Consider the following 57,671-nt stretch of genomic DNA (forward strand, 5'->3'; position numbering starts at 1 on the left):
CAGGAGGAACGGTCTACAGGGTGAAATCGAGGGGGACACTCTATATGGGGAAAAAGGGGACGGTGTTCCTGAGTGAAGCGCTGACTGATGAGTACATCATGCTGGAAGAACAAGATGATGGCCTTGAGGCCATCATCTTTAACGGAATAACGCTTGCGTACTACGACCGAAAAACCCAGAGTGTGCTCCGGATAGACTAAAAGTGTTACCTATGTTCCGGGTCTGATCTGTCACCTATGTATCCGGTCATACACAGAGCCACCGGGCAAACCCGCACCTAAATCTGATAATCAATCGCCACTTCTTCCGGCTCCATTACCTGACGTTTAATCTCATCCACCGACAGCCCGGCATTGCATAGCTCGATAAAGCGCCACACATAGTTGCGCTGCAGCTGTCCGCGCTTCAGGCCAAGCCATACGGTGTTGGCGTCAAACAGATGACGCGTGTCAAGACGCACCAGGTTCCCGTCTTCGCGTTCTCCACTGGACTGTTCCGCCACCAGCCCAATGCCCAGCCCCAGCTCGACGTAGGTTTTGATCACGTCAGAATCCTGCGCGCTCAGCACGATGTCCGGCGTTAACCCTTTGCGGTTGAAGGCTTCATCAATACGCGAGCGTCCGGTGATCCCCTGGCGGTAGGTAATGAGTGGCCATTTAGCAATGTCTTCCAGCGTCAGGGGAGAAACCTGATTCAGCGGATGATCGACCGGAAGTAATAAGCTGTGGTACCAGCGGAACCAGGGGAAAGCCACCAGCAGCGGGTCGTTGCTCAGGCGTTCGCTGGCAATGCCGATATCCGCACCACCGTTTTGCAACAGCACTTCAATTTCCTGCGGCGTGCCCTGGATAAGCTCCAGACGGACGTCAGGGAAAAGTTCGCGGAACGCTTTAATCACCGGCGGCAGGCTGTAGCGCGCCTGGGTGTGGGTGGTGGCAATGGTGAGCACGCCCGAGGCGTCATTGGTGAAGAGATCCGCCAGGCGACGCACGTTGCTGGCCTCGTTGAGGATCCGTTCAGCGATGGTGAGCAAAGCCTTACCCGGCTCCGTCATGCCGAGCAGCCGCTTGCCGCGACGGATAAAGATCTCTATGCCCAGTTCCTCTTCCAGCTCGCGGATATGGCGGCTGACGCCGGACTGGGAGGTATAAAGCATATTGGCGACCTCGGTCAGGTTGTAGTCCCGCCTGGCCGCCTCACGGATAATTTTAAGTTGCTGGAAATTCACGATTCACTCCGGCGCATCTGACATAGCTCTATTGTTAGAGTCAGCCGTGCTGCAGAACAAATAATAAAAACCAGCATCTTATGCTTTTATGGAATATCAGCTCACGAGCTGGAGTTCACGGTTCTCAAGCGATGGCTTGCTGACCAGCGACATCAAAATCTCTTTTACCGCCTGCGCCTGTGGCGACAGCGAACCGCGTGCGGACATGTTCAGCGACAGCGGCAGGCTCATAGAAGGCGTGGTGATCCGCGCCATCCAGCCGTTTGCCGCACTGCACAGCGAGCGTGCTGCGGATTCCGGCAGAACGGTCACCCCCATGCCGCTGGCAATGGCTGCGGTCAGCGTGGAGATCGAGTCGATTTCGCCGATGATTTTGGCCGTCAGGCGGCGCAGGGAGAACGCTTCGTCCACACGCACGCGCACGGCGCTGTAGTCGCGCGGCAGATAGAGGTTCATTTCCGCCACGGCGGTAAGGTCGACGCTCTGGCCCGGGCAGTCGCGGGTGCCCACGAGGTAGAGATCTTCTTTCAGCAGCGGCTGGCTGGTGATCCCGGCAACCGGGGAGCGATCGTAAAGGACCGCCATGTCCAGCTGGCCACTGAGCAGTTTATCATTCAGGACAGAACCGCTGTTTTCGTGCAGATAGACCAGCACTTCAGGCAGCTCAGCGCGGACGGCCTGCAGCAGCGGCATGGTTATGGACGATGCCGCCGTTCCCGGCGCCAGCCCGATGGACACGTGCCCGCTCAGGGTCTGCCCCACGTTATTTACCGCCAGTTGCGCCTGTTCACACTGGCGAAGAATGGTGCGCGCATGGGTATACAGGATCTTACCGGCTTCCGTGGGCGTGACGCCGCGTTTGGTGCGGATCAACAGCTGCTGATCCATCTCGCCTTCCAGAGTAGCCACCTGCTGGCTCAGCGCAGGCTGCGCGATATGCAGCACTTCTGCCGCTTGAGTCAGGCTGCCGATATCGACGATTTTTACGAAGTATTTCAGTCGTCTTAAGTTCATTTTGCCCCCTGTTCGAAATGCTGTGCCGGAACCGGCTGTCGTTGTTGAACAGGTTTTGCAATATGAATGCCACTTTTACCAGGCGGTCTGAATTGGGCGCTAAGCGCCTGAAAATAAGGAAACCTAATCATGGAGGGGGGTTTTATTACCGAAACAGCAGTTTATGATCTGCCCCATTAGAGGTATACCCGCACCAAAGCGGTGCATTCCGCTGTCAAAAACATCACTTTGCCGATTTTGTCAGCAAACGATCAAAAGGCGGCGATCCACCCTTTGACAAGGTGAACGCAGGTCGATAATATGCGCCCCGTTCACACGATTCCTCTGTAGTTCAGTCGGTAGAACGGCGGACTGTTAATCCGTATGTCACTGGTTCGAGTCCAGTCAGAGGAGCCAAATTTGAAAAGCCTGCTTTTAAAGCAGGCTTTTTGCTTTTCTGCGTCGGGTAAAATTGTCGGGTGGCGGCTTCGCCTTACCCGACCTACAGGACTGTAGGCCCGGTAAGCGCAGCGCCTCAGGGCAACACAGCCTCAATAAGCAAGCTTCACCGGCATCCCTGACCGCCGTTCCAGTTCGGCTCCCGCCCCCTCGTTTATCAACTGCGTCCGCTGCGCGGCTGACATTGGCAGAGGCACTTTTCGGGTCGATTCAAACTCCGCACGGTTACGTGATAATGGCTCGTGAACCTCCACCCAGCGGCTGCCGTCCGGTTCCGTGGTGACTTTAACGGGCCGATCGATAAGCTGTACGCGGGTTCCAACGGGGACATTATCGAAAAGGTATTTGATGTCGTTATTGCGCAGACGAATACAGCCCTGGCTCACCCGCAGTCCGATGCCGAAATTCGAGTTTGTGCCGTGTATGGCATACAGCCTGCCAATATAGATCGCATACAGCCCCATCGGATTATCCGGTCCGGCGGGCACGAAGGCTGGCAGCGTTTTTCCCTCTGCCGCATAGGCACGGCGCGTATTCGGCGTCGGAGACCAGGTTGGCCCCACCTGCTTACGTTCAACCGCCGTTACCCAGTTACGCGGGGTTTCGCGCCCGGCCTGACCGATGCCGATGGGCAGCACTTCAACGGTATTGCTGCCCGATGGATAATAGTAGAGACGCATTTCCGCCACGTTAACGACAATCCCCTCGCGGACGGTGTCGGGCAAAATCAGCTGCTGGGGAATCACCAGCCGGGTGCCGGATTTGGGCAAGAAAGGATCCACCCCCGGGTTCGCTTCCAGCATATTGCTTAGCCCCTGCCCGTACTGCGCGGCAAAGGCCTCAAGCGGTAACGTATTGCGCTCGGGAACGGTGATGATAATCGGGGTTCCCACCAGACGACTGCCTTCCGGCGGTAAGGTATAGGTTACGGCAAACGCGCCGGGTACAGCGGCACACAGCGTAAGGACGAACCAGGTAAATCGCATCATAATTTCCTGTGCTCAAAAAAGAGAAAGCCTCGACTCAGGCAGGCTTTCTCAGTTTACGCTATTACGCCTCGGTTTTGCGCCATCTGCGCGTCAGCACTTTTTCCGCCTCGACAATAAGGAACATCACAAAACCAATCAGGAAGGTGATGACCCAGTAGCGGAACGGCAGTGCTTCGGTGCCAAACAGCATCTGCATGAAGGGTGCGTAAATGATAAGAAGTTGTAGCGCAAGCAGTACACCGCTCACGATCCAAATCCCTTTATTCGCCAGCAGGCCTTTGCTCAGCGAGAAGCCGTCATTAACGCGGCAGTTAAGCATGTAAAACCACTGCGCGGTCACCAGGGTTTGCAGCAGCACGGTGCGGATAAATTCCGCTGAGTAACCGCGCGGCTGTAGCCAGGCTTCCAACACGAAAGCGCTGATGGCAATCATCAGACCGACAAACACTACGCGCCAGATGGCATAGCCGTCCATCACATGCAGATTCGCCTTACGCGGTGGCCGGTTCATGATGTCCTTCTCACCCGCTTCAAACGCCAGGCCAAACGACAGCGTCGCCGACGTCGCCATGTTCATCCACAGGATCAGGACCGGCGTCAGAGGGATCAGGTTCCCCGCCAGCAGCGCGATGATGATTAGCAGGGCCTGCGCAATGTTGCTCGGGATAACGAAGAGAATCGTTTTTTTCAGGTTATCGTAAACACGACGCCCCTCGTGCACCGCACTGGCAATAGTGGCAAAGTTGTCATCCGTTAACACCATGTCGGCGGCTTCCTTGGTGACCTCTGTCCCCTTAATCCCCATGGCGATACCCACATCCGCCCGTTTGAGCGCCGGGGCATCATTTACGCCATCCCCGGTCATGCCCACCACTTCCTGTTTACTTTGCAGGGCCTGCACGAGGCGGAATTTATCCTCCGGGCTGGTTCGGGCGAAAATATCGTACTGCTGCGCGGCGTCGCTCAGCTGACGGTCATCCATCGCCTCCAGCTCGCGTCCGGTGATAGCGCTTGCAGCGTTACCAATCCCCAGCATTTGCCCAATGCTCATGGCCGTTTGCGGGTGGTCGCCGGTGATCATTTTCACGCGAATCCCGGCCTGCAGACAGTCGGCAATCGCGGTAATGGCCTCCGGACGCGGCGGATCCATCATTCCCGCAATACCCAGCAGGATCACGCCATCACGCAGGTCCGGGTGATCCAGCTCGCGCTGTCCCTCGTGGGCAGGTTTCCAGGCCGCAGCCACCATACGCAACCCTTCCCGGGCATACTCTTCGATCTTGCCTTCCCAGTAAGGTTGATCGAACGGCTGCAGTCCGTCATTCGTCTGCTGGTACTGGCAGAGGCGGAACAGGACGTCCGGCGCGCCGGTGATTAAAATCGCCTCTTCTTCACCCAGCCGGTAGAGCGTGGACATGTATTTATACTGCGAATCAAACGGGATTTTACTGCGCATTTCCGTATCAAGCGCTGGGAGCGGGATTTTTGCCGCCAGCACCTTCAGGGCGCCCTCGGTCGGCCCCCCGGTGATTTTCCACAGCCCCTGCTCGTCTTTGATCAGCTGGCTGTCATTACAGAGGTCAATGGTGCGCAGGTAGCGTTCCAGCAGGGAACCCTGCGTCACGCTGACGGGCGTCGGGTCATCTACGGGGTGAATATTCCCCACCGGTTCGTAGCTGTCGCCCTCAACGCGATAGGTCGTCTCAGCGGTAATCACCGCTTTGACCGTCATTTCATTCATCGTCAGGGTGCCGGTTTTATCCGAGCAGATGACCGTCATTGCGCCCAGGGTTTCCACCGTGGGCAACTTACGAATGATGGCCTTGCGACGCGCCATGGCCTGTACGCCAAGCGAAAGGATGATGGAAATGATGGCCGGCAGGCCTTCCGGCACGGCGGCAACGGCGAGGCTGATAAGCGACAGCACCAGTTCAGAAACCGGCATATCCCGGAACAAGAGACTGAAAACAAACAGCGCCACCATCATGACCAGGATAGTAATGAAGATGGTTTTGCCGAGCTTATCCATCTGCACCATCAGCGGCGTGCGGTGCTTTTCAATGTCGGACATCATCTGATTGATGTGGCCAAGCTCGGTCTCCCCCCCGGTTGCCACCACCACGCCTTTACCGCCGCCGGAGCTGACGGTGGTGCCTGAGTAAAGCAGATTATACCGGTCACCTAAAGGCAGTTCCCCGCTTAACGCATCGCTGTTTTTTTCAACAACGGTGGATTCGCCGGTCAGGATGGCCTCCTCCACGCGAAGGTTATGCGCTTCAATCACACGCAGGTCCGCAGGAATACGATCCCCGGCGCGGATCACCACGATATCACCCGGGACCAGCGACGTGGTGGGGATCGTTTCATGATTCCCCTGTCGTACCACCACGGCTTCGCTGGAGAGCATATTGCGAATACTCTGCAACGATTTTTCAGCATTGCTCTCCTGGATATGGCCAATCAGCGCGTTAATGATGGCAACCCCCAGGATCACGAACATGTCTACCCAGTGGCCCATAAAGAGCTTAAGCAACGCGGCCACCAGCAAAACGTAAATTAATACATCGTTAAAATGCGCCAGGAAGCGCAGCCAGGCGGGTTTGCCCTTTTTTTGCGGCAAAGCATTCTCACCATGCTGCTGAAGTCGGGCTGATGCCTCAGTGCCGCTAAGTCCTTCCAGAGTGGAGTGGATATTCGACAGGGTTTCGTCAACGGTTTGTTGATAATATGGACGTTCAGATTTTCCTGTTTTCATCGTTCCTTCCTCAGGTTCTATTCAGAAATCACCTTGCTTTCATGTAATTAACGAATAACGAAAACAGGAACATGGGCGTAACGGACAATACTTGCCGCCTCCGATCCTAACAAATGGGTTTGAATATTTGGATTTCGAGAGCCGACAATAATCGCGCCAGCAGCAAGTTCATCCGCCAGCTTAATAACCTCATCACGAACATTTCCGCTACGAACATGGAGATGAACCCGCTCTTCTGGCAGATTCAATTTTTTGACCAGGTCAGACAGTTTTTCTTTCGAATTATTAATCATATATTCATCCATCTTGCGCGCATCTGAAATAAAACCGCGCGTCAGTTCGGCTGAAAATTTGGGCATGACGTGCAGCAAATGAATGTCACCCGATGCGCTTTGCGCCAGAAACTGTGCATGTTGCAACGCTTTATCCGCCAGGCTTGTCTCGTAGACGTCCACCGGAACGAGAATGTTTTTATACATATCGAGCATCCTTTTTATAACCAACATGAGAGTGAATGAAGCATAAAAACGCATTAAATGCAGGGGGTTGCCCTTAATGCCAGTTACGGTAAAAAGAGATGAATAATATTAAACGTAGCACAGGAATATCAGGTTTAGCGCTTCCCCACTGCTAATGGTTATTTAACATTTATCTTTTCGCCGACTATGCTCATAGTTAGCCACCGCTTCCGGCTCACGGAGGAATGTATGTATGGTATAAGCCTGATCCGACTGGGTATGTTTATTGCGCTTGCCATTATCGCCAGCACGGCGATTGGTTTATTTACCTATATGGTCGTCACTGTTCTGGCAGAATAGTGTCACCCCTGTCCAGGTTATGGAATAAATAAAACAGTTATTTATTAGGGGAATACAGTGAACCGCTACCTCTCTCTTTTACCGTTCGTTTTGTTAACGCTCACAGCGTGCGACCCGAAACCCAAAGACGTCTCCCCCCTGCCCAAGATGGTAAAAGTTGCGGAGGTGACGGTTCCCGGTAACGCCCAGCAGCGCGTTTTTCCCGCCCGTATTGAATCGGGCGATGCCACAGACCTTTCCTTCAAGCGCGCAGGTCAAATTGAAGCGCTCGATGTGCGTCAGGGCGCAGTCATCAAGCAGGGTCAACAGCTTGCAAGATTGAATGCCCGTGAAGCCCAGCAGCGGGTTAATGACAGACAAACGGCGGCGACGCTGGCCCAGAGGCAATTCGATCGCTTCCAGACGCTGGCGGGCCGCCAGGCGATTTCGAAAGCCGAAATGGACGTGCAGCGTGCGAACCGCGATTCTGCGAATGCAGCGCTACAGATCGCCCGAGAAGAGTTGAATCAAATGACGCTTGTCGCCCCCTTCAGCGGGACGGCGGCCAGCGTACATGTCCGAAACCATCAGGTAGTGTCTGCCGGTCAGCCCATCGCGACGTTAACCCGCACCGATCTGCTTGACGTGGTGTTCAGCATCCCTGAAAACCTGTTTAAGACCTTTGATATTCGCAACGCGCAGTATCGCCCGGTAGTGAGAATTAACGCCATTCCGGATCGGGAATTTACCGCCGTTTATAAAGAACACTCGGGCAGCAGCGACAGTAATACCCTGACCTGGCAGGTAATACTGACCATGCCGCGGCCAGATGATTTTCCCGCCGTCGGTGGCGTAAGCGGTACGGTTACCATTAATTTAACCAACCTCCCGGCTGGCGCGGGCACTCAGGCGCTGGTCGTACCGGTTGAGGCAGTCTTTAACCCGGACAACAGCCCGCGCAATGAGCCGCACGTATGGGTTGTGGCGGGAGAAGGCGACACGCTCCATCTTGAAGACCGCAAGGTCAGCGTGGGGCAAGTGATTACCGAAGGCGTGGTGATCACCAGCGGGCTTAAGGCGGGTGAGCGCGTGGTAGCCGCAGGCGTTGGGGAGCTGCATGCTAACCAGCCGGTGCGTATCTGGACGCGTGAACGGGGACTGTAATGGATATCTCTCGTCAATTTATTAATAACCCTGTTCGCGTCTGGCTAACGATTCTGCTGCTGGGCATCGGGGGTATTTTCGCGCTGTTGAATATCGGCAGGCTGGAAGATCCCGCCTTTACCATCAAAACCGCAGTGGTTGTCACCCACTACCCCGGCGCATCCGCTCAGCAGGTCGAAGAAGAGGTGACGCTGCCGCTGGAGAATGCCCTTCAGCAGCTGCCTTATCTGGACAACGTGAGCTCCATCTCTTCAAACGGTTTGTCGCAAATCACCGTTAACATCGCGTCACGCTATCACTCAAACGAACTGCCGCAGATTTGGGATGAACTGCGCCGCCGCGTGGGCGACGCCTCGCGTCAGTTCCCGCCCGGCGTCGTCACGCCCTTTGTGAATGACGATTTCGGCGACGTGTTCGGCTTCTTCTTCGCCATTTACGGGGATGAATTCAGTAATCCTGAACTGGTGAGATACGCGGAGCAGCTGCGCCGCGAGTTGATTCTGGTCCCTGGGGTCGCGAAGGTTGCCATCGGCGGAGCGATAAGCCAACAGGTCAATATCGATATTTCCCTGACCAAAATGGCCGCGCGCGGCATTACCCTGAACCAGCTTTCCGCCCTGCTCAGCAGGCTTAACGTCGTTTCCAGCGCCGGAGAAATCACCTCCGGCAGCGAATCCATTCGTCTGCACCCGACCGGTGAGTTCGAGAATCTGGATGAACTGGCGGATCTCATCATCACGCCTTCCGGCACGGGGGCGGCGACGCGTCTGCGGGATATCGCCACGCTGTCGCGCGGGCTGAACGAATCGCCAGCCAGTATCTACCATGCCAACGGCAAAAAAGCCGTCACCATGGGCGTCTCGTTTATTCCCGGCGTGAACGTGATCGACGTGGGCCACGCGCTGGAGGCGAAGCTCAACCAGATGTCGGCGGAAAAACCGGCAGGCATACAGATAGATCTGTTTTACGATCAGGCAGCCGAAGTGGGCCATTCTGTTAACGGTTTTATTATTAACTTCCTGATGGCGCTGGCGATTGTCATCGGCGTGCTGCTGATCTTTATGGGCGTACGCAGCGGGATCATCATCGCGTTTTCCCTCGCGCTTAACGTGCTGGGCACGCTGCTGATTATGTATCTCTGGGGCATTGAGCTACAGCGCATCTCGCTTGGGGCGCTGATTATCGCCCTCAGCATGCTGGTGGATAACGCCATCGTCATTGTCGAAGGGGTGTTGATTGCCCGACAGCAGGGCTCCCCACTATTAACCGCCGTTAACACGATCATCCGTCGCTCCGCCCTGCCGCTGCTGGGGGCGACGGTGATCGCTATCCTTGCGTTTGCGCCTATCGGGCTGTCGCAGGATTCCACCGGGGAATACTGTAAATCCCTCTTCCAGGTGCTGCTGATTTCCCTGATGCTGAGCTGGTTCTCGGCACTCACCCTCACCCCGGTGATGATTAAGTGGTGGTTGTTTAAAAACGACAGCGCGCCGGAGACCACTGACGAGTCAGATCCTTACGACAAACGTCTCTACCGCCTCTATCAGCGCCTGCTTAACACGCTGCTGCACCATAAGGCACCGACGCTGGTAGTGATGGCCGCCCTGCTGGCCGCGTCTGTCTGGGGATTTGGCGCGGTGCGGCAAAACTTTTTCCCGTCGTCCAATACGCCGATTTTCTTTGTCGACCTGTGGTTACCCTACGGGACCGATATCAAATGGACCGAGAAAATGACCGGTGATATTGAGAAAACCATCAAGGGCCAGCCCGGCGTGGAAACCACCGTCTCTACCATCGGTCAGGGGAGCATGCGGTTTATTCTGACCTACAGCGGACAGCGGCAGTACAGCAACTATGCGCAGATCATGGTGCGCATGGATGACCAGCGTAACATTTCCCCCTTGACCCGCCACGTTGACGAGTACATCGCGCGAAACTACCCGCAGGTGAACGCCAGCACGAAACGGGTGATGTTTGGCCCTTCCGGCGACAGCGCTATTGAAGTGCGCATTAAAGGCCCGGATCCTGACAGGCTGCGCCTGATTGCCAGCCAGGTGGACGATATTCTGGCGCGCGATCCGGCTACGGGGAGCGTCCGAAACGACTGGCAAAACCGCAGCAAAGTGATCCGCCCGCAGTACGTTGCCGCGCTGGGACGCGAGCTTGGCGTGGATAAACAGGACGTCGACAACGCGCTGGAGATGAATTTCTCCGGCAGCCGGGCGGGGTTGTATCGGGAAGGCAGCGACCTGCTGCCCGTGGTGGTGAGGCCCCCGGAAAGCGAAAGGCTGGATGCCAGCCACCTGAACAACGTGCTGGTGTGGAGCCAGGCGCGGCAGCAGTATATCCCGCTGAGTAACGTCGTCAGTCGCTTCTCTCTGGAGTGGGAAGATCCGCTCATTCTTCGACGCGACCGCTCGCGGGTACTGACGGTTCAGACGGACCCGGACCCGCTGACCCAGCAAACCACCGGCGATATTCTCGCCCGCGTGAAGCCGCAGGTAGATGCCCTTCCCCTGCCACACGGCTACAGCATCGAGTGGGGGGGCGATGCGGAAAACTCCAGTGAAGCGCAGCAAGGGCTGTTCACAACGCTGCCTCTCGGGTATCTGGTGATGTTTGTCATTACGGTGCTGATGTTCAGCTCGGTAAAAAATGCCGTCGCAATCTGGCTGACCGTACCGCTGGCGTTGATTGGCGTCACACCAGGATTTTTAATTACCGGCATACCCTTTGGCTTTATGGCGCTGATTGGTCTGCTGAGCCTGAGCGGAATGCTCATCCGCAACGGCATCGTGCTGGTGGAAGAAATCGAACAGCAGAAAACGCAAAAGGATCAGCACAGCGCGATCGTTTATGCCGCCACCTCGCGCCTGCGCCCTATCCTGCTCACCGCGTTCACGACCGTACTTGGCCTGGCTCCGCTACTGCTGGATGTTTTCTTCCAGAGCATGGCCGTTGTGATTATGTTTGGACTGGGGTTTGCTACAATCCTGACGCTACTGGTACTCCCCGTGATCTATGCGTGTTTCCATCGTAAGGACGAAGCCAAACAACAATGAATGCGACAGGGCTGAACATTATCAAGACGCTGGGCTGTATGACGGCGGTGACCTTCTTCACCATCTACAATACCTGGGATCATTATGATTATGACTATCACTGGATCCTGGGATTTTTAACCTTTATCTCGACGATCGCTACACCGCTGTTTTTTGTGGTGTCGGGCTATCTCGACGGACAATCCCGGCACGGCACGCGCTGGCAGCTGGGTAAAATTAAAAGTCTTGTGATTGTTTTTCTGTTCTGGATAACGATCTACTACCTGTGGGAGCCTTATCAGCGCGGGTATTTAATCCAGCCCTGGTTCGTGTTCGCCTTTGTCGTGATTTACACCTTCCACCCGGCGGTAGAGTGGCTTAGCCAGCGGAGATCGCTGTTCTGCGGCGCGATTGCTGCCCTGCTGTTCTTTTCCTACGGATACGATCTGTTATCGGCGCTTTATCCTGAAACGCACGTCCTTTCTCTTTCACCGCAGTATCGGCTTTGGACGTGGCTGCTGTTTTATCTGACGGGGCAACTCTTCTGCGATCCTAAAATCGCCGAGTGGATAAGCCGCAAAAATGTAGTCCGGGCGGCGGTTATCGCCATTCCGTTTATCTATCTCTTCACCTGGTTTTACGAGCGCCACTTCTTTTTTGCCCTGTTTAAGGCCGACAGAAACGCCTTTATCCTCACCGGCTCGCAGATCTACATCCTGATTATTGCCCTGGTGATTGCGGCGAACGGCGTGCGCTTTCGCCGCAATGCTGAGTTTAAGGAGTCCATACTGGCCGCCATCAGCAAAACGATGACTGGCGTATATATTGTGCACTACTCGGTGTTTCATCTGCTGACGGCGCTGATACCGGTGACGTCACTCGGCATGAAGCTGGCGTTGATTGTACTTACGTTCGTCACCTCTGTTCTCTTCTCCATGCTGGTATTGTCTAACGCCGTGGCAAAAAAGGTGATCACCCTTTAAAAGCCTAAGCGCAGCCAGGCAAAGAGCACGTTGCCGTTGTTATAAGTCCCGGGAATATAGGTGAACTGGACGGTAACGCGCTGATAGCTGGCCGAAAAAAGCGGGAAGATGAACGGTAGCGGGACATAGTTCGCAAAATCATCTCGCGCCGTGATGCCTGCGGCGGCACCGAGCCCAAGGCGGAAATCTCTGGCATTATCCAGATACCAGCCCTTCTCCCAGCCATAGCCCATCGCGGGCTGCCATTCGTTGTGCGAGTCCTTGAACATCATCGCGAAAAGCGCGCTCCAGTTACCCTCTTCGTTATAGCGGGAAACGCCCAGCCCGCCTCCCCACGGCATTTCGTTGTACTTGTCGGTTTTTTCTTTGTCGTACATAAAGCGAGCGTGCCAGCTCAGAAACGGCAGGTACAGATCGTAACGCTGAGGCTGCGCCCAGGTTTGCGAAATGTCTTCCGTCAACGCATTCCACCAGCCGCTGATGCGTTGCTCGCCATAGACGTTGGGCTCCGCCTGAAGCGGTGCGACGAATAAAAACAGAATCATCCAGAATGCCGAAAAGGTGCGTTGCATCGTTATTCCCTCAGCTTAACTCACGCGGCGGTCACTATTACTGTAAACCATTCAGCACTTAACGAAGCCAGAAGAGGCAATTATCTCGCCGCAGGTGTGGATGAAATTTATTTATTCAGCACCTTCCGGAAAGATAAAAACGTTTTCTCAGGCGTTTTGTCGCGGTAGTCTCATAGGTTCCGTTTATATGACGGGCGCAATGTGAGTGACCTTTTCTTATACCAATAATTAAAAAATCAGTACGGACAGGACAACTATGGACTCCACCCTCATCTCCGATCGTCCCAACGCGGAGACACCTTCGCTCAATCGTGCCCGCCGCGCCGCACTCGGCAGCTTCGCGGGTGCCGTCGTCGACTGGTATGATTTTCTGCTTTACGGCATTACCGCCGCGCTGGTGTTTAACCGTGAATTCTTCCCCCAGATCAGCCCTGCGATGGGTACGCTCGCCGCGTTTGCCACCTTCGGCGTCGGCTTTCTGTTTCGCCCGCTGGGCGGGGTGATCTTCGGCCACTTCGGCGACCGCCTGGGCCGCAAGCGCATGCTGATGCTCACCGTCTGGATGATGGGGATCGCCACCGCGCTGATTGGCATTCTCCCGTCGTTTTCCGCCATTGGCTGGTGGGCCCCGGTATTGCTGGTGACATTACGCGCCATTCAGGGCTTCGCCGTGGGCGGCGAATGGGGCGGCGCGGCGCTGCTATCCGTTGAGAGCGCGCCAAAAAATAAGAAAGCGTTTTACAGCAGCGGCGTGCAGGTCGGGTACGGCGTAGGGCTGTTGCTTTCTACAGGGCTGGTGTCGTTAATCAGCCAGCTCACCACCGACGAGCAGTTCCTGAGCTGGGGCTGGCGCATTCCGTTCATCTTCAGCATCGTGCTGGTGATTGCCGCACTGTGGATCCGTAACGGCATGGAGGAGTCCGCTGAATTCGAACAGCAGCAGGAAAAACCGGCCGTCAAAAAGCGGCTGCCGGTGATGGAAGCCCTGATTCGGCACCCTGGCGCTTTTCTGAAAATTATCGCCCTGCGCCTGTGCGAGCTACTGACGATGTATATCGTCACCGCCTTTGCGCTGAACTACTCGACGCAGAATCTGGGCCTGCCCCGTGAATTGTTCCTGAATATCGGCCTGCTGGTCGGCGGGATCAGCTGTCTGACGATACCCTGCTTCGCCTGGCTGGCGGACCGGTTTGGCCGCCGTCGCGTCTACATCACCGGCGCGCTGATTGGGAGCCTCAGCGCCTGGCCATTCTTTATGGCGCTGGAGGCGCAGTCGATCTTCTGGATTGTCTTCTTTGCTATCATGCTCGCGAACATCGCTCACGATATGGTGGTCTGCGTGCAGCAACCGATGTTTACCGAACTGTTCGGCGCCAGCTACCGCTACAGCGGCGCGGGCGTGGGCTACCAGGTCGCAAGCGTGGTCGGCGGCGGGTTTACGCCGTTTATTGCCGCCGCGCTGGTGACCTTCTCCGGCGGTAACTGGCACAGCGTGGCGGTTTATCTGCTGGCCGGTTGCCTGCTGTCGGCGGCAACGGCGCTATTGATGAAAGAGACGAGCCACCGCTGATCTCACTTTTGTTTCACAGGCGTGTGACATACTATCGGGTAGAGTCGCACACCTGTGGAACAAGGAGACAGAGATGAATAATAAGGGCTCCAGCCTGACCCCGGCTCAGGCGCTGGAAAAACTCGACGCGCTGTATGAACAGTCCGTCAACGCGCTGCGCAGCGCCATCAGCGAATATATTGAAACGGGGAAACTTCCCGACGAAAAGGCCAGAACCGCGGGCCTTTTTGTTTATCCATCGCTCTCTGTGACCTGGGACGGCAGCGCCAGCACAACACCGAAAACCCGTGCCTACGCCCGTTTTACCCACTCCGGCTGCTACAGCACCACCGTCACCCGCCCGGCCCTGTTCCGCCCGTACCTCGAAGAACAACTTACGCTGCTGTATCAGGATTACGGCGCTCACATTCACGTTGAGCCCTCGCAGCATGAAATTCCATACCCCTATGTGATTGACGGTTCGGCGTTAACCCTCGACCGTTCGATGAGCGCGGGGCTGACCCGCCACTTCCCGACGACGGAACTGTCGCAGATTGGCGATGAGACGGCCGATGGGATCTATCACCCGGCAGAATTTTCTCCCCTGTCGCACTTTGATGCCCGCCGGGTCGATTTCTCCCTGGCGCGTCTGCGCCACTACACCGGCACGCCCGTCGAACATTTCCAGCCGTTCGTCCTCTTTACCAACTACACCCGCTACGTTGACGAGTTTGTCCGTTGGGGCTGCAGCCAAATCCTCGACCCGGAAAGCCCGTATATCGCGCTCTCCTGTGCGGGAGGGATCTGGATCACTGCGGAGACCGAAGCGCCAGAGCAAGCCATTTCCGACCTGGCCTGGAAAAAACATCAGATGCCCGCCTGGCACCTGATCACCGCCGACGGTCAGGGCATTACGCTGATTAACATCGGCGTGGGCCCGTCAAATGCCAAGACCATCTGCGACCATCTGGCGGTGCTGCGTCCGGACGTGTGGCTGATGATCGGCCACTGCGGCGGCCTGCGCGAAAGCCAGCTGATTGGCGACTACGTGCTCGCCCACGCCTATCTGCGTGATGACCACGTGCTGGATGCGGTGCTGCCGCCGGATATCCCAATCCCGAGCATCGCCGAAGTGCAGCGTGCGCTGTATGACGCCACCAAAGAGGTCAGCGGCATGCCGGGTGAAGAAGTTAAGCAGCGCCTGCGCACCGGTACGGTCGTCACGACGGATGACCGCAACTGGGAGCTGCGTTACTCCGCCTCCGCGCTGCGGTTCAACCTGAGCCGCGCGGTGGCCATTGATATGGAGAGCGCCACCATCGCCGCGCAGGGGTATCGCTTCCGCGTCCCGTACGGCACGCTGCTGTGCGTCTCCGATAAGCCGCTGCACGGCGAAATTAAGCTGCCCGGCCAGGCCAACCGTTTCTATGAAGGGGCGATATCCGAACATCTGCAAATTGGCATTCGCGCCATTGACCTGCTGCGGGCAGAAGGTGACCGGCTCCATTCCCGCAAGCTGCGCACCTTCAACGAGCCGCCGTTCCGCTAATAACGATAAGGAATAACCATGTCCAGCACATCTCCGCTCTCTGCCCTGCGCCACTGGCTTGAGGCCAGCCATCTCGACGGGATGATCGTCCCGCGTGCGGATGCATGGCAGAGCGAATACTGCGCGCCCTGTGACGAAAAGCTGGCCTGGCTGACGGGCTTTGACGGCTCTGCTGGCGTCGCGCTTGTACTGAAGGATAAAGCGCTGCTGTTCGTTGACGGGCGCTATCAGGTTCAGGCTCGCGTTCAGGTCAATACGGATGAGGTAGAGATCCACCATCTGCACAACGAGCCGCTGGCAGACTGGCTGACGGAAAACGCTGAGGCCGGGACGCGCATCGGTTTTGACCAAATGCTGATGACCCATTCAGAGTTTGAGCAACTGTCTGCCACGCCTTGCGAGCTGGTCCCGCTGAAAGCCTCGCCGTTCGACACCCTATGGACTGACCGCCCTGCCGCACCGGCGGGGCTTATCCGGGAAATGCCGGTTGAATACAGCGGTGAAAGCAGTGCTGATAAACGTCAGCGCGTCGCCGCCGTGCTGGCTGCAAGCAATGCCGATTATCTCGCCGTTACCCTGCCGGATAATATCGCCTGGCTGTTAAACGTCCGTGGCGCGGATATCCCTTACAGCCCGGTACCGCTCTCTTTTGCTCTTCTGGGCCGTGACGGCCACGTTGAGTGGTTTGTTAACGACAGCAAGCTCGGCGCCCTGCCGGAAGACGTGCGCAATGCGTTTACCATTGCGCCGCAGGACGCCTTTGTCGAACGCTGCCAGCAAATTGCTGCAGGAAAACGGGTGATGGTTGATGCCGATTCCGCGCCGGTCGCCCTGCACTTTGCCATCGAACCCCGGGGAGAGATTGTCTGGCGGACCGACCCCATCACCCTGATGAAAGCCACCAAAAACCCGGTTGAGCTGGCCGGTTATCGCGCGTGTCATCACCAGGACGGCGCCGCCTGGGTCAACTTCCTCGCCTGGCTGAGCCGTGAAGTGCCGCTGCGCGAGGCGGCAGGGAATCCGCTAACAGAGCTGGAAGTCCAGGCGCAGCAGCTGGCGTTCCGTCAACAGCAGCCCGGGTTCATCGAGCAGAGTTTTGCGACCATCTCCGCCTCTTCGAGCAATGCGGCGATGTGCCACTATCATTCGAGCGAGGCCAGCAACAAGCCCATCGGTCATGACCATTTTTACCTTAACGATTCCGGCGGTCAGTACGTGAATGGCACCACCGACGCCACGCGCACGCTGGCATGGGGTAAGGTCGATCCGCAGCAGCGCCTGCACTACACCGCCGTGCTGAGAGGCTTCCTGTCGCTGATTACCCTGCAGTTCCCTTCCGGGACTCAGGGACATCAGCTGGATGCTTTTGCGCGTCGTCCGCTGTGGGAGATGGGACTGGATTACGATCACGGCACGGGGCATGGCGTGGGTCATCAGCTTCTTATCCATGAGAACCCGCATCGCATTGCCAAAAAGGTCAACCCGTGGCCGCTGGTGGCGGGCAATATCATGACGATTGAACCGGGATACTATCTGGGCGATAGCCACGGTATTCGTATTGAAAACCAGGTGGAGATTGTGGAGAGCCGTCCGGGGTTCTGCAGGTTTGCCTCGCTGACGCTGATCCCGATCGACTTAAGCCAGGTTGAGCTGCATTTGCTGAGCGAGCAGGAAAAGCAGTGGCTGGATGCGTATCACCAGCAGGTACGCGAGGCGCTGTCACCGCTGGTAAACAGCGATGCGCGTCCGTGGCTGGTAGAGGCGACGGCGCCGGTTCGTGTGAACGGATAGTGCGGCTTTTGCCGGGTGGCGGCTTCGCCTTACCCGGCCTACGATTCGAGATTTTTGTAGGTCGGGTAAGGCGAAGCCGCCACCCGACAATTCAACCCGACGCAGAAAAGCAAAAAGCCTGCTTTAAAAGCAGGCTTTTCAAATTTGGCTCCTCTGACTGGACTCGAACCAGTGACATACGGATTAACAGTCCGCCGTTCTACCGACTGAACTACAGAGGAATCGTGTGAACGGGGCGCATATTATCGATGCGCTCCCGGGATGTCAAAGGCAGAATGCATATTTCCGATCGTTTGACGATTTATTCTCCACTTCGCACAATTGTCAGGCATTTTGTCGCGGATATTTCCACAGCCAGCGCCCGCTGACCATACGCCAGTAGAACAGCCCGCCCCGCACGGCCCAGTCCAGGAACATCCCCAGCCAGACGCCGATCACACCCCATCCGAGCATTACCCCAAGCGTATACCCCGCCACGACGCGACATCCCCACATGCCAAGCATCGACACCCACATCGCAAAGCGGGCGTCGCGTGCCCCCTTCAGCCCGGCAGGCAGTACCCATGAGGCCGCCCAGATAGGCATAAAGGCCGCATTGAGCCAGATGAGGACTTTTACAACCTCTTTAACGTCGTCTTCATGGGTATAGAACGAGGCCATCAGCCCGGCAAACGGTGCGGTTCCCCAGGCAATCACGGTCAGTCCAATGGTCGACAGCCAGAAAACGTGGCGCAGCTGTCGCTCCGCCTGGCCGATCTGCCCTTTCCCGAGCCGTTTCCCGGTAATAATGGTCGATGCAGAGCCCAGCGCGTTACCCGGCAGGTTAATCAGCGAGGCAATGGAGAAGGCGATGAAGTTACCGGCGATCACGTCGGTGCCCATCCCGGCGACAAACATCTGCGTCAGCAATTTCCCGCCGTTAAACAGCACCGATTCAATGCTTGCGGGAATGCCGATCCCCATCACTTCCCAGATAATGGCGAAATTAAAGGGGCGGAAATAGCTCTTCAGCGTGAGGCGCAGCGAGGGGGTGATCCCCGCCATCAGCACGCCGATAATCGCCGCCGCACCGATATAGCGTGAAATGGTTAGCCCCAGTCCTGCACCGACGAAGCCCAGCCCGTCCCACGAGAACACGCCGTAGATCAGCACGCTGCTGATGATAATATTCAGGATATTCATTCCGCCGTTGATCAGCAGCGGAATTTTAGTGTTCCCTGCCCCGCGCAGCGCGCCGCTGCCAATCAGGGCGATGGCCGCCGCCGGATAGCTGATGACGGTCATCTCCAGATAGGTCAGCGCCAGGTCTTTAACCTCGTTCGTGGCCTCCCCGGCGACAAAATCGATGATCTCTTTGCCGAAATAGTGGATCACCGCCGCCAGAACGGCCGAAAAGACAGTCATGATCATCAGCGACTGGCGTGCCGCCTCGCGCGCACGTTTGGGATCCAGCTTGCCGAGGCTAAAGGCCACCACCACCGTCGTCCCGAGGTCAATGGCGGCAAAGAACGAGATCACCACCATGTTAAAGCTGTCCGCCAGACCTACCCCCGCCATCGCCTCTTTTCCCAGCCAGCTCACCAGGAAGGTGCTCAGCACCCCCATCAGCAGAACGCAGGTATTTTCCAGGAAGATAGGCACGGCAAGAGGGGTGATTTCACGCCAGAAGAGAACCCGATAGCTTTTACGTTTTGCATACCATGGCGTGCGCGCGATCGCCTGGCGTAAGGAGGCAGTGACGTTCAAAATGGACCTTAGCGAGAAAAGTTGAAACTCCATTTCAAATAATGGGGGAGAAATGCTCATCCTGCAAAGTATTTTCCGGAAAAAGATGTGTGGATTTACAACAAACTGACGACAGAATCAGCAATCAGTCGATTTTCCCTAAGATCAGGTTTGACAAAACTTTTTTCGCCGCTAAGATAAGCCTCCACAACGATTCCTCTGTAGTTCAGTCGGTAGAACGGCGGACTGTTAATCCGTATGTCACTGGTTCGAGTCCAGTCAGAGGAGCCAAATTTAAAAAGCCTGCTTTTAAAGCAGGCTTTTTGCTTTGCGGATGAGGGAAAATGAACGCTCTGTTTGTCTACGGCACGCTGCGCCCGGGCCACTCAAATGCGCATATTCTTGAAAACATTGGCGGCGAATGGCTGGCCGGTTTCGTCTCCGGTACGTTCTACGAACGCGGCTGGGGCGCTGCGGCGGACTTCCCGGGGATCGTGCTCCACCCCGATGGCCCCCGCGTCGAAGGCTATCTGTTTATCTCTGATCGCCTTGCCACACACTGGTCAATGCTGGATGAGTTTGAAGACGGCTACGATCGGGTTGAGGTCACGGTGACCACCTCTGAAGGCAAGCAGGTTCAAGCCTGGATTTACCAGCTACAGCCGCGTTCTGAACCATAAAAAAAGGCTCTCTGTCACCAGAGAGCCTTTTTCACTATTCGCTGCGATTACTCGCTTTTTGCTTCGCCGTTTTTGATTTCGCCCATCACTTTCAGCTTTTTAGAGATGTCACGACGCTCTTTGGACAGCTCAGCATTTTTGATGATGTAGTCATCAACACGGTCTTCATAGTCGCTCTTCATGCTGGCGATGATGCCCTGAATAGCTTCAACGCTCATGCCTGGCTTGATGTAGTCGCTCAGGTTGTCGAGCAGCAGAACACGTTTCTGGTTGTCACGGATCTTCTTCTCAACGTCCTGGATTTCACGCTGCAGTTTGTTTTTGCGGCGGAACAGGCGGACGAATTCCAGAACATCCTGGAACGAAGGCTTGGTAGTTTCCATTTTTACACCCCTGATAATGTGAGATTCGGATTCGTTAAAGCAACCGTTGTAACAATAACCTTACTGACAGCGGCCGCGAATGACAATGAGTATATCGTTTAAAGCTATCATAACCCCAATTGCTGCTGAATCGAAGCAGCAGGCGTCACATACGCCTTTTATTTGCGCAGCGCCCGGCAAATCAGGTGCGATAACAGCTCAAGCTGCCGCGCCAGTTCCATGCTCAGCCAGACGTAGCCATGAATAGGTGTTTCCGCCACGTTATCGCTCTGGCGCTCATTGATTAACTGCTTCAGTTCCGCGACGATCTCGTTCAGTCGCTCGCTGTTGGCCAGTATCGGCTGCGGGTTCCCTTCATAGAGCGCATGGGCGATGGTCAACAGCGTTTGCTGCGTCATCTGCTGGGTCTCTTTGAGAGTCTGCGCGTTAAGCATCAACAGATGGCTGGGTCGCGTGGCCCAGTGTGCGTTGATTTGCAGTTCAAGCATGCAGACCAGATTGCGGCTCACCGTCTGAATAGCTTCGAAAATTGATTTCTGAATATGCGTTTCTTTGCTGGCTGGCGTGATCAAGCCGCGCATTTTGACCACGTCGTTAAGGATGGTTTGCAGGTGCTTTTCCAGGCGCGGGCGCTCAACCAGATTCGGGGAAAAACCGGCCTGATAGACGCGGTTAAACGCAGTGACGTAGCTGGCCATCTGAATACGCCAGTGCAGAAAAGCGCGCTGCGGCCAGATACCGGTGAAGAGCATCGCCAGCAGTGAACCCAGGATGACATCCCCGCTTCGCCACAGCGCCGTGGTCATATCCCCGGCGGGTGCACCGACCACCACCGCGAGAGTAATACCGATCAGCAGCGCCTGATAAGGCTTTTTACCCAACGCCAGCCAGCCGCACAGGAACATGGCGGCACCGCACCATGCCAGCATGACCGGGAACGAGATCAGCTCCAGCTTCAGGGCAATAAGCCCCAGGGCCGAACCTAACACGGTCCCGCCAATACGCTCCAGAGCGCGCGGGACAACGTTGCCCCAAAACGAGATGGGCCCCATCACCACCACCAGCGTGATCAGCGGCCACGTTCCTTCCGGAACCTCCAGCAAACGCACCAGGACAAACGTCAACACGAACGCCAGCGCGATGCGACACCCGTGCACCACGCGGTAGTGTTTGTACAACCGAATTTCAAAAGGGGTTAATGATTTGTCGGGACGCACACCCGCTCTCCAGCTACACGGCAAAGCACAATTGTACTGTGTTTTCAGCCGGGTGGATCGCTCCCGGCTGAAAAACCCTTCACTTAGCAGGCTTAAACCGTTTTGTGCTCGACGGCGATATACATTTCGATATCCCAGTAGCCGTCCGCATTGCCGTCATTGAGATAGCGCTCGAAGCAGGGTTTGAGCGCCATCTGGTACTTATTGTCCTGCAGCAGGGAATTGAAGAACTGATACCACGGCGTGGCGAAGTCGTAGTTTTCCACGCGCGCCGTCGCCACGGCATAATCCCCGGCCGCGATTTCCGTCATCATGACGCCTTCGCTGTTTTCCGGGATGACGAAATCATCCGGTACCGTCACGGCCGTATCACAGCGCAGTTTTTCTGCCGGGACTTCATCCGGGTTATCGTAATAGACTGCCACCCACTCCAGCGGCTCAATGTGACGCCCGTCGACCCACATGACCAGCTGTTCAAAGCCCTGTTTTACCGTGTGTTCCCACGGGCCGACCAAATGAAAACCGGCAATCTTACGTTTCTGTTGCTGCGTAATGCTGTAGTCCATACTGCCTCCGCTCATCACTGTATATTTATACACTATAAAACGGGATTATGATTATCAGCAAACGAGGAGTGTTTATTATGTGAGCAGACTCGCAACCCTGCCAGTCTGCTCAGCAGCATTTAAAGCGTGTGATGCAGATAATCGCTCAGACGAGAGAACAGGCCGCCTTTATCAACGGCCTCCAGCGTGACCAGCGGCCAGTGGGCTACCACCTTGTCGCGGTCATAGAGCTGAATCTCCCCAACCCGCTGATGCGCAGCAATCGGCGCTTCCAGCTCTTTTTTATCCAGAACGTACTTGGCTTTGATGTTGGGAACCTCCGCTTTCGGCAAGGCCAGCCAGAAGTCCTGATCGGTGCCCAGTTTCACCTGCTCCTTATCGCCGTACCAGATGCGCTCTGTCCCCACTTTTTTACCGCTATGCAGGATCTGCACCGTATCGAAATTCTGCTGCCCCCAGTGCAGCAGTTTCCGGGCCTGGTCCTCACGCCCTTTCGGGCTATCCGCCCCCATCACCACCGCGATTAACCGGCGCTGGCCGTCTACGGCAGACGCAATCAGGTTAAAACCGGCCCCTGAGGTATGCCCCGTTTTCAACCCGTCCACGTTCATGGTCTTATCCCAGAGCAGGCCGTTACGGTTTTGCTGGGTGATTCCGTTCCAGGTCAGGCTTTTTTCGCTGTACATATGATAAAACTCAGGCTCGCCGTGGATGATGGCCCGGGAGAGAACGGCCAGGTCATACGCCGAGCTGTGCTGGCCCGGCGCGTCCAGCCCGTGGACGGTTTCAAAATGCGTATCGCGCAGGTTCAGCTTCTGCACGTAGTCGTTCATCATCTTCACAAACTGCGGCTGCCCGCCCGCCACGTGATCGGCCAGCGCCACGCAGGCGTCGTTGCCGGAATCGACAATCAGGCCGCGGCTCAGATCGCGCACGGAGACGCGATCGCCCTCTTTCAGGAACATCAGCGATGAACCGTCAAACACCGGGTTCCCTTTTGCCCAGGCATCACGTCCTACGGTGACGATGTCATCCGGGGTAATGCGGTGGCTATCAATGGCCCGATCCACCACATAGCCCGTCATCAGCTTGGTCAGGCTCGCCGGATTACGTTGTTGATGTTCGTTGCCCGCCGTTAAAATCTGACCAGTCGTGTAATCCATCAGCACCCAGGAGCCCGCCTGAATGGCCGGAGGCTGCGGCGAAAAATCCAGTGGTTCGGCCGCAAAAGCAGATGAGACACTCGAAGCGAGTAAAGAAACAGCAATAAACAGACGGCGTTTCAACGGTATATCCTCAGGTCATTAAAAATCGATGACCTTTTTACGGGAGTTCTGATGTCGTTACCTGGCTTAATTGCAAAAAAATGTGACAGAACGCAGATTTTTCTCTGAAGCTGGCGCGCAAATTTGCGACGCGGCGGCGCTTTTTATTCGGTCTGACCCGCACGATCGTTTACCATAGTGACGTCATTTTTTAACAGGATGGTATTACTGGTGTCTGACTCTGCCGCTCGCCCGACTTTTTTGTTCCACGATTACGAAACCTTTGGCACGCACCCGGCGCTGGACCGACCGGCGCAGTTTGCCGCCATCCGTACCGACGACGAATTCAACATCATTGGCGAGCCCGAGGTCTTTTACTGCAAGCCTGCGGATGACTATCTGCCGCAGCCCGGCGCGGTCATGGTCACCGGGATCACCCCTCAGGAAGCGCGGGAAAAAGGCGTTAACGAGGCAGAATTCGCCCGACGCATCCACGACTTATTTACCGTCCCCAACACCTGCGTGGTCGGTTATAACAACATCCGCTTCGATGACGAAGTGACGCGCAACATCTTCTATCGTAACTTCTACGATCCCTATGCCTGGAGCTGGCAGAACCGCAATTCTCGCTGGGATTTGCTCGACATCATGCGCGCCTGCTACGCCCTGCGTCCTGAGGGCATTCACTGGCCAGAAAATGAGGAAGGGCTGACCAGCTTCCGGCTGGAACACCTGACGCGCGCCAACGGCATTGAGCACAGCAATGCCCACGACGCGATGGCGGACGTCTATGCCACCATTGCCATGGCGAAGCTGGTGAAAAGCGCGCAGCCACGACTGTTCGAGTATCTGCTCAGCCATCGCAGCAAGCAGAAGCTTATGACCCTTATCGACGTACCGCAGATGAAACCCCTGGTGCATATTTCCGGCATGTTTGGCGCATGGCGCGGCAATACCAGCTGGGTTGCGCCGCTGGCGTGGCATCCGGACAACCGTAATGCGGTCATCATGGTGGATTTGGCGGGCGATATTTCACCGCTGCTGGAGCTCGACAGCGATACCCTGCGTGAACGGCTGTACACGCCGAAGAATGAACTCGGCGATCTGCCTGCGGTGCCGGTCAAACTGGTGCATATCAATAAATGTCCGGTCCTGGCGCAGGCGAATACGCTGCGCCCGGAAGATGCTGACAGGCTGGGCATAAACCGCCAGCACTGCCTCGATAATCTCAAAGTGCTGCGTGAAAATCCGCAGGTGCGCGAGAAAGTGGTCGCCATCTTTGCCGAAGCCGAGCCGTTCGTGCCGTCTGAAAACGTGGACGCCCAGCTCTATAACGGTTTCTTCAGTGATGCCGATCGCGCGGCCATGAATATCGTTCTGCAAACCGAGCCGCGTAACTTACCGGCGCTGGATATCACCTTCGCTGATAAGCGCATCGAAAAGCTGATGTTTAATTACCGCGCGCGTAATTACCCGGGAACCCTGGATGAAGCAGAGCAGGAACGCTGGCTGCAGCACCGTCGCAACGTGTTTACGCCAGAGTATCTGCACAATTACGCCCAGGAGCTGGAAATGCTTTATGGCCAATATGAAGGGAATGCTGAGAAACAGGCGCTGCTGAAATCCCTGTACCAGTACGCGCAAGAGATAGTTTGATCGATGGGTATAAAAAAGCCGGAGGCGATGTCTCCGGCTTTTTTTTTGCCCGGTGGCGCTGCGCTTACGCGGGCCTACGGGGTATGTAGGTCGGGTAAGGCGTAGCCGCCACCCGACACAGTCTTACGCGACGTCTTCGTACTGAGGAACCGGGTTACGGAAGCTCTTCGTGACGCAGGCCAGGTAAACCAGGCCGATACCCGCCCAAATCAGGCCAAGCACCATCGAGCTCTCTTCCAGGTTAACCCACAGCGCGCCCACGGTCAGGGCACCACACATCGGCAGGAACAGATACTGGAAGTGATCTTTCAGCGTCTTGTTACGCTTTTCACGGATCCAGAACTGAGAGATAACCGACAGGTTAACAAAGGTGAACGCCACCAGCGCACCGAAGTTAATCAGCGCCGTTGCCATCACCAGGTCAAAGTTAATCGCCAGAAGCGCGATCGCACCGACCAGGATAATGTTCATCGCCGGGGTACGCCAGGTTGGATGCACGTAGCCGAAGAAGCTTTTCGGGAATACGCCATCGCGGCCCATTACGTACATCAGACGCGCAACGCCTGCATGCGCGGCCATACCGGACGCCAGTACGGTTATGGTGGAGAAGATCAGCGCGCCGACCTGGAACGCTTTACCCGCCACATACAGCATGATTTCCGGCTGAGACGCATCCGGATCCTTGAAGCGAGAGATATCCGGGAAATACAGCTGCAGGAAATAGGTTGAGAAAATAAAGATCAGACCGCCAATCAGCGCCGTCAGGAAGATGGCACGAGGAATCACGCGCTCTGCATCTTTCGTTTCTTCAGACAGGTTGCTGATCCCGTCAAAACCGGTAAAGGAGAAGCACAGAATGGTTGCCCCGGTAATCATCGGGATCACATGCGCATCACCAGACCAGAACGGTTTGCTGCTCGCCAGGGTGCCCGCGCCTTCGCCGTGGAATACGCCGTAAATAACCATGCCAAGAATAACCGCAATCAGCACAACCTGAAGCACAACGATAACAGAGTTAAAGTTGGCAACGGACTTGATGCTGCGCAGATTAAAGGCCGTCATAAAGGCCACCAGCGCCACGACGAACATCCACGAGGGAATCGATGGCACCAGCGCTTCAAAATAGATTTTTGCCAGCAGAATGTTGATCATCGGCGCGAACAGGTAATCGAGCAACGAAGACCAGCCCACCATAAAGCCAACCGTCGGGCTGATGGATTTCTGGGCATAGGTGTAGGCGGAACCCGCAGACGGATAGCGACGCACCAGTTTACCGTAGCTCAGCGCGGTAAAGAGGATCGCAATCAGCGCGAAGCCGTAAGCCGTCGGCACATGACCGTCGGTGAGGCCTGATACGATACCGAATGTATCGAACAGCGTCATCGGTTGCATATAGGCCAGGCCCATCATAACAACCGGAATCAACGTAAGCGTTTTACGTAATTCCACGCGAGAGGTGTTTGGAGTTGCGTTATGCGACATAGTTAATCTCCTTTACGGTGATAACCGCCACGTAAGCGAAAAATTGCCCCATTTCTTTCTTCCTCAGCGACAACAACTGTCGGATTTTAGTAAATATCTATCCGGTACGAAGCCCGGCCTCTTGGTTTTTAGTTTCGTTTCGTACATGCAAAAAAAAATAACCGACGCCTTTTATATCGTCGATTATTCATTTGGTTGCAGCGGCCGCATTTTGCCCCACATCGGATACAAAAGGCAATACTTTGCAACGCAGCGGGTAATTTTCTTTTTTCTAACTGGCTGATTTCTCGGCACTGCCCTGAGCATATACAGCAGCGATAGCACTATTTGCTAAAATTTCGTCCCGCCACCAGGCGCTGGCGAGCCCGGCGGTCTGTTCATTCCAGCCCACCCATACCGATTCATGGCTGTTTTGAGCAAGTACCTGTTTTTCAACAAGCGCACCGCTGTCAATGTACCGCTGTGCCAGATAGCGGGGTAAATAGCCGCAGCCCAGACCGCTGATTTGCAGCTCCAGCTTGGTTTTAAAGTCGAAAACGGTGATGGCCTCCTGCTCGTCAAGCAGCTGCGAGGAAACCGCACATTCCGGGCGAGAGCTGTCCCCGACCACGATGGCGCGGTAGCCTTTAATCACGCGGCGGTTAAGCGGCTCAGCTTCCTGAGCCAGCGGATGATGGGGCGCTACGGCGAACACCTGCTCCAGCACGCCCAGACGCGCAAAGCCAAACTCACTCAACTGGGGAGGCTCGTGGAGTGCACCGACAAAAATATCCGCCCTGCCCTGGGTTAGGGCATCCCAGGAGCCCCCCAGCACGCCGTTGATAAAGATCAGCCGCGTCACGCTGTGGTGTTGATAGAAGGCCTCAATCAGCGGCGTCAGGAGAGAAAACGGGAAAGTGTCATCCACGCCAATCACCAGCTCGTTTTCCCATCCCTGGTGAAGTTTGACGGCCTGTTTTTCGAGTTCACGAACGGTATGGAGGACTTCACGGCCTTTTTCCAGCAGCATCTGTCCGGTGCGGGTAAAACGGGCGCGATGCCCGGAGCGATCGAGGATCTGGATATTGAGGTCGCTTTCCAGTTTTTGGACGGTATAGCTCAGGGCCGAAGGGGTTTTGTAGAGCTTTGCCGACGCAGCGGCAAAGCTTCCCTCTTTTTCCAGTGCATCCAGAATAATAAGAACATCCAGCAGCGGTTTCATGCTCGCCCCCTTTCGGTGTGCGACGGTCTCCGCTGCGGGATTTATTCCATGGGCATCACCAGCGGATCGGGATACTGATACTCAAACCCCAGCTCATGACAAATGCGATTGCCATCAACAATTTTGCCTTTACTGCCATCCTTTGCCTCACCAAAGACCGGCGGAGCCAGGCCCAGCTGACGTGCCATCAGCGGGTAAAACGTGCTGCGCGCCGGATGAGACGGTGCACATATATTATAGATGTGTCCGCCTTTCGGAGCCTGTAAGAGTAGCTCAATCGCGCCAACCACATCATCAAGATGCACAAGATTGACAACATGTTGGCCATCTGGCGCCGACTTCCCGGCAAAAAAGCGTCCCGGATGACGACCGGGGCCTACCAGCCCCGCCAGACGTACGATATCAACCTGAGTGCCGGGAAGATGATGCAGCCAGTCTTCCAGCTCTTTCAGAACCTGACCGCTCGCCGTAACGGGACGGCGCTCGGAAGTCTCTTTTACCACGCCCTCAACCTCACCATACACCGACGTCGAACTGGTAAAAATAATGCGCGGAACATGATGCGCCAGCGCGCTGTCGACAATCTCCTGCATCGCCTGCAGGTAAAATGATTCGCCCGGGCCGCTGCGCCGCGCGGGTAGCGTAATCACCAGCGCATCGACGTTCATCAGGGTGTCCAGATCGTCCGCATCACACACCAGTTCCGGCTCCAGACGCAGTTCAACGCCATCAATACCGCACATGCGCGCCGCTTCGACCCCATCTCGGGTGGTCTTACTCCCGGTCACCTGCCAGCCTTTCGCGGCTAATGACATCGCCAGCGGCATTCCCAGCCATCCTAAACCGACAATCGCAACCTTTTTCATGCGAATTCTCCTGACTCTTACTCGTCTTTCATAAGGCTACGCCAGCCCGGCAGAACACACAATTCATAGCATCAATATGAAATGAATTAATGATCAAAAAAAGCCCTTGCAATATGTCGCACAACTGGTTTAGGTTAAAAGACATCAAATGAATAAGCATTCATCGAGAATTTATATGACACGCGTTCAATTTAAACACCACCATCATCACCATCATCCTGACTAGTCTTTCAGGCGATGTGTGCTGGAAGACGTTTGGATCTTCCAGTGGTGCATGAACGCATGAAAAAGCCCCCGGAAGATCTTCTTCCGGGGGCTTTTTTTTGGACCGAATTCAGACAGGTTAAAACAGGTTAACGAGGAATAAAGAATGTTAGATAACTCACGTTTACGCATAGCTATTCAAAAATCAGGCCGTTTGAGTGACGATTCACGCGAACTGCTGGCCCGCTGCGGGATTAAAATTAACCTGCACACCCAGCGCCTGATTGCTCTGGCTGAAAACATGCCCATCGACATTCTGCGCGTGCGTGATGACGATATTCCCGGCCTGGTCATGGATGGCGTAGTTGACCTCGGCATCATCGGCGAAAATGTACTGGAAGAAGAGCTGCTGACCCGCCGCGCGCAGGGCGAAGACCCGCGTTACTTCACCCTGCGTCGTCTGGACTTCGGCGGCTGCCGCCTGTCGCTGGCAACGCCGGTTGATGAAGCGTGGGACGGCCCGGCCGCGCTGAACGGCAAACGTATCGCCACCTCCTACCCTCACCTGTTAAAGCGCTATCTGGATCAGAAAGGCGTGCAGTTTAAATCCTGTCTGCTGAACGGTTCTGTTGAAGTGGCGCCGCGTGCGGGTCTCGCGGATGCCATCTGTGACCTGGTCTCTACCGGCGCAACGCTGGAAGCGAACGGTCTACGCGAAGTGGAGGTGATCTACCGCTCCAAAGCGTGCCTGATTCAGCGTGACGGCGAGATGGCCGACGCTAAGCAGCAGCTGATCGACAAACTGCTGACCCGTATTCAGGGCGTGATTCAGGCGCGTGAATCCAAATACATCATGATGCACGCCCCAACCGAGCGTCTGGATGAAGTCATTGCCCTGCTGCCGGGCGCCGAGCGCCCAACCATCCTGCCGCTGGCGGGCGATCAGCAGCGCGTGGCGATGCACATGGTGAGCAGCGAAACCCTGTTCTGGGAAACCATGGAAAAACTGAAGGCGCTGGGCGCAAGCTCCATCCTGGTGCTGCCGATTGAGAAGATGATGGAGTAATGGCCATGAGCTTTAACACAATCATCGACTGGAATACCTGTAGCGACGCACAGCAGCGCGAGCTGCTGATGCGCCCGGCGATTTCCGCCTCTGAAAGCATCTCGCGCACCGTGGCGGAGATCCTGGATAACGTCAAAGCCCGCGGCGATGACGCGCTGCGTGAATACAGTGCAAAGTTTGATAAGACGGAAGTTGGCGCATTACAGGTTACCGAGCAGGAAATGACTGATGCCAGCAATCGTCTGGGAGATGACATCAAACAGGCGATGGCCGTTGCGGTGAAAAACATTGATACTTTCCACACCGCGCAAAAGCTGCAGACCGTAGATGTGGAAACCCTGCCCGGCGTGCGTTGCCAGCAGGTGACCCGCCCGGTTGCGTCGGTCGGCCTCTATATTCCTGGTGGCTCTGCCCCGCTTTTCTCCACCGTACTAATGCTGGCGACACCCGCGCGCATTGCCGGGTGTCAGAAAGTGGTGCTGTGCTCGCCGCCACCGATAGCCGACGAGATCCTGTACGCGGCGAAGCTGTGCGGCGTGCAGGCGGTCTATAAAGTGGGCGGCGCGCAGGCGATTTCAGCCCTGGCGTTCGGCACGGAATCCATTCCCAAGGTCGACAAAATCTTTGGCCCGGGCAATGCGTATGTGACCGAGGCTAAGCGTCAGGTCAGCCAGCGTCTGGACGGCGCGGCCATCGATATGCCTGCCGGCCCGTCTGAAGTGCTGGTGATTGCCGACAGCGGCGCCACGCCGGATTTCGTCGCGTCTGACCTGCTTTCCCAGGCGGAACACGGCCCGGATTCGCAGGTCATCCTGCTGACGCCGGATGCCGATATGGCGAAACGCGTGGGCGAAGCCGTGGAGCGTCAGCTTGCCGACCTGCCCCGCGCCGACACGGCACGCCAGGCGTTAGCGGCCAGCCGTCTGATTGTGGCGCGCGATCTTGAGCAGTGCATTGCTATTTCTAATCAGTACGGTCCGGAGCACCTGATTATTCAGACCCGCAATGCGCGCGATCTGGTCGACAGCATTACCAGCGCGGGCTCGGTGTTCCTCGGCGACTGGTCCCCGGAGTCCGCGGGCGATTACGCCTCCGGCACCAACCACGTGCTGCCAACGTATGGCTATACCTCAACCTGTTCCAGCCTGGGACTGGCGGATTTCCAGAAACGCATGACCGTGCAGGAACTCTCCCGCGAAGGGTTTGCCTCACTGGCGTCCACCATTGAAACTCTGGCCGCCGCCGAGCGTCTGACCGCCCACAAAAATGCCGTTACGCTGCGCGTTGCAGCCCTGAAGGAGCAAGCATGAACATTGAAGAATTAGCCCGCGAAAATGTCCGTCGCCTGACGCCCTATCAGTCTGCGCGTCGTCTGGGCGGCAAAGGGGATGTCTGGCTGAACGCCAACGAATATCCAACGGCGGTGCAGTTTGAGCTGTCGCAGCAAACGCTGAACCGTTATCCGGAGTGTCAGCCGAAGGCGGTAATCGAAAACTACGCGCAGTATGCTGGCGTGAAGCCAGAGCAGGTGCTGGTCAGCCGCGGCGCGGATGAGGGCATTGAGCTGCTGATCCGCGCGTTCTGCGAGCCGGGCAAAGACGCCGTCATGTACTGCCAGCCGACCTACGGCATGTACAGCGTCAGCGCGGAAACCTTTGGGGTGGCGTGCCGCAACGTGCTCTCCCTGGAGAACTGGCAGCTGGATCTGCAGGGCATTGCCGACAATCTTGACGGCGTAAAAGTCGTCTTTGTCTGTAGCCCGAACAACCCGACCGGGCAGATTATTAACCCACAGGATATCCGAACCCTGCTGGAGATGACGCGCGGAAAAGCGCTGGTGGTGGCCGACGAAGCCTACATCGAGTTCTGCCCGCAGGCGACGCTGGCTGGCTGGCTTGAAGAATATCCGCACCTGGTCGTGCTGCGTACGCTGTCGAAGGCTTTCGCCCTCGCGGGTCTGCGCTGCGGATTCACCCTGGCGAATAAAGAGGTCATCGACCTGCTGCTGAAGGTGATCGCTCCGTACCCCCTCTCGACGCCGGTTGCCGATATTGCGGCACAGGCGCTGACGCCTCAGGGGATTAACGCGATGCGCGAGCGCGTGGCGCAAATCCTGGAGGAACGTCAGTACCTGGTGACCGCCCTGAAGGATATCCCGTGCGTGGAGCAGGTATTCGACTCGGAAACCAACTACATCCTGGTGCGCTTTACCGCCTCCAGCGCCGTATTTAAATCTTTGTGGGATCAGGGCATTATCTTACGAGACCAGAATAAACAACCTTCTCTGAGCGGATGCCTGCGCATTACCGTCGGCACCCGCGCAGAGAGCCAGCGCGTCATTGACGCCCTGAAAGCGGAGAAAGTATGACCCAGAAGATCCTTTTCATCGATCGTGACGGCACCCTTATTTCGGAGCCACCAGCTGATTTTCAGGTCGACCGATTCGACAAGCTGGCGTTTGAACCTGACGTGATCCCGGTGCTGCTCAAGCTGCAAAAAGCCGGATACAAGCTGGTGATGATCACCAACCAGGACGGTCTGGGTACCGACAGCTTCCCGCAGGCAGACTTTGACGGCCCGCATAATTTAATGATGCAGGTGCTGACCTCTCAGGGCGTGGTGTTTGATGAAGTGCTGATTTGCCCGCACATGCCAGCCGACGAGTGCGACTGCCGTAAGCCAAAGGTGAAGCTGGTCGAGGGCTATCTGGCAGAGGATGTGCTGGATAAGGCCAACAGCTATGTCATCGGCGATCGCATCACTGATATTACGCTCGCGGAAAACATGGGCATCGCGGGGCTTCGCTACGACCGTAACAACCTTAACTGGGCGATGATTGGCGAACAGCTGACAAAACGTGACCGCTACTCGCACGTTGAACGTAACACCAAAGAGACGCAGATTGATGTGAAGGTCTGGCTGGACCGCGAAGGCGGCAGCAAGATCCACACCGGAGTGGGTTTCTTCGACCACATGCTGGACCAGATTGCCACCCACGGCGGTTTCCGCATGGAGATCACGGTAAAAGGCGATCTTTATATTGACGATCACCACACCGTGGAAGATACCGGCCTGGCGCTGGGTGAAGCCCTCAAGCTGGCACTCGGTGATAAACGCGGCATCAACCGTTTTGGCTTTGTCCTGCCGATGGACGAGTGTCTGGCGCGCTGTGCGATGGATATCTCCGGTCGCCCGCACCTGGAATATAAAGCAGACTTCAATTACCAGCGCGTGGGCGATCTGAGCACCGAAATGGTGGAGCACTTCTTCCGTTCATTGTCCTACACCATGGGCCTGACGCTGCACCTGAAGACCAAAGGCAAGAACGACCACCACCGCGTAGAGAGTCTCTTCAAGGCCTTCGGCCGCACGCTGCGCCAGGCAATCCGCGTGGAAGGTGACGCCCTGCCCTCATCAAAAGGAGTCCTGTAATGAACGTGGTGATTCTGGATACCGGATGCGCCAACCTGAACTCCGTAAAGTCGGCGATTGCGCGCCACGGCTACGAGCCGGTGGTCAGCCGTGACCCGGACGTGGTGCTGCGTGCCGACAAGTTATTCCTGCCGGGCGTGGGCACTGCGCAGGCGGCGATGGATCAGATCCACACGCGCGAGCTGGTCGATCTGATCAAGGCTTGTACCCAGCCGGTGCTGGGGATTTGCCTGGGCATGCAGATTCTTGGCCGCCGCAGCGAGGAGAATAACGGCGTTGACCTGCTGGGCATTATCGACGAAGACGTGCCGAAGATGACCGACCACGGTCTGCCTCTGCCGCATATGGGCTGGAACCGCGTGTACGCCAAAGCGGGCGACAGGCTTTTTCGCGGCATTGAAGACGGCGCGTATTTTTACTTCGTACACAGCTACGCCATGCCGGTGAACGCGAATACGATCGCCCAGTGCACTTACGGTGAGGCGTTTACCGCAGCCGTGCAGAAAGACAATTTCTTCGGCGTACAGTTTCACCCGGAGCGCTCAGGCGCCGCGGGCGCGCAGCTGCTGAAAAACTTCCTGGAGATGTGATGATTATTCCCGCGTTAGATTTAATTGACGGCACGGTTGTCCGTCTTCATCAGGGCGATTACGGGCAGCAGCGAGACTACGGAAACGATCCGCTGCCGCGTCTGCAGGATTATGCCACCCAGGGGGCTCAGGTGCTGCATCTGGTCGATTTAACAGGTGCGAAAGACCCGGCAAAACGCCAGATCCCTCTGCTGAAAAATCTGGTTGCCGGTGTTGATGTGCCGGTACAGGTGGGCGGCGGCGTACGTACAGAAGATGACGTTGCGGCACTGCTGGACGCGGGCGTAGCGCGCGTGGTGGTCGGTTCAACCTCGGTGAAAGAGCCTGAGATCGTAAAAGGCTGGTTCCGCCGCTTTGGCGCCGACGCGCTGGTACTGGCGCTGGACGTGCGCATTGATGAACAAGGTAATAAGCAGGTGGCGGTCAGCGGCTGGCAGGAAAACTCCGGCGTGACGCTGGAGGCGCTGGTCGAGATGTATCTCCCCGTTGGCCTGAAGCACGTGCTGTGCACGGATATCTCCCGTGATGGAACGCTGGCGGGCTCCAACGTCTCGCTGTATGAAGAGATCTGCGCGCGTTATCCGCAGGTGGCGTTCCAGTCTTCGGGCGGAATTGGTGATTTAAACGATATTGCCGCGCTGCGCGGAACGGGCGTACAGGGCGTGATTGTGGGCCGAGCCCTGCTGGAAGGTAAATTTACGGTGACGGAGGCGATTCAATGCTGGCAAAACGGATAATCCCTTGCCTGGACGTACGTGACGGCCAGGTCGTGAAAGGCGTGCAGTTCCGCAACCACGAGATCATTGGCGACATCGTTCCGCTGGCAAAACGCTATGCTGATGAAGGCGCAGACGAGCTGGTGTTCTACGATATTACCGCGTCCAGCGATGGCCGCGTAGTCGACAAAAGCTGGGTAGCTCGCGTGGCGGAAGTGATCGATATTCCGTTCTGCGTGGCGGGCGGGATTAAATCCGCTGACGATGCGGCCCAAATTCTCTCGTTTGGTGCCGACAAGATTTCCATCAACTCCCCTGCCCTGGCCGACCCGGAGTTGATTACTCGTCTCGCCGATCGTTTTGGCGTGCAATGTATTGTGGTTGGGATCGACACCTGGTATGACGCCGCAACGGGCAAGTACCACGTCAATCAATATACGGGTGACGAAAGCCGCACGCGCGTAACGCAGTGGGAAACGCTCGATTGGGTGCAGGAAGTGCAGAAACGTGGCGCGGGCGAGATTGTGCTGAACATGATGAACCAGGATGGCGTGCGTAACGGGTATGACCTCGAGCAGTTGAAAAAAGTCCGTGCAGTCTGCCACGTTCCGCTGATTGCCTCCGGCGGCGCGGGCACCATGGAACATTTCCTCGAAGCCTTCCGCGATGCGAACGTGGATGGCGCGCTGGCCGCTTCCGTGTTCCACAAACAGATTATTAATATTGGTGAGTTAAAAACGTACCTGGCCGACCAGGGCGTGGAGATCAGGGTATGTTAACAGAGCAACAACAGGCGCAGCTGGACTGGGAAAAAACGGATGGATTACTGCCGGTGGTTGTCCAGCATGCCATCTCAGGCGAAGTGCTGATGCTGGGCTATATGAACCAGGACGCGCTGGCGAAAACGATCGAAAGCGGCAAAGTGACGTTTTACTCCCGCACGAAACAGCGCCTGTGGACCAAAGGGGAAACCTCGGGTCATTTCCTGAACGTGGTCAGCATAACACCTGACTGCGATAACGATACCCTGCTGGTGCTGGCAAACCCAATCGGCCCGACCTGCCATAAGGGCACCAGCAGCTGCTTCGGCGAGGCGAGTCATCAGTGGCTGTTCCTGTATCAACTGGAGCAGTTGCTGGCAGAGCGTAAAACGGCAGATCCTGAGAGTTCTTATACCGCGAAGCTGTACGCCAGCGGCACCAAGCGAATTGCGCAGAAGGTGGGTGAAGAAGGCGTTGAGACTGCGCTGGCCGCGACCGTGCATGACCGCGAGGAGCTGACGAATGAAGCCTCTGATTTGATGTATCACCTGCTGGTGCTCCTGCAGGATCAGGCGCTGGATTTGACGGCGGTGATTGAGAATTTACGTAAAAGGCATAAATAAACATCCTACCGGGGGAGCGCTCGCTCCCCTTTTCCTGTAATAAAGCAGTTATCATTCCTTCCGTGAGCGGGTATCATCAGCCGATAGTGTAAACGCACGATTTTATGCGTTAAGAGTTACTCATTTAACATTGAGGTTGAAGATGAAATTTCTGGTCACCGGCGCTGCCGGCTTTATCGGTTTCCACGTCAGCGAGCGCCTGCTGCAGGCAGGACATCAGGTTGTAGGAATTGATAACCTTAATGACTATTACGATGTCAATCTGAAGCAAGCGCGACTGGATCTGCTTACATCCGACAATTTCACTTTCCATAAGCTGGATCTGGCCGATCGCGAAGGGATGGCCTCGTTGTTTGCAGCTGAGAAGTTTGACCGCGTGATCCACCTCGCCGCGCAGGCTGGCGTACGTTACTCTCTGGAAAATCCGCACGCTTACGCGCAATCAAACCTTATCGGCCATCTCAACGTACTGGAAGGCTGCCGACACAACAAGGTGCAGCATTTACTGTATGCTTCTTCCAGCTCTGTTTACGGCCTGAACCGAAAGATGCCTTTCTCCACCGATGACTCGGTTGATCACCCGGTTTCCTTGTATGCCGCGACGAAAAAATCCAACGAACTGATGTCGCATACCTACTCTCATCTTTACAATCTGCCGACGACCGGCCTGCGCTTTTTCACTGTGTATGGGCCATGGGGCCGTCCGGACATGGCGCTGTTTAAATTTACTAAGGCCATGATTGAAGGCAATAGTATTGATGTTTACAACTATGGCAAGATGAAGCGCGACTTCACCTATATCGATGATATTGTTGAAGCTATTATTCGCCTGCAGGATGTTATCCCTCAGGCCGATGCGAACTGGACCGTTGAGACAGGGTCTCCGGCGTCCAGCTCTGCGCCGTACCGTGTTTACAACATTGGCAACAGTGCGCCCGTAGAGCTGATGGATTACATCACCGCGCTGGAAGAAGCGTTAGGCAAAGAAGCGGATAAAAATATGATGCCTGTTCAGCCAGGTGACGTGCTCGAAACAAGCGCGGATACCACGGCGCTCTATGACGTGATTGGGTTTAAGCCGAAAACGTCGGTGAAGGAAGGCGTGAAGAATTTTGTGGACTGGTATCGCAATTTCTACAAGGTATAAAAAAACAAAACCCGGCGAATGCGCCGGGTTTTTTATGCGTTACGGGCAGTAATCAGTCGCTGCCGAACAGATCGCGGGTATACACTTTATCCGCAACGTCCGCCAGCTCTTCCGCCATGCGGTTAGAGATGATCACGTCCGCCTCTTTCTTGAATGCATCCAGATCACGCACCACGCGGGAATGGAAGAACTCATCTTCCTTCATTACCGGTTCATAAATAATGACCTGTACACCCTTGGCCTTAATGCGCTTCATGATGCCCTGGATGGAAGATGCACGGAAATTATCGGAGCCACTTTTCATAATCAGGCGATAGACGCCCACCACTTTCGGCTGACGGGAAAGTATTGAGTCAGCTACAAAATCTTTGCGGGTCCGGTTGGCATCAACAATCGCCGAGATGATGTTGTTAGGAACAGACTGATAGTTAGCCAGCAGCTGCTTAGTATCTTTCGGCAGGCAGTAACCGCCATAGCCAAACGACGGGTTGTTATAATGATTGCCGATACGTGGATCCAGACAAACGCCTTCGATAATTTGACGGCTATTCAACCCCAGGCTCTCTGCATAGCTGTCCAACTCATTAAAATATGCCACACGCATGGCAAGATACGTGTTAGCAAAAAGCTTGATGGCTTCCGCTTCGGTCGAATCGGTGAACAACGTTGGAATATCTTTTTTGGTCGCCCCTTCCTGCAGCAGCGCAGCGAATCGCTCGGCGCGCTCTGAACGCTCGCCAATAACGATGCGTGATGGGTTCAGGTTGTCATACAGCGCACGCCCTTCACGGAGAAATTCCGGGGAGAAGATGACATTATCAATGCCGTACTTTTCTTTAACGGACTGGGTAAAACCAACCGGGATGGTGGATTTAATGATCATCACCGCGTTCGGGTTGATTTCCGTAACATCGCGGATCACCGACTCAACGCTCGAGGTGTTGAAGTAGTTGGTTTTAGGATCATAGTCGGTCGGTGTGGCGATAATCACATAGTCCGCCCCACGATAAGCATCCTGCTTGTCAGTGGTTGCGCGGAAGTTTAGCGGCTTCGTTGCCAGATACTCTTCAATCTCTTTATCTACAATCGGGGACTGCTTCTTGTTAAGCATGTCCACTTTAGCCTGCACGATATCCAGCGCAACCACTTCGTGGTTCTGAGCAATCAAGATACCGTTGGAGAGACCTACATAACCTGTACCGGAAATTGTTATTTTCATTCGCGAATAACTTCTGTAAGTGAGCTGTAGAGATGACCGCAGGGCCATCACGATAATCAATAACTGTAGGGCTTTTTACCTCCTGCCTTGTGGGAGTGTCAAGGCGAAGCCTTAGGAATAGCCCGTCCAGGTACAACATTCAGACTACTTCGAATATGTGGTTGTGATTTTGGTGAAAAAAAACCCGGAGAATATCTCCGGGTTTATATAACAACCTGAGGCTAAATCAGATTAGTCCAGCCATTCCGTGTGGAACACACCTTCTTTATCTGTACGCTTATAGGTATGCGCACCGAAATAATCACGCTGAGCCTGAATGAGGTTAGCCGGCAGTACCGCAGCACGATAGCTATCGTAGTAGGCTACTGCAGCAGAGAAGGTCGGAACCGGGATACCGTTCTGCACCGCGTAGGCTACCACGTCACGCAGCGCCTGCTGGTATTCGTCAGCGATTTTCTTGAAGTACGGTGCCAGAAGCAGGTTGGCGATACCGGCGTTTTCAGCATAGGCATCGGTGATTTTCTGCAGGAACTGCGCACGAATGATGCAGCCCGCACGGAAAATCTTCGCGATCTCACCGTAGTTCAGATCCCAGTTGTTCTCGTCTGATGCCGCACGCAGCTGAGAGAAGCCTTGCGCGTAAGAAACGATTTTCCCCAGGTACAGTGCACGACGAACTTTCTCAACGAACTCCGCTTTATCACCTGCTGGTTTAGCCTGCGGGCCAGACAGCACTTTAGATGCCGCCACGCGCTGCTCTTTCAGAGAAGAGATGTAACGCGCAAAGACAGATTCGGTGATCAGAGACAGCGGTTCGCCCAGATCCAGAGAACTCTGGCTGGTCCATTTACCGGTGCCTTTGTTCGCTGCTTCATCCAGAATCACATCAACCAGGTATTTACCCTCTTCATCTTTCTTCGTGAAGATATCTTTGGTGATGTCGATCAGGTAGCTGTTCAGCTCGCCTTTGTTCCACTCAGTGAAGGTTTCCGCCAGCTCTTCATTGGAGAGGTTCAGGCCGCCTTTCAGCAGGGAATATGCTTCCGCGATCAGCTGCATATCGCCGTATTCAATGCCGTTGTGCACCATTTTCACATAGTGACCAGCACCGTCAGGACCGATATAGGTCACACACGGCTCGCCATCTTCTGCAACAGCAGCGATTTTGGTCAGAATAGGCGCCACCAGCTCGTATGCTTCTTTCTGGCCGCCAGGCATGATGGATGGGCCTTTCAGCGCGCCCTCTTCACCACCGGAAACACCGGTACCGATGAAGTTAAAGCCTTCAGCGGACAGTTCACGATTACGACGAATGGTGTCCTGGAAGAAGGTGTTACCGCCATCAATGATGATGTCGCCTTTTTCGAGGTAAGGCTTCAGGGAGTCGATAGCAGCATCGGTACCTGCACCTGCTTTCACCATTAACAGGATACGACGAGGGGTTTCCAGAGACTCAACGAATTCTTTAACCGTATAGAAAGGGACCAGTTTCTTGCCTGGGTTCTCGGCAATCACTTCTTCAGTTTTTTCACGGGAGCGGTTAAATACGGAAACGGTATAGCCACGGCTTTCAATGTTAAGCGCCAGGTTGCGCCCCATAACTGCCATACCGACAACGCCGATTTGTTGCTTGGACATTACATACTCCTGTCAGGTGTGAGCACCCGATAGCTTAGGTGCTATCGGGGTTAATAATCTGAGATGTTAACTCATAAAACCCAGCGTGGCATAGCAAGTGCATGCTCTTTTATGCTGTAAAAGTCATTTTATAGGTTAATAAGGGGCAAAAACTTTGATGCAAGCCAACATCACAATTACTGCTAAAGAGTTAATAAACAATGACTTATCAAATATCTCTTTTGAAAATGTTCTATTCTTATACCATTCAATAATGATTCTCCTGCAAGGCAGTTCAATTAAACGGTGTAAAAACCATGCAGTTAGCAGTGATATAGACCAAAAAATTAACGCTTGTTCAGTTACAGAAAGACCATTAAAAACAGATAAATTTTTCTGGAACCAGACAAGAACGCTCATATGGACCAGGTAAAGAGAAAAACTAATTTCACCCAGCAGAACAAAAAATTTAGCAGACAATATCTTATTAATTATTCCATTACCATAAGCAAAGATCAGAATAAGGAATGCAAAGGAAAAAACAGATCCGGCTTTTGATAGATAATAGCTGAGCACTACCCCGGTCTGCTCACCAATTCCTACGAAACCAGTAAATCTTGGCGAAAGCCACATTGTGAAAACTGCAATTATTATCGCCATAATTTCCGCAATGGAAAAAACAGCACTAGAGCGCGAGGTATTCCATGAATGATCGCGTGTCTTCATATATACATTACAGACAAGAACTCCAATGTAGAACTCAAAAATTCTTACCCATGGATTTATATAAAGCAGCCCCATTAAGCTAAACTGGCTATTACCTTCATCCGCAGAAACGTTCCATAACACACCGAAACACAGGTGCATAATAACAGCAATACTTAAAATGATTAATTTAAGCCATTTACCAGGTATCAGGCTTGTTATTAATAATGGAAACGCAATATAGAAAAACATCTCCGTGGAGATACTCCAGGAGACGCCGTTAAAGGTAAGAAATACATCTTTCAATGGCACCAGTGACTGAAGCAAGAAAGTATGCAGGAAAGCGGTGAACGCAATGGCCGCTCCCTGTAGCCCCCCTTGGTTAATACCACCCGTGAATATTACAAGTAAGAGCATCGCAAAAAGATGTGATGGCAGGATTCTTGCGAAGCGTGCAACATAGAATCCTTTTACTTCCGCGAAGGTTTTTAATTTAGGATAATTATAAGTGAGTATAAATCCTGACAAAACAAAAAAGAAAGATACACCCTGCGCTAAAGATAAAGTTGTTGCAATGCCTAGTGAACCAAATAAACCGTGACCATGCCCTAAAACGATCATTGCCGCAGCAAAGAACCTTAGAGAAGTAAGTGCGTCTAATTTTTTTATATTCTGCATAGTTTTTTTTCAGATTTGCTTGCTATAAAACTTAAGCATAATTCATTCATGCCTCGCCTCCCAAACATCATAGATATCATCAACATATTGGCATGATGTCTTTGGTCTTACTGAACCCTGACTTAGCCTTGTTAAATCTGCGTCTATTAAAGATTTTATTTTTTCATAAAGATCTTTATAATTGCCGGCTTCGAACAAAAGCCCATTAATATTATGGGTTATTACCGCAGAGATTCCCGGCAGATTTGACCCAATAACAGGACAATTCGCTGCCTGCGCAGAATAAATAACAAGCGGTGTGTTTTCGAACCAAACAGACGGAACCACCAGGACATCAAATTCATCTAAGACTGATAAGATTTTATTATTTGGAAATACTCCCTTAAAAGAAATATTTCCTTTTCCTGCTGCAAGACTATATAGTTCTTTAACGTAATCAGGAAATTCGTCTCCACTGCCAAAGATAGTCAATGACGCAAAATTATCTGGTAATAAATTAACAGCTTTTATTGCAACATCACAGCCTTTATGCGGTGCCAGTGTCCCAATGAAACCTATTCGTAATGGTCTATCTTTAGCCCATTTCTTATATTTAGCTTCAGTAAATCCTTCATTAAAATCAATACCAAAACTTTTTTCGTATATGATGGATGGACTGACGCCGTATTTGATGAAAAGCTCAGACATAAAACGATTGGGGGAAATAATACCCTGGATTCTATTCAGCGCACTAACAGTATTATCAATGCGATGTGCCATCGCCTTCACCTCATGGCTCATCGGATACTTGATGTTTTTATATCTCTTAGTAACGTCGGTGAGTTTGTCAAAAACAACACTGGGTATTATTTGAATGATATTTGCTGTAAATCTATTTACCCTATCCTGTGCAAAATGCTTTACGCAATTTCCAGAATACCTATCAGGACCATTACAGAAACATCCATTATTAAGCATTAATTGTGCCGTTGGGCATATCATCCAGAAATCAGTTGGAGTGAAATATTGTGCGATTCCAGCGTCGGCAAGATAGTTAATAATTCTCACCCCAAGCCTGTTTAGGTGAAAATGATGCACTAATTGAGGTTGGTAACTCTCGCATACCTCAGTGAAATAATGCTCAGCTAACTTATTATTATATCCTACATCAATCATTGATGTTTGATCGGCCACCGGCGAATAAGAGTGATGGAATCGATAAATATGGATGTTTTCGTATTCATATTCATCAAATCGTTCATCTTCAGCAAGTTCACTTTTCGCTGGATGGCCTGTAAAGACACGTACATCATGACCGCGTCTTATGAGCTCTTTTACTACCGACAATGTTAATACTTCAGTACCAGCTCTGTATTCTGGAAAAAACTGATGAACGGTAATTAATATTCGCATTAATGATTACTCAATATTAATTCCTGCTATTTATTATGTATTACTTGTTTCATCCACTCTGCAGTACGGACTAGACCGTCCTGCATAGTTACTTTTGGTTCCCAGCCTAATTCATTTCGAGCCTGTTGATTGCAAAGCACACTGATATCGATGTCGAATGAACGACCTGGTTTATAAATAACCTGGACCGGCTCTGTTACGATATTTTTCATCATATCAATTAATTCATTCAGGCTTGTTCCTGTTCCGGAACTTATATTAAAGCATTCTTTTTCACCTTCATAGGTGATAGCTTTTGCAAAGGCTTCAGCAACATCGCTTACATGAATATAATCTCGTTGCACATTACCATCTCCCCAAATTTCAATGGGAGCCCCCTTCAGGATGTTGTGCATAAATATACCAATTGCACCCTGCGCGGTTTCCACGCGCTGTCTTTCACCATAGGGGTTAGCAACACGCAAAGTTACCGCTTTGATCCCATGCAACTTACTGAACATATGCAAATATTTTTCTATCGCTAACTTAGTAATACCATAAGATACTACTGGCTCTGTGGGATGCTTTTCATCGATAGGAATATACTGGGGGTTTCCATAAACAGTACCACCTGAAGATATAAATACAATACGCTTAACTTTGTGTTCGACCATAGCGTTAAGCATGTGCAAGCTTGGAATGATATTTGTTTGTACGTCATAAACAGGATCATCATTAGAGCTTTTAGGCAAAGTGGTTGAAACTAAATGAACGACCCCATCCATGCCTTCAACGGCATCTTTCAAATCATGGCTACTGCTAAAATCCCCGGTTGTCCATTCAACATTTTCTGTTTCTGCAAAATGGCGATAAGGCGGCACACGAGGTCGCTCAAATATACGTAATTGATGGCCTTCCTGTAACAATCTTTCACAAATTGCAGAGCCAATAAATCCACCACCACCAAAAACAACTAATTTCATTTTCCCTCCAGGGATATATCTATACTTAACCACGCAGAACGATCGGATAAGGTGCCGGCATAGTAATTAGTTCGGCTGGTAAAGACTTAATGTTTCTTTCGCCATAACTTCCGTAGTACGCAAATATTCAGTCGTTAATGAAAGTTTGCTCAGCAATCCTGGCGTTTGCAGAATGTATGATAGCTTCTCGGTAAGATCATTTACATCACCACGTTTGAAGCTATATCCATTCTTCCCTTCAGTTAGAAACTCGGTCATTCCTTCGACGTCAGAAACCAATACCGGAGTATGCGTCGCAAGGGAGTTTAATAAAACTAAAGGACTGTTTTCGTACCAACGGGAAGGTATAACGAAGAGATCCATCTCCTGGAAAATGTTAGCGGTTAGTGACTGCTCAAAGGTACCCATAAATGAGATACCATCCACGCCTTCACTTAATCTGTTCAGTTCTTCCATATAATTTACGGACTGATTGGTAGGCCCATAAATCTTAAGCACCGCACTATTTTTAGGAAGCCTTTTAAACGCTTCAATAATGAGGTCTGTACCTTTATGAGGCGCAATCTGACCAATATAACCAATGACCGGGATATGACCTTTACTACGCAGCGGTTTTGGCTGGCGATCGATATCCATGCCGAACCACAACTTAGTCATCGGTACGCTGATGCCATTTTTCTCATAGGCTTTCTTAAGAAAGGCAGTTGGCGCAACGGCGCCTTTATAATATGTATTATAAAGGTATGATAACGTATCAGGGCGTTGTGCAAGATCTTCGACTATGCCTTCCAGATGACTATTTTTCAGCAAGCCTATCTGTTTAGCGCCAACAAGGCCTTTTGAAATGACGTTAGCAGCAACAGGTGTGGCTGCTTTACTCAACCAACCACTGGCATAGCCATTTCGCGCAGCTTCTTTTAAATAACAGGCAATACAATTAGCTCTGGAAACTGAAGGACCGGCACATAAATCACCATTTGCTGCTTCAAGTTTATTATTAAAGCAAAACCCAAAGAAATCTGTGAACGTGGTATAAGTCGGTATATTTAATTTCCCCGTTACTTCAAGAAGAACAGAGGTATGGTTAATAAGATGCGTTATGTGAACAATATCTGGTTTAAGTTCAGCAAGAATACTTTCCAGCACGTCACGCATTTCAGGTTGATAATAAGTCTCTTTAATTCTTGAATGTGGAAGAACATTCTTATCTATTGATATCACTGGAATGCCTTCCCAGGAATAGCGGCTGACCAATTCTGCTTGTTTAGCCTCCCCTTGAAAGACTGCAGAAACTACTGTGACATCATGGCCCCAGGCACGATAATGTTTAGCTAAACCTAAGGTATACGTTTCAGTACCATAGAAATGGTCAGGAAAAAAACAATGTACGAAGAATACAATTTTCATAGTTTGCAATATTATTTTTTCGCCATTTCAGCATAAAGCCCAGCATAGGCTTCGATCATGGCCTGCACAGAAAAATTCTCTTCTGCACGCTGTTGATGTTCACGTCCCATTTTTGCTCGCAGCTCATCGTTATTGAGTAGTTCTACGGCAATGTCTGCCAGACTCTCTGCGTCGCCGCCTGGTGCCAGCATCTCTTTTGAGTTAACTATTTCACTAATTGCCCCAATATCATAACCGATTACCGGCACCCGCATATTCATGGCAAATGGGCTCACCTGTCCGAAACTCTCTTTCCAGACTGGCGCAACGAACAGAGACATACGGCGATAGTAATCAGGCAGAGTATCGTAGTCGACGTATCCAGTGAATTCAAATTGTGCTTCTACACCGGCACTTTTTACTGCCTGCTGGAAAGGCGATAGCAGACTACCTCCACCTACAATCAGAATTTTCGTTTTTGGTCTTTTCTGAGCAATGAGGATAAACGGCTTAATCGAATCCTCATTTAACTTATCGCACTCAAGTCTATAGACCATGCCTACGCAATCTGAAGGAACAGCTTCGTGGTCTGCTCGCATGAAGTGCGAAAAATCAGAACCTGGATAAACAGTAACATGCGTTGCATCAGGACGACCAAAAACATGTCGCACATAATCACTCACATAAACATATCGTTTAACCGCATCGGAAATGTGGGGTGCAATTGGTGTATTGATATTCTCAATAACCGGGATATCAAGGATTCTAGCGGCTTCTATTGCCTGCGCATACCAGGGTTCATCGACATCCCCCCAATAATGGACATGGACAAAGTCTGGCTGTCTACGCTTTAAATAATTAATAAATGGGGTTATATCGTGACTGTCACGTTGCTCCTCAATGTCGAGACCAATGTATGCAGGAGGATTTGGCGCATAGCTTGTCAAAACAAACTGTTCATAGTCATGTCCTAAATATTCGACTAAATCCACAACTAAACGCGATGAACCACCCGTCATAAAGTTTGCAATGATATGGGCAATCTTAGGTGCGCCCTGCTTAGTAATGGGCTTCTTGACCCGGTATCCAGTGGATATCAATGCGTTATCAGCAGTTTCAACAGGATGAGGACGCCGCGAGAAGCGATTACGTAGCCAGCTTGTAACTGGCTGTAATTTGCTTCGTAATGCACGCGGAGTAACAAGTGATGCAGAAAGGTAAGCGGCATGCATGACTTTACGCGCTCCCCACGGCTGATAAAGCATGACGTTCCGTAACCGCATCAAACGGGTTTGCATAACCGCATTAAATTCATGGAGCCTGGCTGCCTGTTCAGCTATAACCGTATCTTTTAAATTAATGGTATTTACAAGTTCAGCCGATGACGAATTCTTTAACTGCACAGAGCTTGTCAGCTCTGCTAATTCCATATCTTTTATATGCATAGAACTTGTCAGCTCTGCTAATTCCATATCTTTTAAATGCAGAGACTGAGTCATTTCAGCTAATTCTCTCTCTTTCATCTGAACGCTATGCGCTTGTTCAGACAATTGCGTTGTTTGGTGCTGTATAACATCACGCAGAGAGGCGGCGAAAGTATCGAGCGATAAAATTTGCGTCCTAAGGGAATCACACTGACTTTTTAGCGAAACAAACTGAGCATGAGGGCTTCTCTGCAGTTGCAGCCACCACCATGGCTTATCTTTAAAATCATCCAGGTTAGTTAACGCATAGGCACAATTGCTAGCAAAGTCGAGTATGGATGATAATTCAGGCAAGGCAAATTCTACTGGAGCGCTTAAATCACCCAGACTTAGTTGCCAGTCAGCTGTTACTGCACTTTGCGCAGCTGAAATGCCTGCCTTCCATGCTTCACGAGCAGATGCTTCATCACCACTATTAAGAGAAAGTTTCCCGAGGTACAGATATGCTTCAACTGTCCTGTTTGCGAGCAGAGGGCTAAATTGTAAAGGATCAATCTCAACACACTTCTTGAAAGCAATACGAGCTTTATCGTGCATACCTGCTTGTAGCCATAATTTTGCAATTACAAAATGAAGCGAAATCATCCAGCGAATTGCGTGAGGCGTTTCAGGCTTACTGACAATATATTCTTCAACCCGTTCGACAAAATCATTTATAGTATCGATGGAGGTCATTTCTTGCTTATTTAGCAACTGATACCCTTTAACACAAAGCGCTGCCCCAGCATCAGCGCTGTTGTTGTGGTTAGTATCGATAACTTTTTCTGTAAGTTCAGCCAGCAGCGCTTTGTTTTTCTGCCGCCAGCCAATATCTACCATCCCACGAACCAGCCACGGATTTTTATAATCACGTGCGAAAGCAGTTACATTCCACTTTGGCTGTGGGAAGGTTTTATGCTGTGTTTCATGATATACAGTATCTTCGGCGTTGAGAGGAGATTTCATGCCCACCGCAAGCCACCATTCAGATGGAGGTGCAATGGCCTCATCTATATCAGTACTAATCTCGTATAATTCTCGTTTTGCTGGCACCCAGTTTTTACTTCCAGCAGATTCTTTGTAATGTGTGGCGGACTGGACTGTCACATTTTCCAGCTCAAATGACGCCTTAAGCTGGCTGCGAAGTTTATCAAGCGTATAAACATGCAGGTGGAAGGGGTTGGGATCTTCCCCTGTTTCATCGCTCCAGTCGTTAGGGACACTGACGATGACGCGCCCTGCTGGTGTCAAAACGCGATGGAATTCTTTAAGTACACTCTCAGGATCGGGGATATGCTCTAGCGTTTCAAAAGAGATGACAACATCCACACTATTATCCGCGATATTATTTAATGCTTCTGGCAACATTCCGGCAGAAAAGGAAAGGTTACGCACGTCTGGAGAAAAATTAATATTTGCGTAATCAATGGCGTAGTCGCTGCCATCAATTCCTATCGTTTTAGCCGCCATGGTATTGCATTGAAGAATATAGCTTCCATAGCCCAGACCACAAGCAGCATCAAGTACTGTATCACCAGGGCGAACAAAGGTTGCGGCCCATTGATAACGGGCGATGTGGGCATCGGAACGTTCACCTGCTTCACGGGTCATATCCATATGCAGATCGCGTTCCTCCTTGAGCGCCTCAAGGGGATAACGTTCACTCGCTGTATGGGAAATGCACTCTAATAAAATTACGGCTTCCCCGCTCTCACGGCCCAGCGCACTATAGTCATTGACTAAATAATAAGAAGGGTGCTTACGGAAATTCTCGTTAAAGAACAGACTCTCCCAACCATTGCGATCAAGAACGTTTTCATTTACGTCACTCTGCTGAGAATGCGCTGTTTTTACCCGTAAATAAACTGAACGACGCGTTACGCGTTTTAACTCTTTAATTGCTTGAACAAGGAGTTCACGATCAATGTGCTCAAAATTATAAAGGATTACAGTGGTATCGAAGCTTTTATCTGCATACGGTAATTTTTGAGCATTACCTTGCATAAAACGCCCAGGCATCAAACTGTTTGCAGTAGCTACAGCTTCAAAAGACTCATCAACGCCATGCGCGTCTATACCATTGGCAAGCAGTGTCTGTACTAATTGTCCATTACCCGATCCAATATGGAGGAATGTTTGACCTCCACATGTGTTTAATATCTCTCGTGCAATAGTATCAATATTTTCAATATTCGTCATTTATATAGCCTGTCTTTTCCAGGTATTAGAAGCAATTGTTCAGTAATTTAACAATAATTTTAAAGCAAATCACTTACCATGCGTAAATCTGCTACACCACCGAAATGATAAGATTGAGGTTCCGTATTCACGGTAAAGAAGGCAGCCTCATCAATCCAATGAATCATACGTTGTTCAGCATAATAAGGTTTACCCTCTTCCGTGATTGAAACCTGGATCTCGTATAGATTGGGACCCATACCGCATATAAACTCAAATTTAATACTAAATAGTTGATCCTGAGAAAAATTGCGCCGCCAGAATATGTCTCCCGGCATTGTTACTCCGTTTAGTATCGCCATATCCTGGTTCAGCGTTCCCCAGGAGTACATTTTCACGCCTTCTTTATTTCTGATGCGCAAACCAACATTTAAATGTGTTAGATCCGTATGGGCTTTGCATTGAACAATAACGGTTACTTTATCGCGAGGATCAAAATTGGAACAAGGTTCTCCCTTTTCATTAAAGAGAGATACATCCAAAACCTCTGCATCCAGATCGCCAAAAGAAAATGCTTTGAGCCGCTCTGATAATGCAGGAGAATTAACATTATTTGCTAATGTGGAAGAATCACTCATATTCAGTGACTCAATTTTTCTCTGTTCTGCTTGCTGCTCCCCCGTTTGTTTAGCAGCTCTCATTTGACGCGCTTTTTCTTTAAGTTGTAAGGCTGCCTGGCTAAGCCTTTTCGACTCAATCTCATGCAAGGATTTTCTGTACTCAAGCAACGCATCCGCAGAAGTTCCAGTGAATTTGACGACGCCATGCTCAAGGAATATAGCCTTGTCCGTCATGGTACGGACGGATTCCTGATCATGCGAAACAAAAAGCAAAGTTGTCCCGTTGGTGCGTAACCGATCCATGCGCTCAAAGCATCTTTTCTGGAATAGTGCATCCCCTACTGCGAGGGCTTCATCCACAATCAGGATATCCGGCTCGATACATACTTGTACAGCAAACGCGAGGCGAACAAGCATACCACTTGAATAAGTTTTAGTCGGCTGATCGATAAACTCACCGATATCCGCAAACGCCAAAATCTCGTCAAAGCGTTCATTAATTTCGGCTTCCGTTAAACCAAGCACCGCACCGTTCATATAGACATTCTCGCGGCCAGAAAATTCAGGGTTGAAACCCGAACCCAGTTCCAACAGAGCCGCAACACGACCTTGAGTTTTTACAGAGCCTGACGTTGGGTTTAACGTGCCACAGATTAATTGCAGTAAAGTCGATTTACCTGAACCGTTTTGCCCGATGATACCTACTGATTCTCCTTTCGCTATTTCAAAGGAAACATCACGCAATGCCCAAAACTCACGGAATAACGGTTTTGGGTTTTTACCAACAAGGCGATGCAATCCTGAGTAAATGGACTGCTTCAGACGATCTGAAGGACGATCGTATATTTGATAACATTTACTCAGGTTTTTAACCTGGATTACAAAATCAGAGCACATCAGCAAAACCCTTCCGCGTTTTCTGGAACCATACAAAGCCTATCCAGGCGATAATAAAAGCAGAAACCCAGTAAATACCCAGTACGGTAAAATCAGGATGTTTCCCCCAATAAAGCGTATTACGGGTCTGCTCAATTACCGTAGTCAGAGGATTGAGGTACATTAACTGACGGAATTCTGGCGGCAAAATATCGGCTGAATAAAATACAGGGCTCAGAAACATTAAGGCAGTGGTAAAAAGCGTGATGAATTGATTAATGTCTCGCAAGAATACTCCCAAAGACGCAAGAATCCAGCTAATGCCAAGTGCTATAATCATTAATGGCATCAAAACCAATGGGAAGTAAAGTATGGTTAGATGAGGGATACCGAAAAATACACAATATGCAACAAGCCATACAAAAAGGCTAATTACCATATGAAAAAGCGCAGAGCCAAGCGATACAATTGGCAAAATCTCTAATGGATATACCACTTTTTTTACATAATTTACATTTGAGAGTATCAACTGTGGCGCTTTATTGAGACATTCGGAGAAAAGGTTAAATACAATCAGTCCTGCAAAAAGAACTAAAGCAAATTCACCTTTGGAAGCACTGCCCCCATGCCAACGAGCTTTAAAAATTTCGCTAAAGACAAAAGTATAAACAGTCAGCATGAAGAGTGGATTAATTAACGACCAAATAATGCCCATTGATGAACCACGATAGCGACCCTGAATTTCTCGTATCGTTGTTGTTTTAATGAGAAATCTGTTCCGCCAAATAGACGCCAGCATTTCACGCGGGCTTACAGGGAAATATTGCATTGAACACCTTTTCGAACATCTCGTAAACGTTTAATGTGACCTTGTGATACATTAGACTTTTTTCAATAATGCTGCGACAAATACAGCCAGAGTATCTATTTTAGTCTGCCTGTACATACCTAATTTAAAAAAATAATATATTCTTTGAAATACATTTTTTGTATGAATTGCTTTGAAAAATGAAAATCTTTCCTGATTTTCCTCTGTCAATAAGAACTTTATTTTTTCAATCTCACGGATATGTGCTGCGTTCCAGGAGCGATATTGTCCTTGAATAATCTTTTTGAGGCGAAGCAAACGAGCCCTTAACCCCATATTTGTACCAATCAGATTTTCACCATGCTGTCGATATCCTAAACTGGGCTGTGGATCATAATTAATTTCCCCACCAGCGCCGGAAATCAAAATATAAATCCACCAATCATGACTGACGACATTAACAATGCCTGCCTGACAAACAATTTTGCGTGCTGCTTCATTCATCACCATCGTATTGCCACCACCAATGTTCTGTACCAGGGCATTGCAAAATGACGGTGAACGAGTGAAAAGAGGAGACAAGCCAAGGCTCTCTCCTTTTTCATTGATCAGATGAGTTCTTGTACAATACAGAGCAGGTTTGTCTGTTGGTATATTTTTAAGCCATTCTACCGCGTGGGAAATTTTGTTTTCATACCAGATATCATCCTGATCTGAAAAAGAATAATAACTTGCCGTCAAATCCTCACGTAACAATAATGATAAAAAATTACTCACAAAGCCCTGTCTTGGTCCAGCCACAACTTTCACTTTCGACACATTCTTTAAGGCAAAATCAGCTACTCTGGAAAGCGTGTTATCTGTTGAACCGTCATCTGAAATAATTAACTTCCAGTTAGTATATGTTTGACGCTCAAATGATGTAAGTTGTTCGCAAATATATCGCTCTCCTTGATACGTAGCCATTAATATTGCGACATCATCATTATTTGCAAGGGTCATTTAAAAGTAATCTCATTAATGCAAAAAGTAAAATAAAGTAATAACCAGACTACCTATCCGGCCTTTATTTACGCGAATTTCAACTAATCATAAACTTGCGCTTCGGCAAAAAATTCGCCAGCTAAATCTTTCTGTGACAACTGAATATCGTTAATAGTTGGCCATTCAATATTTAGATCCGGGTCATCCCACTTGATACAACGCTCTGTTTTTGGCGCATAATAATTAGTTGCTTTATACAAAAATTGCGCTCGCTCACTTAGCGTTAAGAAGCCATGAGCAAAACCTTCAGGGATCCAGAACTGACGTTTATTTTCTGCACTTAAAATAACGCCTTCCCATTGACCAAAAGTTGGTGATGATCTGCGAAGGTCAACTGCCACATCAAAAACCTCACCTGCTACACAGCGAACGAGTTTGCCCTGAGAAAAGGGGTCAAGCTGATAATGTAAACCACGAAGAACACCGCGTTGCGATTCGGAATGATTATCCTGTACAAACTCAACACTACGTCCTATGGCCTCATCAAATATTTTCTTATTATAACTCTCAAGAAAAAAGCCTCGAGAATCCCCAAAAACTTTGGGTTCAAATATAATAACTTCTGGTATCTTTGTTTTGACTATATTCATTTCAATGCCTGATTACTTTCCTAAAATCTCAGTAACGACACGCTCCACCCCAACCTTCCAGTGCGGTAAAACAACATCAAAAGTACTCTGGAACTTTTCATTAGAAAGTCGAGAGTTAGACGGGCGTTTTGCCGGTGTCGGATAGGATGAAGTCGTCACCCCTTCAACTTTATTAATTTTCAGTAATTCGCCTTTTTGGCTGGCAAGCTCAAAAACAAATTGCGCATATTCATGCCAGTTTGTTTCACCACTCGCGACCAGATGATAAGTACCGTAGAGCGATTTATTATGCATCGAGTTACGAATAGCAATCGCGGTGCAATCCGCTAACAATTCGGCACCTGTCGGCGCACCAAATTGGTCATTTATAATTGATAATTGTTCCTTCTCTTTGGCGAGACGTAACATTGTCTTGATGAAATTGGCTCCACGAGTTGCATAAACCCAACTTGTTCGAAAAATAAAATGTTTCGGGTTATGTGCGGCAACTGCAATTTCACCAGCCAGTTTCGTTTCACCATAAACGTTTAACGGATTTGCTTGTTCATTCTCCTGGCGATAGTGAGTACCCTCACCATTGAAAACATAGTCTGTTGAATAATGAATCAATAATGCGCCAAGTTTTGCCGACTCTTTTGCGATAGTCTCAACACTTTCAGCGTTAAGTATTCTGGCAAGCTCTTTTTCACTTTCCGCTTTATCCACTGCTGTATGGGCCGCCGCATTGACTACCACGTCAGGCTGAACCGTTCGGATAGTCTCAGCTATGCCGTGCGTATCTGTTAAATCGCCGCACAGATCTTTATCATAAAAATCGACAGCAATCAGTTCCCCCAAAATCGAGAGAGACCGCTGTAGCTCCCAGCCAACCTGGCCATTTTTTCCAATCAGCAAAATTTTCATGGTGTTCTCATCAGCCAGATTAAATTATACTTTTTCGCCGATCAGCATTTGCAGATAGCGACCATAATCGGTCTTCGATAGTTTTTTTATCTGCTCCGCTACCTGCTCTGAGCTCAACCATCCCTTGCGGAACGCAATCTCTTCCAGGCAGGCCACCTTCATACCCTGACGCTTTTCAATGGTATGAATAAACTGTGACGCTTCCACCAGGCTGTCATGGGTACCGGTATCCAGCCAGGCAAATCCGCGCCCTAATAGCTCAACCTGCAGATTCCCCTGCTCAAGATACATCTGGTTAAGCGTGGTAATTTCAAGCTCGCCGCGTGCTGATGGTTTTACCTGTTTTGCCATCTCTACGACATGCTTATCATAGAAATAGAGCCCGGTGACCGCCCAGTTTGATTTGGGTTTTAACGGTTTCTCTTCGATAGACAACGCTTTATAGTTCTCATCAAATTCCACGACGCCAAAGCGTTCTGGATCCTGCACCTGATAACCAAAGACCATCGCTCCGCTGGTCATTTGCGATGCCGCTTCCAGTTTCTTACCGAAGCTCTGACCGAAATAGATGTTATCTCCCAGCACCAGGGCACAAGGCTCATTGTTGATGAACTCTTCACCAATGATGAATGCCTGTGCCAGGCCATCTGGAGAGGGCTGAACGGCGTATGATAAGCTTATGCCAAACTGCGCCCCGTCACCCAACAAGCGTTTAAACGCGGGCATATCCTCGGGAGTGGTAATCACCAAAATCTCACGGATGCCAGCCAGCATCAGTACAGAAATGGGGTAAAAAATCATTGGCTTATCATAAACAGGAAGCAACTGCTTAGACACACCTTGCGTAATCGGATAGAGACGGGTTCCGGAACCACCAGCAAGTACAATACCTTTCATCATAATTTCCTTTTTATTCTGCCAGTCCCAGACGTTCGCCCGCATAGGAGCCATCCATTACACGCTTCCACCAGCTTTCGTTTTTCAAATACCACTCAACCGTTTTACGAATACCTGACTCAAAGGTTTCCTGAGGCACCCATCCCAGATCGTTTTTAATTTTGCTGGCATCAATGGCGTAGCGCAGGTCGTGTCCCGGGCGGTCGGTTACATAGGTAATCAGATCGGCGTAATGGGTAATGCCTGCCGGTTTATCGGCAATGATTTCGTCCAGAATGGCGCAGATTGTTTTCACGACGTCGATGTTTTTACGCTCGTTATGACCACCGATGTTATAGGTTTCGCCAATCGTTCCTTCAGTCACCACTTTGTAAAGCGCGCGAGCATGATCTTCAACGAACAACCAGTCGCGAATTTGCTCGCCATTGCCATACACCGGCAGTGGTTTACCTGCCAGAGCGTTAAGGATAATGAGCGGGATTAGTTTTTCCGGGAAATGATACGGGCCATAGTTATTTGAGCAGTTGGTCACCAGCGTCGGCAGGCCGTAGGTACGGCGCCACGCACGCACTAAATGATCGCTGGACGCTTTAGAAGAGGAGTAGGGGCTGCTTGGGGAATATGGCGTGGTCTCGGTGAAGAGCGGCAGATCGCTACCGGCCGGCAGTTCATCGGGATGCGGCAGATCGCCGTACACTTCATCCGTAGAAATATGATGGAAACGAAACGCCGACTTGCGCGCGTCGTCCAGTTGCGACCAGTACTGACGCGCCGCTTCGAGCAGAACATAGGTACCGATAATGTTGGTTTCGATAAAGGCCGCAGGCCCCGTGATGGAACGGTCAACATGGCTTTCAGCTGCAAGATGCATTACCGCATCCGGCTGATGTTGCGCGAAAATGCGCGCCATGGCGCTACCGTCACAGATGTCTGCTCGCTCAAAGGCATAACGGGGATTATTTTCGATTTCTGCCAGCGATTCCAGATTACCTGCGTAGGTTAATTTATCAACGTTAACCACTGAATCGTTGGTGTTATTAATAATATGACGTACAACAGCAGATCCAATAAAACCTGCACCACCAGTGACGAGTATTTTCACAAGACTATTCCGTATTGCTTCGCAATGTTAAATTTCAAACTTCACTTCTGAGGAGTCAGCAAAGGCATGCTGAATTCTGAACACGCTACCGCCCCTGGCTCTCCAGCTACCAGTGTACTGAAAACAATAACAATGTTAACTGTTCCAAGTGCGAGAACAGAGGCCTGATTTTACCGAGGTAGGCACAAAATGCTAATCCGCTATTCTCCCCTTAAACAGTCCTGAAAACAAGGAAAAATCTCTGTCAAAACCAGGAAGCAACAGTCCGGATAGCCTCATTTTACCTATTGATATTCTTAAAAAAAAAAGGTAGCAAGAGCGATTGCTTAAGCTGTAAACAGCCCATATACGCTCATTGCCACCCATTTATGTTAAACAATCTTGCGACTTATTCTGTCAGTAATTTCTCAATTCTCTTGCGGAACTTCGCCCCTTCCTTCAGGTTACGCAGCCCATAGTTCACAAACGCCTGCATATAGCCCATCTTCTTACCGCAGTCATAGCTCTCACCGGTCATCAGCATCGCATCGACAGACTGCTTCTTCGCCAGCTCAGCAATCGCGTCGGTGAGCTGAATACGGTCCCAGGCGCCTGGCTCGGTTTTTTCCAGCTCGGCCCAGATATCCGCGTTCAGAACATACCGGCCCACCGCCATCAGGTCAGAGTCCAGCGTCTGCGGCTGATCCGGTTTTTCGATGAACTCAACGATGCGGCTAACCTGCCCTTCCGTCTCCAGCGCTTCTTTGGTCTGAATTACGGAATACTCGGAGAGATCGCCTTTCATGCGCTTCGCCAGCACCTGGCTACGGCCCGTTTCGTTGAAACGTGCCACCATTGCCGCCAGGTTGTAGCGCAGCGGATCGGCAGACGCGTTATCAATAATGATATCCGGCAGCACAACGATGAAGGGGTTGTCACCCACAACCGGACGGGCACAAAGAATAGAGTGTCCCAGACCCAGCGGCTGCGCCTGACGCACGTTCATGATGGTCACGCCCGGCGGACAAATAGACTGCACTTCCGCCAGCAGCTGACGCTTAACGCGCTGCTCAAGCAACGCTTCGAGTTCGTAAGAGGTGTCGAAGTGGTTTTCTACCGCATTCTTGGACGAGTGCGTAACCAGGACGATTTCTTTGATCCCTGCAGCAACAATCTCGTCGACAATGTACTGAATCATTGGCTTATCGACGATCGGCAGCATCTCTTTAGGAATGGCTTTTGTGGCTGGCAGCATATGCATGCCCAGGCCTGCTACCGGAATGACTGCTTTCAAATTAATCATTATTTCTTCCACCTTAAAATGGTTGACGAATTATAGCTCTAAAACCTGTTTTCGCCAGCATGATTTGCCGTAATCCTGAAGCAATGTTACGCCTTAGCATTACATATTTCAGTAGTTGTAATCTGATTCGATCGCGCTTTTATGCCAGGAATAGTCTTAAAACAAATTATTATCGATTACCTGTGCGGAAGCGCAAAGTTCAGCCTTTCCACATTCACCACCTGCTGGTCGACACGGTCAATATCCACCGAGCTTTGCCCCTTCTCATTAACGGCTTTTATGTTCGCCAACGACAGCAGCGTCTCGTCTTTCGCCATGAATTTTCCTCGCACATCCTTGCGCAGGTCGAAGTTAATCTTCAGGGCAGCCCCCACGGCAGCTTCCTGCATCACATTGATATTGCGTAAAAAAAGATGCTGCGGCTTGTTGTGTAATTCAAGCGTAGCACGCTGCATATCCACGTTGGTAATCGCCACAAACGAGGTCGCGTTACCGGATG

49 protein-coding genes, 3 tRNA genes, 1 pseudogene and 1 other annotated feature (1 of these 54 running past the window's edge) are annotated in these 57,671 nt (G+C 51.8%); of the genes and pseudogenes, 21 read left to right on the forward strand and 32 right to left on the reverse strand.

All coding sequences use genetic code 11. The features are described from left to right. A pseudogene (locus tag BFG58_RS24155) lies at window positions 1-200 on the forward strand (hypothetical protein); the annotation flags it as partial. A 77-nt stretch (window positions 201-277) separates the two neighbouring features. Here BFG58_RS24155 and cbl read toward each other — a convergent pair. Together cbl and nac are read right to left on the reverse strand one after the other, a co-directional pair. Further along, window positions 278-1,228 carry an HTH-type transcriptional regulator Cbl gene (cbl, locus tag BFG58_RS22195; RefSeq protein WP_028013741.1) on the reverse strand — a complete coding sequence of 317 codons (951 nt, stop codon included), beginning with the start codon at window positions 1,226-1,228 and terminating at the stop codon, window positions 278-280. 96 nt (window positions 1,229-1,324) lie between these two features. Next, complete coding sequence (nac, locus tag BFG58_RS22200) at window positions 1,325-2,242, reverse strand: nitrogen assimilation transcriptional regulator NAC (RefSeq protein ID WP_045908128.1); 918 nt, start codon at window positions 2,240-2,242, stop codon at window positions 1,325-1,327. A 320-nt stretch (window positions 2,243-2,562) separates the two neighbouring features. On the opposite strand from nac, the gene BFG58_RS22205 reads away from it, so the two are divergent. After that, window positions 2,563-2,638, forward strand: a tRNA-Asn gene (locus tag BFG58_RS22205). A gap of 134 nt (window positions 2,639-2,772) precedes the next feature. Here BFG58_RS22205 and ldtA read toward each other — a convergent pair. From ldtA to BFG58_RS22220, 3 genes are all read right to left on the reverse strand, one after another. Beyond that, window positions 2,773-3,669, reverse strand: a complete 897-nt coding sequence (ldtA, locus tag BFG58_RS22210) for a L,D-transpeptidase (RefSeq protein WP_069720585.1) — start codon at window positions 3,667-3,669, stop codon at window positions 2,773-2,775. A 61-nt stretch (window positions 3,670-3,730) separates the two neighbouring features. Beyond that, window positions 3,731-6,424 (reverse strand): cation-transporting P-type ATPase, encoded by a 2,694-nt coding sequence (locus BFG58_RS22215; protein ID WP_069720586.1) that lies wholly within the window; start codon window positions 6,422-6,424, stop codon window positions 3,731-3,733. A 47-nt stretch (window positions 6,425-6,471) separates the two neighbouring features. Next, on the reverse strand, window positions 6,472-6,903 hold the full coding sequence (locus tag BFG58_RS22220; RefSeq protein WP_028019628.1) for a universal stress protein: 432 nt from the start codon (window positions 6,901-6,903) through the stop codon (window positions 6,472-6,474). A gap of 396 nt (window positions 6,904-7,299) precedes the next feature. Between BFG58_RS22220 and BFG58_RS22225 the strand changes: the two genes are divergently transcribed. The 3 genes from BFG58_RS22225 to BFG58_RS22235 are packed head-to-tail and all read left to right on the forward strand — an operon-like array spanning window position 7,300 to window position 12,409. Further along, complete coding sequence (locus BFG58_RS22225) at window positions 7,300-8,385, forward strand: efflux RND transporter periplasmic adaptor subunit (protein WP_069720587.1); 1,086 nt, start codon at window positions 7,300-7,302, stop codon at window positions 8,383-8,385. Beyond that, on the forward strand, window positions 8,385-11,447 hold the full coding sequence (locus BFG58_RS22230; protein WP_069720588.1) for an efflux RND transporter permease subunit: 3,063 nt from the start codon (window positions 8,385-8,387) through the stop codon (window positions 11,445-11,447). Before BFG58_RS22225 ends, BFG58_RS22230 begins: the two co-directional genes overlap by 1 nt. Then, the gene (locus BFG58_RS22235) at window positions 11,444-12,409 is read left to right on the forward strand and encodes an acyltransferase (RefSeq protein ID WP_048029361.1); all 966 of its coding nucleotides are present in this window, start codon (window positions 11,444-11,446) and stop codon (window positions 12,407-12,409) included. Before BFG58_RS22230 ends, BFG58_RS22235 begins: the two co-directional genes overlap by 4 nt. Here the strand turns inward: BFG58_RS22235 and pagP are convergent. Next, window positions 12,406-12,981: a lipid IV(A) palmitoyltransferase PagP gene (gene pagP, locus BFG58_RS22240; protein WP_045908122.1), complete on the reverse strand. Its 576-nt coding sequence runs from the start codon at window positions 12,979-12,981 to the stop codon at window positions 12,406-12,408. The genes BFG58_RS22235 and pagP overlap by 4 nt on opposite strands. A gap of 256 nt (window positions 12,982-13,237) precedes the next feature. Here pagP and shiA point away from each other — a divergent pair, with 256 nt between their 5' ends. The 3 genes from shiA to BFG58_RS22255 all read left to right on the forward strand — a co-directional run bounded on the left by shiA (window position 13,238) and on the right by BFG58_RS22255 (window position 17,870). Next, complete coding sequence (gene shiA / locus BFG58_RS22245) at window positions 13,238-14,551, forward strand: shikimate transporter (protein ID WP_069720589.1); 1,314 nt, start codon at window positions 13,238-13,240, stop codon at window positions 14,549-14,551. 73 nt (window positions 14,552-14,624) lie between these two features. After that, window positions 14,625-16,079, forward strand: coding sequence for an AMP nucleosidase (locus BFG58_RS22250; RefSeq protein WP_063622048.1), 1,455 nt, complete (start codon window positions 14,625-14,627; stop codon window positions 16,077-16,079). A gap of 18 nt (window positions 16,080-16,097) precedes the next feature. Continuing rightward, window positions 16,098-17,870, forward strand: a complete 1,773-nt coding sequence (locus BFG58_RS22255; protein ID WP_069720590.1) for an aminopeptidase P family protein — start codon at window positions 16,098-16,100, stop codon at window positions 17,868-17,870. A 145-nt stretch (window positions 17,871-18,015) separates the two neighbouring features. On the opposite strand, the gene BFG58_RS22260 is transcribed toward BFG58_RS22255, so the two are convergent. Both BFG58_RS22260 and emmdR read right to left on the reverse strand, forming a co-directional pair. Continuing rightward, window positions 18,016-18,091 (reverse strand) — tRNA-Asn (locus BFG58_RS22260). Between the two features lie 103 nt (window positions 18,092-18,194). Next, window positions 18,195-19,649 carry a multidrug efflux MATE transporter EmmdR gene (emmdR, locus tag BFG58_RS22265; RefSeq protein ID WP_139125340.1) on the reverse strand — a complete coding sequence of 485 codons (1,455 nt, stop codon included), beginning with the start codon at window positions 19,647-19,649 and terminating at the stop codon, window positions 18,195-18,197. A 161-nt stretch (window positions 19,650-19,810) separates the two neighbouring features. On the opposite strand from emmdR, the gene BFG58_RS22270 reads away from it, so the two are divergent. Together BFG58_RS22270 and BFG58_RS22275 are read left to right on the forward strand one after the other, a co-directional pair. Further along, a tRNA-Asn gene (locus BFG58_RS22270) sits at window positions 19,811-19,886 on the forward strand. A gap of 53 nt (window positions 19,887-19,939) precedes the next feature. Next, on the forward strand, window positions 19,940-20,275 hold the full coding sequence (locus tag BFG58_RS22275; protein ID WP_063622051.1) for a gamma-glutamylcyclotransferase family protein: 336 nt from the start codon (window positions 19,940-19,942) through the stop codon (window positions 20,273-20,275). 47 nt (window positions 20,276-20,322) lie between these two features. Here the strand turns inward: BFG58_RS22275 and BFG58_RS22280 are convergent, their stop codons facing one another. The 4 genes from BFG58_RS22280 to dacD all read right to left on the reverse strand — a co-directional run bounded on the left by BFG58_RS22280 (window position 20,323) and on the right by dacD (window position 23,727). Next, window positions 20,323-20,658, reverse strand: coding sequence for a DUF496 family protein (locus tag BFG58_RS22280; RefSeq protein WP_008499467.1), 336 nt, complete (start codon window positions 20,656-20,658; stop codon window positions 20,323-20,325). 158 nt (window positions 20,659-20,816) lie between these two features. Beyond that, on the reverse strand, window positions 20,817-21,875 hold the full coding sequence (locus BFG58_RS22285) for an FUSC family protein (protein ID WP_045908595.1): 1,059 nt from the start codon (window positions 21,873-21,875) through the stop codon (window positions 20,817-20,819). Between the two features lie 92 nt (window positions 21,876-21,967). Further along, window positions 21,968-22,441, reverse strand: coding sequence for a DNA gyrase inhibitor SbmC (sbmC, locus tag BFG58_RS22290; protein WP_045908596.1), 474 nt, complete (start codon window positions 22,439-22,441; stop codon window positions 21,968-21,970). Between the two features lie 119 nt (window positions 22,442-22,560). Next, window positions 22,561-23,727 (reverse strand): serine-type D-Ala-D-Ala carboxypeptidase DacD, encoded by a 1,167-nt coding sequence (gene dacD / locus BFG58_RS22295; protein WP_032646438.1) that lies wholly within the window; start codon window positions 23,725-23,727, stop codon window positions 22,561-22,563. Window positions 23,728-23,934: 207 nt separating this feature from the next. Here dacD and sbcB point away from each other — a divergent pair, with 207 nt between their 5' ends. Beyond that, window positions 23,935-25,362 (forward strand): exodeoxyribonuclease I, encoded by a 1,428-nt coding sequence (sbcB, locus tag BFG58_RS22300; protein ID WP_169810617.1) that lies wholly within the window; start codon window positions 23,935-23,937, stop codon window positions 25,360-25,362. A gap of 123 nt (window positions 25,363-25,485) precedes the next feature. Here the strand turns inward: sbcB and plaP are convergent, their stop codons facing one another. The 4 genes from plaP to BFG58_RS22315 all read right to left on the reverse strand — a co-directional run bounded on the left by plaP (window position 25,486) and on the right by BFG58_RS22315 (window position 28,911). After that, the gene (gene plaP / locus BFG58_RS22305; RefSeq protein WP_008499462.1) at window positions 25,486-26,844 is read right to left on the reverse strand and encodes a putrescine/proton symporter PlaP; all 1,359 of its coding nucleotides are present in this window, start codon (window positions 26,842-26,844) and stop codon (window positions 25,486-25,488) included. Then, a complete protein-coding gene (gene yoeI / locus BFG58_RS24470) occupies window positions 26,834-26,896 on the reverse strand; it encodes a membrane protein YoeI (protein ID WP_100245854.1) in 63 nt (20 codons plus the stop codon). The genes plaP and yoeI overlap by 11 nt, the downstream gene beginning before the upstream one ends. Window positions 26,897-27,115: 219 nt before the next feature. Continuing rightward, window positions 27,116-28,045, reverse strand: a complete 930-nt coding sequence (locus BFG58_RS22310) for a LysR substrate-binding domain-containing protein (protein ID WP_045908598.1) — start codon at window positions 28,043-28,045, stop codon at window positions 27,116-27,118. Between the two features lie 41 nt (window positions 28,046-28,086). Continuing rightward, entirely contained in the window at window positions 28,087-28,911 is an 825-nt protein-coding gene (locus BFG58_RS22315) for an SDR family oxidoreductase (RefSeq protein WP_045908599.1), read from the reverse strand. Between the two features lie 175 nt (window positions 28,912-29,086). Here BFG58_RS22315 and hisL point away from each other — a divergent pair, with 175 nt between their 5' ends. The 10 genes from hisL (at window position 29,087) to BFG58_RS22360 (ending at window position 37,450) form a co-directional block, all read left to right on the forward strand. Next, complete coding sequence (gene hisL / locus BFG58_RS24040) at window positions 29,087-29,137, forward strand: his operon leader peptide (protein WP_001364200.1); 51 nt, start codon at window positions 29,087-29,089, stop codon at window positions 29,135-29,137. Then, window positions 29,113-29,236, forward strand: a sequence feature (His leader region). (Overlaps the previous gene by 25 nt.) Window positions 29,237-29,281: 45 nt before the next feature. Then, entirely contained in the window at window positions 29,282-30,181 is a 900-nt protein-coding gene (gene hisG / locus BFG58_RS22320; protein WP_000886595.1) for an ATP phosphoribosyltransferase, read from the forward strand. A gap of 5 nt (window positions 30,182-30,186) precedes the next feature. After that, complete coding sequence (hisD, locus tag BFG58_RS22325; protein WP_045908762.1) at window positions 30,187-31,491, forward strand: histidinol dehydrogenase; 1,305 nt, start codon at window positions 30,187-30,189, stop codon at window positions 31,489-31,491. After that, entirely contained in the window at window positions 31,488-32,549 is a 1,062-nt protein-coding gene (gene hisC / locus BFG58_RS22330; protein ID WP_021241431.1) for a histidinol-phosphate transaminase, read from the forward strand. The genes hisD and hisC overlap by 4 nt, the downstream gene beginning before the upstream one ends. After that, on the forward strand, window positions 32,546-33,613 hold the full coding sequence (gene hisB, locus BFG58_RS22335) for a bifunctional histidinol-phosphatase/imidazoleglycerol-phosphate dehydratase HisB (RefSeq protein WP_045908600.1): 1,068 nt from the start codon (window positions 32,546-32,548) through the stop codon (window positions 33,611-33,613). The genes hisC and hisB overlap by 4 nt, the downstream gene beginning before the upstream one ends. Continuing rightward, entirely contained in the window at window positions 33,613-34,203 is a 591-nt protein-coding gene (gene hisH, locus BFG58_RS22340; RefSeq protein ID WP_069720591.1) for an imidazole glycerol phosphate synthase subunit HisH, read from the forward strand. The genes hisB and hisH overlap by 1 nt, the downstream gene beginning before the upstream one ends. Then, window positions 34,203-34,940, forward strand: coding sequence for a 1-(5-phosphoribosyl)-5-[(5-phosphoribosylamino)methylideneamino]imidazole-4-carboxamide isomerase (gene hisA, locus BFG58_RS22345; protein WP_069720592.1), 738 nt, complete (start codon window positions 34,203-34,205; stop codon window positions 34,938-34,940). The genes hisH and hisA overlap by 1 nt, the downstream gene beginning before the upstream one ends. After that, window positions 34,922-35,698 carry an imidazole glycerol phosphate synthase subunit HisF gene (gene hisF / locus BFG58_RS22350; RefSeq protein WP_048029350.1) on the forward strand — a complete coding sequence of 259 codons (777 nt, stop codon included), beginning with the start codon at window positions 34,922-34,924 and terminating at the stop codon, window positions 35,696-35,698. Before hisA ends, hisF begins: the two co-directional genes overlap by 19 nt. Continuing rightward, the gene (gene hisIE / locus BFG58_RS22355; RefSeq protein ID WP_045908603.1) at window positions 35,692-36,303 is read left to right on the forward strand and encodes a bifunctional phosphoribosyl-AMP cyclohydrolase/phosphoribosyl-ATP diphosphatase HisIE; all 612 of its coding nucleotides are present in this window, start codon (window positions 35,692-35,694) and stop codon (window positions 36,301-36,303) included. Before hisF ends, hisIE begins: the two co-directional genes overlap by 7 nt. A 142-nt stretch (window positions 36,304-36,445) precedes the next feature. Further along, entirely contained in the window at window positions 36,446-37,450 is a 1,005-nt protein-coding gene (locus BFG58_RS22360) for an NAD-dependent epimerase (RefSeq protein ID WP_069720593.1), read from the forward strand. Between the two features lie 52 nt (window positions 37,451-37,502). On the opposite strand, the gene ugd is transcribed toward BFG58_RS22360, so the two are convergent. From ugd to wcaM, 16 genes are all read right to left on the reverse strand, one after another. Continuing rightward, complete coding sequence (gene ugd / locus BFG58_RS22365) at window positions 37,503-38,669, reverse strand: UDP-glucose 6-dehydrogenase (RefSeq protein WP_021241437.1); 1,167 nt, start codon at window positions 38,667-38,669, stop codon at window positions 37,503-37,505. A 231-nt stretch (window positions 38,670-38,900) separates the two neighbouring features. Next, window positions 38,901-40,307 carry an NADP-dependent phosphogluconate dehydrogenase gene (gene gndA, locus BFG58_RS22370; protein ID WP_069720594.1) on the reverse strand — a complete coding sequence of 469 codons (1,407 nt, stop codon included), beginning with the start codon at window positions 40,305-40,307 and terminating at the stop codon, window positions 38,901-38,903. A 135-nt stretch (window positions 40,308-40,442) separates the two neighbouring features. Further along, a complete protein-coding gene (locus tag BFG58_RS22375; RefSeq protein ID WP_069720595.1) occupies window positions 40,443-41,669 on the reverse strand; it encodes an acyltransferase in 1,227 nt (408 codons plus the stop codon). Window positions 41,670-41,711: 42 nt separating this feature from the next. Further along, the gene (locus BFG58_RS22380) at window positions 41,712-43,061 is read right to left on the reverse strand and encodes a glycosyltransferase (protein ID WP_069720596.1); all 1,350 of its coding nucleotides are present in this window, start codon (window positions 43,059-43,061) and stop codon (window positions 41,712-41,714) included. 26 nt (window positions 43,062-43,087) lie between these two features. Beyond that, complete coding sequence (locus tag BFG58_RS22385) at window positions 43,088-44,023, reverse strand: NAD-dependent epimerase/dehydratase family protein (RefSeq protein ID WP_069720597.1); 936 nt, start codon at window positions 44,021-44,023, stop codon at window positions 43,088-43,090. A gap of 66 nt (window positions 44,024-44,089) precedes the next feature. Then, on the reverse strand, window positions 44,090-45,430 hold the full coding sequence (locus BFG58_RS22390; protein ID WP_069720598.1) for a glycosyltransferase family 4 protein: 1,341 nt from the start codon (window positions 45,428-45,430) through the stop codon (window positions 44,090-44,092). Window positions 45,431-45,441: 11 nt separating this feature from the next. Next, window positions 45,442-49,071 carry a methyltransferase domain-containing protein gene (locus tag BFG58_RS22395; protein WP_069720599.1) on the reverse strand — a complete coding sequence of 1,210 codons (3,630 nt, stop codon included), beginning with the start codon at window positions 49,069-49,071 and terminating at the stop codon, window positions 45,442-45,444. A 59-nt stretch (window positions 49,072-49,130) separates the two neighbouring features. Beyond that, window positions 49,131-50,567 carry an ABC transporter ATP-binding protein gene (locus BFG58_RS22400; protein WP_069720600.1) on the reverse strand — a complete coding sequence of 479 codons (1,437 nt, stop codon included), beginning with the start codon at window positions 50,565-50,567 and terminating at the stop codon, window positions 49,131-49,133. Next, a complete protein-coding gene (locus BFG58_RS22405) occupies window positions 50,557-51,375 on the reverse strand; it encodes an ABC transporter permease (RefSeq protein ID WP_065102659.1) in 819 nt (272 codons plus the stop codon). The genes BFG58_RS22400 and BFG58_RS22405 overlap by 11 nt, the downstream gene beginning before the upstream one ends. A gap of 51 nt (window positions 51,376-51,426) precedes the next feature. Continuing rightward, on the reverse strand, window positions 51,427-52,356 hold the full coding sequence (locus BFG58_RS22410; protein ID WP_052319787.1) for a glycosyltransferase family 2 protein: 930 nt from the start codon (window positions 52,354-52,356) through the stop codon (window positions 51,427-51,429). An 83-nt stretch (window positions 52,357-52,439) separates the two neighbouring features. Continuing rightward, on the reverse strand, window positions 52,440-52,988 hold the full coding sequence (gene rfbC, locus BFG58_RS22415) for a dTDP-4-dehydrorhamnose 3,5-epimerase (protein ID WP_069720601.1): 549 nt from the start codon (window positions 52,986-52,988) through the stop codon (window positions 52,440-52,442). A gap of 12 nt (window positions 52,989-53,000) precedes the next feature. Next, window positions 53,001-53,909 (reverse strand): dTDP-4-dehydrorhamnose reductase, encoded by a 909-nt coding sequence (rfbD, locus tag BFG58_RS22420; protein WP_262158468.1) that lies wholly within the window; start codon window positions 53,907-53,909, stop codon window positions 53,001-53,003. A 6-nt stretch (window positions 53,910-53,915) separates the two neighbouring features. Next, entirely contained in the window at window positions 53,916-54,788 is an 873-nt protein-coding gene (gene rfbA, locus BFG58_RS22425; protein ID WP_069720648.1) for a glucose-1-phosphate thymidylyltransferase RfbA, read from the reverse strand. A 13-nt stretch (window positions 54,789-54,801) separates the two neighbouring features. Beyond that, entirely contained in the window at window positions 54,802-55,890 is a 1,089-nt protein-coding gene (gene rfbB / locus BFG58_RS22430; RefSeq protein ID WP_069720603.1) for a dTDP-glucose 4,6-dehydratase, read from the reverse strand. A gap of 388 nt (window positions 55,891-56,278) precedes the next feature. Further along, a complete protein-coding gene (gene galF, locus BFG58_RS22435; RefSeq protein WP_048223999.1) occupies window positions 56,279-57,172 on the reverse strand; it encodes a GalU regulator GalF in 894 nt (297 codons plus the stop codon). Between the two features lie 176 nt (window positions 57,173-57,348). After that, window positions 57,349-57,671 carry the final stretch of a colanic acid biosynthesis protein WcaM gene (gene wcaM / locus BFG58_RS22440; protein ID WP_069720604.1) on the reverse strand. Its footprint extends 1,069 nt past the window's final position, so only the last 323 of its 1,392 coding nucleotides appear in the window; the start codon falls outside the window, past its right edge — the gene reads right to left on this strand; the stop codon is at window positions 57,349-57,351.

This window comes from Enterobacter sp. ku-bf2 (assembly GCF_001742765.1).
Taxonomy (GTDB): Bacteria; Pseudomonadota; Gammaproteobacteria; order Enterobacterales; family Enterobacteriaceae; genus Enterobacter; species Enterobacter quasiroggenkampii.

Coding starts and splice junctions, on each gene's coding strand:
- nac (WP_045908128.1), bottom strand. CDS start 2,242: ATGAACTTAAGACGACTGAAATACTTCGTAAAAATCGTCGATATCGGC.
- ldtA (WP_069720585.1), bottom strand. CDS start 3,669: ATGATGCGATTTACCTGGTTCGTCCTTACGCTGTGTGCCGCTGTACCC.
- BFG58_RS22215 (WP_069720586.1), bottom strand. CDS start 6,424: ATGAAAACAGGAAAATCTGAACGTCCATATTATCAACAAACCGTTGAC.
- BFG58_RS22220 (WP_028019628.1), bottom strand. CDS start 6,903: ATGTATAAAAACATTCTCGTTCCGGTGGACGTCTACGAGACAAGCCTG.
- BFG58_RS22230 (WP_069720588.1), top strand. CDS start 8,385: ATGGATATCTCTCGTCAATTTATTAATAACCCTGTTCGCGTCTGGCTA.
- BFG58_RS22235 (WP_048029361.1), top strand. CDS start 11,444: ATGAATGCGACAGGGCTGAACATTATCAAGACGCTGGGCTGTATGACG.
- pagP (WP_045908122.1), bottom strand. CDS start 12,981: ATGCAACGCACCTTTTCGGCATTCTGGATGATTCTGTTTTTATTCGTC.
- shiA (WP_069720589.1), top strand. CDS start 13,238: ATGGACTCCACCCTCATCTCCGATCGTCCCAACGCGGAGACACCTTCG.
- BFG58_RS22250 (WP_063622048.1), top strand. CDS start 14,625: ATGAATAATAAGGGCTCCAGCCTGACCCCGGCTCAGGCGCTGGAAAAA.
- BFG58_RS22255 (WP_069720590.1), top strand. CDS start 16,098: ATGTCCAGCACATCTCCGCTCTCTGCCCTGCGCCACTGGCTTGAGGCC.
- emmdR (WP_139125340.1), bottom strand. CDS start 19,649: ATGGAGTTTCAACTTTTCTCGCTAAGGTCCATTTTGAACGTCACTGCC.
- BFG58_RS22275 (WP_063622051.1), top strand. CDS start 19,940: ATGAACGCTCTGTTTGTCTACGGCACGCTGCGCCCGGGCCACTCAAAT.
- BFG58_RS22280 (WP_008499467.1), bottom strand. CDS start 20,658: ATGGAAACTACCAAGCCTTCGTTCCAGGATGTTCTGGAATTCGTCCGC.
- sbmC (WP_045908596.1), bottom strand. CDS start 22,441: ATGGACTACAGCATTACGCAGCAACAGAAACGTAAGATTGCCGGTTTT.
- plaP (WP_008499462.1), bottom strand. CDS start 26,844: ATGTCGCATAACGCAACTCCAAACACCTCTCGCGTGGAATTACGTAAA.
- BFG58_RS22310 (WP_045908598.1), bottom strand. CDS start 28,045: ATGAAACCGCTGCTGGATGTTCTTATTATTCTGGATGCACTGGAAAAA.
- BFG58_RS22315 (WP_045908599.1), bottom strand. CDS start 28,911: ATGAAAAAGGTTGCGATTGTCGGTTTAGGATGGCTGGGAATGCCGCTG.
- hisG (WP_000886595.1), top strand. CDS start 29,282: ATGTTAGATAACTCACGTTTACGCATAGCTATTCAAAAATCAGGCCGT.
- hisD (WP_045908762.1), top strand. CDS start 30,187: ATGAGCTTTAACACAATCATCGACTGGAATACCTGTAGCGACGCACAG.
- hisC (WP_021241431.1), top strand. CDS start 31,488: ATGAACATTGAAGAATTAGCCCGCGAAAATGTCCGTCGCCTGACGCCC.
- hisB (WP_045908600.1), top strand. CDS start 32,546: ATGACCCAGAAGATCCTTTTCATCGATCGTGACGGCACCCTTATTTCG.
- hisH (WP_069720591.1), top strand. CDS start 33,613: ATGAACGTGGTGATTCTGGATACCGGATGCGCCAACCTGAACTCCGTA.
- hisA (WP_069720592.1), top strand. CDS start 34,203: ATGATTATTCCCGCGTTAGATTTAATTGACGGCACGGTTGTCCGTCTT.
- hisF (WP_048029350.1), top strand. CDS start 34,922: ATGCTGGCAAAACGGATAATCCCTTGCCTGGACGTACGTGACGGCCAG.
- hisIE (WP_045908603.1), top strand. CDS start 35,692: ATGTTAACAGAGCAACAACAGGCGCAGCTGGACTGGGAAAAAACGGAT.
- BFG58_RS22360 (WP_069720593.1), top strand. CDS start 36,446: ATGAAATTTCTGGTCACCGGCGCTGCCGGCTTTATCGGTTTCCACGTC.
- ugd (WP_021241437.1), bottom strand. CDS start 38,669: ATGAAAATAACAATTTCCGGTACAGGTTATGTAGGTCTCTCCAACGGT.
- gndA (WP_069720594.1), bottom strand. CDS start 40,307: ATGTCCAAGCAACAAATCGGCGTTGTCGGTATGGCAGTTATGGGGCGC.
- BFG58_RS22375 (WP_069720595.1), bottom strand. CDS start 41,669: ATGCAGAATATAAAAAAATTAGACGCACTTACTTCTCTAAGGTTCTTT.
- BFG58_RS22380 (WP_069720596.1), bottom strand. CDS start 43,061: ATGCGAATATTAATTACCGTTCATCAGTTTTTTCCAGAATACAGAGCT.
- BFG58_RS22385 (WP_069720597.1), bottom strand. CDS start 44,023: ATGAAATTAGTTGTTTTTGGTGGTGGTGGATTTATTGGCTCTGCAATT.
- BFG58_RS22390 (WP_069720598.1), bottom strand. CDS start 45,430: ATGAAAATTGTATTCTTCGTACATTGTTTTTTTCCTGACCATTTCTAT.
- BFG58_RS22395 (WP_069720599.1), bottom strand. CDS start 49,071: ATGACGAATATTGAAAATATTGATACTATTGCACGAGAGATATTAAAC.
- BFG58_RS22400 (WP_069720600.1), bottom strand. CDS start 50,567: ATGTGCTCTGATTTTGTAATCCAGGTTAAAAACCTGAGTAAATGTTAT.
- BFG58_RS22405 (WP_065102659.1), bottom strand. CDS start 51,375: ATGCAATATTTCCCTGTAAGCCCGCGTGAAATGCTGGCGTCTATTTGG.
- BFG58_RS22410 (WP_052319787.1), bottom strand. CDS start 52,356: ATGACCCTTGCAAATAATGATGATGTCGCAATATTAATGGCTACGTAT.
- rfbC (WP_069720601.1), bottom strand. CDS start 52,988: ATGAATATAGTCAAAACAAAGATACCAGAAGTTATTATATTTGAACCC.
- rfbA (WP_069720648.1), bottom strand. CDS start 54,788: ATGAAAGGTATTGTACTTGCTGGTGGTTCCGGAACCCGTCTCTATCCG.
- galF (WP_048223999.1), bottom strand. CDS start 57,172: ATGATTAATTTGAAAGCAGTCATTCCGGTAGCAGGCCTGGGCATGCAT.